Annotated in this window: 49 protein-coding genes and 1 pseudogene; 9 read left to right on the top strand and 41 right to left on the bottom strand. The window is 74.3% G+C overall.

The genetic code is table 11. From position 1 onward, the window contains the following. Positions 1-14: 14 nt before the first annotated feature. The 4 genes and pseudogenes from ABZ570_RS04635 to ABZ570_RS04620 all read right to left on the bottom strand — a co-directional run bounded on the left by ABZ570_RS04635 (position 15) and on the right by ABZ570_RS04620 (position 3,444). Positions 15-1,568, bottom strand: coding sequence for an anthranilate synthase component I (locus tag ABZ570_RS04635; protein ID WP_358056773.1), 1,554 nt, complete (start codon positions 1,566-1,568; stop codon positions 15-17). Then, complete coding sequence (gene hisI / locus ABZ570_RS04630; protein WP_358056853.1) at positions 1,565-1,999, bottom strand: phosphoribosyl-AMP cyclohydrolase; 435 nt, start codon at positions 1,997-1,999, stop codon at positions 1,565-1,567. The genes ABZ570_RS04635 and hisI overlap by 4 nt, the downstream gene beginning before the upstream one ends. A 180-nt stretch (positions 2,000-2,179) precedes the next feature. Further along, positions 2,180-2,842 (bottom strand): annotated as a pseudogene (locus ABZ570_RS04625) (phosphoribosyl-AMP cyclohydrolase); the annotation flags it as partial. 212 nt (positions 2,843-3,054) lie between these two features. Further along, the gene (locus ABZ570_RS04620; RefSeq protein WP_358056771.1) at positions 3,055-3,444 is read right to left on the bottom strand and encodes a MerR family transcriptional regulator; all 390 of its coding nucleotides are present in this window, start codon (positions 3,442-3,444) and stop codon (positions 3,055-3,057) included. 104 nt (positions 3,445-3,548) lie between these two features. Here ABZ570_RS04620 and ABZ570_RS04615 point away from each other — a divergent pair, with 104 nt between their 5' ends. From ABZ570_RS04615 to ABZ570_RS04605, 3 genes are all read left to right on the top strand, one after another. Then, on the top strand, positions 3,549-4,295 hold the full coding sequence (locus ABZ570_RS04615; protein WP_358056769.1) for an ABC transporter ATP-binding protein: 747 nt from the start codon (positions 3,549-3,551) through the stop codon (positions 4,293-4,295). Positions 4,296-4,351: 56 nt separating this feature from the next. Next, a complete protein-coding gene (locus tag ABZ570_RS04610) occupies positions 4,352-5,107 on the top strand; it encodes an ABC transporter permease (RefSeq protein ID WP_358056767.1) in 756 nt (251 codons plus the stop codon). Positions 5,108-5,174: 67 nt separating this feature from the next. Continuing rightward, positions 5,175-5,786: a TetR family transcriptional regulator gene (locus tag ABZ570_RS04605; RefSeq protein ID WP_358056851.1), complete on the top strand. Its 612-nt coding sequence runs from the start codon at positions 5,175-5,177 to the stop codon at positions 5,784-5,786. A 109-nt stretch (positions 5,787-5,895) separates the two neighbouring features. On the opposite strand, the gene ABZ570_RS04600 is transcribed toward ABZ570_RS04605, so the two are convergent. Both ABZ570_RS04600 and ABZ570_RS04595 read right to left on the bottom strand, forming a co-directional pair. Then, positions 5,896-7,674 (bottom strand): ABC transporter ATP-binding protein, encoded by a 1,779-nt coding sequence (locus ABZ570_RS04600; protein ID WP_358056765.1) that lies wholly within the window; start codon positions 7,672-7,674, stop codon positions 5,896-5,898. Beyond that, positions 7,671-9,599, bottom strand: coding sequence for an ABC transporter ATP-binding protein (locus ABZ570_RS04595; RefSeq protein ID WP_358056763.1), 1,929 nt, complete (start codon positions 9,597-9,599; stop codon positions 7,671-7,673). The genes ABZ570_RS04600 and ABZ570_RS04595 overlap by 4 nt, the downstream gene beginning before the upstream one ends. A 216-nt stretch (positions 9,600-9,815) precedes the next feature. Between ABZ570_RS04595 and ABZ570_RS04590 the strand changes: the two genes are divergently transcribed. From ABZ570_RS04590 to ABZ570_RS04580, 3 genes are all read left to right on the top strand, one after another. Beyond that, complete coding sequence (locus ABZ570_RS04590) at positions 9,816-10,445, top strand: TIGR03085 family metal-binding protein (protein WP_358056761.1); 630 nt, start codon at positions 9,816-9,818, stop codon at positions 10,443-10,445. A gap of 128 nt (positions 10,446-10,573) precedes the next feature. Further along, positions 10,574-11,524: a terpene synthase gene (locus tag ABZ570_RS04585; protein ID WP_358056759.1), complete on the top strand. Its 951-nt coding sequence runs from the start codon at positions 10,574-10,576 to the stop codon at positions 11,522-11,524. Between the two features lie 120 nt (positions 11,525-11,644). Beyond that, positions 11,645-13,471 carry a long-chain fatty acid--CoA ligase gene (locus ABZ570_RS04580; RefSeq protein WP_358056757.1) on the top strand — a complete coding sequence of 609 codons (1,827 nt, stop codon included), beginning with the start codon at positions 11,645-11,647 and terminating at the stop codon, positions 13,469-13,471. Between the two features lie 74 nt (positions 13,472-13,545). Here ABZ570_RS04580 and ABZ570_RS04575 read toward each other — a convergent pair whose 3' ends face one another. The 3 genes from ABZ570_RS04575 to ABZ570_RS04565 all read right to left on the bottom strand — a co-directional run bounded on the left by ABZ570_RS04575 (position 13,546) and on the right by ABZ570_RS04565 (position 18,961). After that, entirely contained in the window at positions 13,546-14,859 is a 1,314-nt protein-coding gene (locus tag ABZ570_RS04575) for a low temperature requirement protein A (protein WP_358056755.1), read from the bottom strand. A 124-nt stretch (positions 14,860-14,983) separates the two neighbouring features. Beyond that, a complete protein-coding gene (locus tag ABZ570_RS04570) occupies positions 14,984-17,440 on the bottom strand; it encodes a low temperature requirement protein A (protein WP_358056753.1) in 2,457 nt (818 codons plus the stop codon). Positions 17,441-17,503: 63 nt separating this feature from the next. Continuing rightward, positions 17,504-18,961: a PLP-dependent aminotransferase family protein gene (locus ABZ570_RS04565; RefSeq protein WP_358056751.1), complete on the bottom strand. Its 1,458-nt coding sequence runs from the start codon at positions 18,959-18,961 to the stop codon at positions 17,504-17,506. Positions 18,962-19,019: 58 nt separating this feature from the next. Here ABZ570_RS04565 and ABZ570_RS04560 point away from each other — a divergent pair, with 58 nt between their 5' ends. Continuing rightward, positions 19,020-19,694, top strand: a complete 675-nt coding sequence (locus ABZ570_RS04560) for a hypothetical protein (RefSeq protein WP_358056749.1) — start codon at positions 19,020-19,022, stop codon at positions 19,692-19,694. A gap of 99 nt (positions 19,695-19,793) precedes the next feature. Then, the gene (locus ABZ570_RS04555) at positions 19,794-20,255 is read left to right on the top strand and encodes a hypothetical protein (protein WP_358056747.1); all 462 of its coding nucleotides are present in this window, start codon (positions 19,794-19,796) and stop codon (positions 20,253-20,255) included. Positions 20,256-20,331: 76 nt separating this feature from the next. Here ABZ570_RS04555 and hisF read toward each other — a convergent pair whose 3' ends face one another. The 9 genes from hisF to hisD form a co-directional block, all read right to left on the bottom strand. Further along, complete coding sequence (hisF, locus tag ABZ570_RS04550; RefSeq protein ID WP_358056745.1) at positions 20,332-21,099, bottom strand: imidazole glycerol phosphate synthase subunit HisF; 768 nt, start codon at positions 21,097-21,099, stop codon at positions 20,332-20,334. Between the two features lie 117 nt (positions 21,100-21,216). After that, the gene (locus ABZ570_RS04545; RefSeq protein WP_358056743.1) at positions 21,217-21,618 is read right to left on the bottom strand and encodes a RidA family protein; all 402 of its coding nucleotides are present in this window, start codon (positions 21,616-21,618) and stop codon (positions 21,217-21,219) included. Next, the gene (gene priA, locus ABZ570_RS04540) at positions 21,615-22,343 is read right to left on the bottom strand and encodes a bifunctional 1-(5-phosphoribosyl)-5-((5-phosphoribosylamino)methylideneamino)imidazole-4-carboxamide isomerase/phosphoribosylanthranilate isomerase PriA (protein ID WP_358056741.1); all 729 of its coding nucleotides are present in this window, start codon (positions 22,341-22,343) and stop codon (positions 21,615-21,617) included. Before priA ends, ABZ570_RS04545 begins: the two co-directional genes overlap by 4 nt. 17 nt (positions 22,344-22,360) lie before the next feature. After that, on the bottom strand, positions 22,361-22,684 hold the full coding sequence (locus ABZ570_RS04535; protein ID WP_358056739.1) for a hypothetical protein: 324 nt from the start codon (positions 22,682-22,684) through the stop codon (positions 22,361-22,363). 114 nt (positions 22,685-22,798) lie between these two features. Continuing rightward, positions 22,799-23,422, bottom strand: coding sequence for an imidazole glycerol phosphate synthase subunit HisH (hisH, locus tag ABZ570_RS04530; RefSeq protein ID WP_358056737.1), 624 nt, complete (start codon positions 23,420-23,422; stop codon positions 22,799-22,801). Next, positions 23,422-23,592 (bottom strand): hypothetical protein, encoded by a 171-nt coding sequence (locus ABZ570_RS04525; RefSeq protein WP_358056735.1) that lies wholly within the window; start codon positions 23,590-23,592, stop codon positions 23,422-23,424. The genes hisH and ABZ570_RS04525 overlap by 1 nt, the downstream gene beginning before the upstream one ends. A gap of 58 nt (positions 23,593-23,650) precedes the next feature. Further along, positions 23,651-24,262: an imidazoleglycerol-phosphate dehydratase HisB gene (hisB, locus tag ABZ570_RS04520; RefSeq protein ID WP_358056733.1), complete on the bottom strand. Its 612-nt coding sequence runs from the start codon at positions 24,260-24,262 to the stop codon at positions 23,651-23,653. Beyond that, positions 24,259-25,332: a histidinol-phosphate transaminase gene (locus ABZ570_RS04515; RefSeq protein ID WP_358056731.1), complete on the bottom strand. Its 1,074-nt coding sequence runs from the start codon at positions 25,330-25,332 to the stop codon at positions 24,259-24,261. Before ABZ570_RS04515 ends, hisB begins: the two co-directional genes overlap by 4 nt. Continuing rightward, positions 25,329-26,651: a histidinol dehydrogenase gene (gene hisD / locus ABZ570_RS04510; protein WP_358056729.1), complete on the bottom strand. Its 1,323-nt coding sequence runs from the start codon at positions 26,649-26,651 to the stop codon at positions 25,329-25,331. The genes ABZ570_RS04515 and hisD overlap by 4 nt, the downstream gene beginning before the upstream one ends. A 107-nt stretch (positions 26,652-26,758) precedes the next feature. Here hisD and ABZ570_RS04505 point away from each other — a divergent pair, with 107 nt between their 5' ends. Then, positions 26,759-27,448, top strand: coding sequence for an LON peptidase substrate-binding domain-containing protein (locus tag ABZ570_RS04505; protein WP_358056727.1), 690 nt, complete (start codon positions 26,759-26,761; stop codon positions 27,446-27,448). On the opposite strand, the gene ABZ570_RS04500 is transcribed toward ABZ570_RS04505, so the two are convergent. The 23 genes from ABZ570_RS04500 to ABZ570_RS04390 all read right to left on the bottom strand — a co-directional run. After that, the gene (locus ABZ570_RS04500) at positions 27,414-28,283 is read right to left on the bottom strand and encodes a DUF2567 domain-containing protein (RefSeq protein ID WP_358056725.1); all 870 of its coding nucleotides are present in this window, start codon (positions 28,281-28,283) and stop codon (positions 27,414-27,416) included. The two genes, ABZ570_RS04505 and ABZ570_RS04500, sit on opposite strands and share 35 nt — an antisense overlap. Before the next feature lie 41 nt (positions 28,284-28,324). Continuing rightward, positions 28,325-29,884: an AAA family ATPase gene (locus tag ABZ570_RS04495; RefSeq protein ID WP_358056723.1), complete on the bottom strand. Its 1,560-nt coding sequence runs from the start codon at positions 29,882-29,884 to the stop codon at positions 28,325-28,327. Positions 29,885-30,001: 117 nt separating this feature from the next. Further along, a complete protein-coding gene (locus ABZ570_RS04490; RefSeq protein WP_358056721.1) occupies positions 30,002-30,880 on the bottom strand; it encodes a hypothetical protein in 879 nt (292 codons plus the stop codon). Positions 30,881-30,919: 39 nt separating this feature from the next. After that, the gene (locus ABZ570_RS04485; protein ID WP_358056719.1) at positions 30,920-31,864 is read right to left on the bottom strand and encodes an RluA family pseudouridine synthase; all 945 of its coding nucleotides are present in this window, start codon (positions 31,862-31,864) and stop codon (positions 30,920-30,922) included. After that, positions 31,861-32,487 carry a signal peptidase II gene (lspA, locus tag ABZ570_RS04480; protein WP_358056717.1) on the bottom strand — a complete coding sequence of 209 codons (627 nt, stop codon included), beginning with the start codon at positions 32,485-32,487 and terminating at the stop codon, positions 31,861-31,863. Before lspA ends, ABZ570_RS04485 begins: the two co-directional genes overlap by 4 nt. 69 nt (positions 32,488-32,556) lie before the next feature. Further along, positions 32,557-32,976, bottom strand: coding sequence for a TraR/DksA family transcriptional regulator (locus ABZ570_RS04475; RefSeq protein ID WP_358056715.1), 420 nt, complete (start codon positions 32,974-32,976; stop codon positions 32,557-32,559). Positions 32,977-33,198: 222 nt separating this feature from the next. After that, positions 33,199-34,698 carry a potassium/proton antiporter gene (locus ABZ570_RS04470; RefSeq protein ID WP_358056713.1) on the bottom strand — a complete coding sequence of 500 codons (1,500 nt, stop codon included), beginning with the start codon at positions 34,696-34,698 and terminating at the stop codon, positions 33,199-33,201. Between the two features lie 22 nt (positions 34,699-34,720). After that, positions 34,721-35,029 carry a DUF167 domain-containing protein gene (locus ABZ570_RS04465; RefSeq protein WP_358056711.1) on the bottom strand — a complete coding sequence of 103 codons (309 nt, stop codon included), beginning with the start codon at positions 35,027-35,029 and terminating at the stop codon, positions 34,721-34,723. A gap of 2 nt (positions 35,030-35,031) precedes the next feature. Continuing rightward, on the bottom strand, positions 35,032-35,709 hold the full coding sequence (locus ABZ570_RS04460; RefSeq protein ID WP_358056709.1) for a hypothetical protein: 678 nt from the start codon (positions 35,707-35,709) through the stop codon (positions 35,032-35,034). Positions 35,710-35,781: 72 nt separating this feature from the next. Beyond that, positions 35,782-36,585, bottom strand: coding sequence for a DivIVA domain-containing protein (locus ABZ570_RS04455; protein WP_358056707.1), 804 nt, complete (start codon positions 36,583-36,585; stop codon positions 35,782-35,784). A gap of 41 nt (positions 36,586-36,626) precedes the next feature. Further along, entirely contained in the window at positions 36,627-36,932 is a 306-nt protein-coding gene (locus ABZ570_RS04450; RefSeq protein WP_358056705.1) for a YggT family protein, read from the bottom strand. Positions 36,933-36,960: 28 nt separating this feature from the next. Next, entirely contained in the window at positions 36,961-37,656 is a 696-nt protein-coding gene (sepF, locus tag ABZ570_RS04445; RefSeq protein WP_358056703.1) for a cell division protein SepF, read from the bottom strand. A gap of 193 nt (positions 37,657-37,849) precedes the next feature. After that, entirely contained in the window at positions 37,850-38,599 is a 750-nt protein-coding gene (locus ABZ570_RS04440) for a YggS family pyridoxal phosphate-dependent enzyme (RefSeq protein ID WP_358056701.1), read from the bottom strand. Between the two features lie 9 nt (positions 38,600-38,608). Then, positions 38,609-39,724 carry a cell division protein FtsZ gene (ftsZ, locus tag ABZ570_RS04435; RefSeq protein ID WP_358056699.1) on the bottom strand — a complete coding sequence of 372 codons (1,116 nt, stop codon included), beginning with the start codon at positions 39,722-39,724 and terminating at the stop codon, positions 38,609-38,611. 238 nt (positions 39,725-39,962) lie between these two features. After that, positions 39,963-40,781 (bottom strand): FtsQ-type POTRA domain-containing protein, encoded by an 819-nt coding sequence (locus ABZ570_RS04430; protein ID WP_358056697.1) that lies wholly within the window; start codon positions 40,779-40,781, stop codon positions 39,963-39,965. Further along, on the bottom strand, positions 40,778-42,268 hold the full coding sequence (gene murC / locus ABZ570_RS04425) for a UDP-N-acetylmuramate--L-alanine ligase (RefSeq protein ID WP_358056695.1): 1,491 nt from the start codon (positions 42,266-42,268) through the stop codon (positions 40,778-40,780). Before murC ends, ABZ570_RS04430 begins: the two co-directional genes overlap by 4 nt. A gap of 85 nt (positions 42,269-42,353) precedes the next feature. Beyond that, the gene (murG, locus tag ABZ570_RS04420; protein WP_358056693.1) at positions 42,354-43,460 is read right to left on the bottom strand and encodes an undecaprenyldiphospho-muramoylpentapeptide beta-N-acetylglucosaminyltransferase; all 1,107 of its coding nucleotides are present in this window, start codon (positions 43,458-43,460) and stop codon (positions 42,354-42,356) included. Continuing rightward, the gene (locus ABZ570_RS04415; protein WP_358056849.1) at positions 43,460-44,875 is read right to left on the bottom strand and encodes a putative peptidoglycan glycosyltransferase FtsW; all 1,416 of its coding nucleotides are present in this window, start codon (positions 44,873-44,875) and stop codon (positions 43,460-43,462) included. The genes murG and ABZ570_RS04415 overlap by 1 nt, the downstream gene beginning before the upstream one ends. A gap of 256 nt (positions 44,876-45,131) precedes the next feature. Then, entirely contained in the window at positions 45,132-46,259 is a 1,128-nt protein-coding gene (gene mraY, locus ABZ570_RS04410) for a phospho-N-acetylmuramoyl-pentapeptide-transferase (protein WP_358056691.1), read from the bottom strand. Further along, entirely contained in the window at positions 46,256-47,653 is a 1,398-nt protein-coding gene (gene murF / locus ABZ570_RS04405) for a UDP-N-acetylmuramoyl-tripeptide--D-alanyl-D-alanine ligase (protein WP_358056689.1), read from the bottom strand. Before murF ends, mraY begins: the two co-directional genes overlap by 4 nt. Further along, positions 47,650-49,170, bottom strand: a complete 1,521-nt coding sequence (locus ABZ570_RS04400; RefSeq protein ID WP_358056687.1) for a UDP-N-acetylmuramoyl-L-alanyl-D-glutamate--2,6-diaminopimelate ligase — start codon at positions 49,168-49,170, stop codon at positions 47,650-47,652. Before ABZ570_RS04400 ends, murF begins: the two co-directional genes overlap by 4 nt. A 91-nt stretch (positions 49,171-49,261) precedes the next feature. Next, positions 49,262-51,514 (bottom strand): penicillin-binding protein 2, encoded by a 2,253-nt coding sequence (locus ABZ570_RS04395; RefSeq protein ID WP_358056685.1) that lies wholly within the window; start codon positions 51,512-51,514, stop codon positions 49,262-49,264. 3 nt (positions 51,515-51,517) lie between these two features. After that, positions 51,518-52,003: hypothetical protein (locus ABZ570_RS04390; protein ID WP_358056683.1), on the bottom strand; the 486-nt coding region annotated here is incomplete at its 5' end.

Genomic DNA, 52,003 nt, shown 5'->3' with positions numbered 1-52,003 from the left:
TGCACTCCTCGCGCTCACCGGGCCGGCCGCAGGGTCTCGGCGGCGGCGATCGCGGCGAGCACTGCGGCGGCCTTGTTCCGCGTCTCCTGATCCTCCGCGGCGGGATCGGAATCGGCCACCACCCCGGCCCCGGCCTGCACGTAGGCGCGGCCGTCGCGGATCAGCGCGGTCCGGATCGCGATGGCCATGTCCAGGTCACCGCCGAAGCCGAAGTAGCCGACGGTGCCGCCGTAGAGTCCCCGGCGGACCGGCTCCAGCTCCTCGATGATCTCCATGGCCCGCACCTTCGGTGCCCCGGACAGGGTGCCGGCGGGGAAGGTGGCGGCCAGCGCGTCGAAGGCGGTGCACTCCGGGCGCAGCTCCCCCACCACCGTCGAGACGATGTGCATGACGTGGCTGTACCGCTCGATGGTGGCGAACTCCGGCACCTCGACCGTGCCCGGACGGCACACCCGCCCCAGGTCGTTGCGGCCCAGGTCGACCAGCATGACGTGCTCGGCGCGCTCCTTCGGGTCGGCGAGCAGCTCGGCGGCGAGCCGGGCGTCCGCCTCGGGGGAGCTGCCCCGCGGCCGGGTGCCGGCGATCGGGTGCAGCAGCGCCCGCCGCCGCCCGTCCGCGCCCGTGCTCACCTTCAGGTGCGCCTCCGGCGAGGAGCCGACGATGTCGAAGCCGTCGAAGCGCAGCAGGTACATGTACGGGCTGGGGTTGGTGGTGCGCAGCACCCGGTAGACGTCGAGCGGGTCGGCGTGGGTGTCCCGCTCGAACCGCTGGCTGAGCACGATCTGGAAGCACTCGCCGGCCCGGATCGCCTCCTTGGCCGCCGCCACCGCCTTCGGGTAGCCGCCCTCGGCCGTACGGCAGGCCACGTCGCCGGCCGGGGGCCGGGCGACCGTCGAGATCATGGGCGGAATCGGTCGGGACAGGGCGGCGGTCATCGCGTCCAGTCGCCCCACCGCGTGGTGGTACGCCGCCGCGACCAGCTCCGCCCGGCCGGGCGTGTCCAGCGGCGGCAGGACCGCGTTGGCGACCAGGACGGCCGAGCCCTCGTAGTGGTCGAGCACCACCAGATCGGTGGCGAGCATCATGCCCAGCTCGGGCACGTCGAGGTCGTCCTCGGTCAGCTCGGGCAGCCGCTCGAAGCGGCGGACCAGGTCGTACCCGAGGTAGCCGACCATGCCCCCGGTCAGCGGTGGCATCCCGCTGGCCGGGTCCCAGGCCGGGCCGGCCAGGGCGGCGACGGTCTCGCGGAGCACCGTCACCGGGTCACCGGCGGACGGCACCCCGGCCGGCGGCTCACCGACCCAGACCGCCGCGCCGTCCCGTTCCGTGAGGGTGGCGGCGCTGCGCACGCCGACGAACGAGTACCGGGACCAGGCCATGCCGGCCGAGCCGACGCCCTGCTCGGCGGACTCCAGCAGGAACGTGCCCGGGCCGCCGGCGAGCTTGCGGTAGACGCCCACCGGGGTCTCCGCGTCGGCCAGCAGCCGGCGGGTGACCGGCACGACCCGCCAGCGGGCCGCCAGTTCGGCGAAGGCGCCCTGGTCCGGGCTGATCGTGCCGTCCGTCATGACGTCGCCTCCGGGAAGCTGACCGGCAGCTCGGTGAAGAAGCAGGTGCGGTGCCCGGTGTGACAGGCCGGGCCGACCTGGTCGACGCTGATCAGCAGGGCGTCCCCGTCGCAGTCCAACGCCACCGAGCGCACGTACTGGTGGTGGCCCGAGGTGGCGCCCTTGACCCAGTACTCCTGGCGGCTTCGCGACCAGTAGGTGGCCCGGCCGGTGGTCAGCGTGCGGTGCAGCGCCTCGTCGTCCATCCAGGCGACCATGAGCACCTCGCCCGAGTCGTGCTGACGCACCACCGCGGCCACCAGGCCGTCCGGGGTACGGCGCAGGCGGGCCGCGATGGCCGGGTCGAGCCGGGACGGGCGGGCCGGGCCGGGGGCCACGGCACCGCCGGAGCTGGCGGGGGCGCCGGTCAGCGGCGCGTCAGAGGCGGGCACGGTGAGCCATTCTCCCGCACGCGGCGCCGGCACCGCCGACGTGTCCCGGGAGGTGGCCCCGAGACCGCCGAGCTCGCGGGTCAGTTGCGCCAGGTAGCGGTCCAGCCGGCCGTCGACCAGCGCGTCCGCCAGGTCGGCGCCGGCCACCGCGGCGATCTCCCCGGCGCACGGGCGGACCAGCGGGACGACCCCGGTGACCAGGCGGCCGGCCGCGGCGGCGACCTCGCCGGTGCCGCCGGGGCGCAGCCCGAGGCAGAGCAGCATGTCGTCGCGGTAGCCGGGCGGGGCGACCGGGAGGTCCAGCGCGGCGGCGAGGGCGTCCCGGCGGGAGGCCACCCGGACCGTGGGGTTGACCAGCCGCAGCACGGACGGGCAGAGCCGGGCCAGGTCGCCGGCGGCGAGCCGCACCCCGACCGGGTCGCCGCCCCACCGGGCGCCGGCGACCTTGCCCAGGGTGGCGATCAGTTCCTCCAGCCGGGGCTCGTCGGCGGGTTGGCAGAGCACCGGCAGGTCGATCCGGCGCCGCCACTCGGGCGCGGCCCAGATCAGCCGGGCCGGCGCGGTGACCGGCAGCCCGAACGCCCAGTCCGCCGGTTGGCCGAGCCGGTGGACCCAGGAGCGGACGTCCCGGGCGGCGACCGAGACGTGCACCAGCCGGCCCTCGAACTCGGCCAGGTACACCCGTCGCTCGGCGTACGGGGTGGTGGCCGAGGGCGCGGCGACCGGCGGGGCCGCCGACCCGGCGACCGGTGCCGCCGGCCCCTCCTCGTCGGCGACCAGCACGTCGACGTCGACGTCGCTGTGCTCGGTCGCGGCCTGCCGCGCATGGCTGCCGCGCAGCATGATGCCGATCACTGGACGGTCGGCGGCCTGCCGGAGACGGGCGGCCCACTCGTCGAGGAATCCGGTGTCGGGCAGCGGAGCGGGACCCACCGCGACATGGTGCCGGAGTCCGATCTTCGGCGCAATGACCGTTGCCGGACCCGGTGTCCGGTGCGGGCGTTACTGTCCGAGGAATACGGTTGCTGCCTCGGGGTACCTTTCCGGACGTCGGGTCACGCCAACTCCTCCTCCGCCCGCCGATACGCGTCGATCTTGTAGTCGAGCACCCTGAGGTCCTCCTCCAGTTCGGCCATCCGGGCCAGCACCCGGGTCCGGTGCGCCTCGAAGAGGGCCCGTCGGGCGCCCAGCGTCCGGTCACCCTGCCGGGCCAGCTCGGCGTAGCGGCGCATGTCCCGCACCGGCATCCCGGTCCGCCGCAGCCGGGTGAGCAGGAACAGCCAGTTGACGTCGGACTCGGTGTAGCGCCGGCGGCCCGAGGAGTCCCGCCCCACCGGGGCGACCAGCCCCTCCTGCTCGTACCAGCGCAGCGTGTAGGTGGTCAGGCCGACCCGTTCCGCCGCCTCACCGACGGTGAGGCTCGTCTCCCGCGTGCTGATGTCCACCCTTCCAGGTTCCCAGTTCGACGGCGCTCGAAGTCAACCCGTTGCCCCACGGCGACAACTCAACTAGCGTTGAGTTCAACAGATGATGAGTTTTGGAGGCGGGCATGGACGACGCGGTCGTGGTCCGTGACCTGGTGGTCGAGCGGGGCCGGCGGCAGGTGCTTCAGGGCATCTCCTGCGCGGTTCCCCGCGGCACGGTCACCGGGTTGCTCGGGCCCAGCGGCAGCGGCAAGACCACCCTGATGCGCGCGATCGTCGGGGTGCAGACCGTCACCTCGGGCGCGGTCTCCGTGCTCGGCCGGCCGGCCGGCGCCGCGGAGCTGCGCCACCAGGTCGGCTACCTCACCCAGGCGCCCAGTGTCTACGCCGACCTGACCGTCCGGGAAAACGCGCGCTACTTCGCGGCGCTGCACGGACGCGGCCGGGCCGAGGCGGACGGCGCGGTGGCCGACGTGGGCCTGACCGAGGCCGCCGACCAACTGGTCGGCACGCTCTCCGGCGGGCAGCGCAGCCGCGCCTCACTGGCCTGTGCCCTGGTCGGCGACCCGGAGCTGGTCATCCTCGACGAGCCCACCGTCGGTCAGGACCCGGTGCTCCGGGCCGACCTGTGGGCCCGGTTCCACGCCATGGCCGCCGCCGGCACCACGCTGCTGGTGTCCAGCCACGTGATGGACGAAGCGGCCCGCTGCGACCGGCTGCTGCTCATCCGGGACGGCCGGCTCATCGCCGACGACACCCCGGACGCGGTCCGCGCCACCACTGGCGTGCAGGACCTGGAGGAGGCGTTCCTACGGTTGATCAGAGCGAGCGAGGCGGGCCGCGACGGCCACGCCGGCAGGGAGGCGTCATGAGCGCGAGGAGTGAGCCGGTGTGGCGAGCCCCAGCGGTCGCGAACCGCGGTGGCATCGTGAACCCGCGGATTCTGGCCGCGACCACCGAGCGCATCCTGCGTCAGCTTCGGCACGACCGGCGCACCATCGCGTTGCTGGTGGCGGTGCCGATCGTGCTGCTCACCCTGGTCTACTTCATGTACGTCGACCAACCCCACCCGCCGGGGCAGCCCACGGTCTTCGACCGGGTGGCGCTGATCATGTTGGGGTTCTTCCCGTTCATCATCATGTTTCTGGTGACCAGCATCGCCATGCTGCGCGAGCGCACCACCGGCACCCTGGAGCGGCTGCTCACCACCCCGTTGGGCAAGCTCGACCTGCTCTTCGGCTACGGCATCGCGTTCGGGCTGGCCGGCGTGGTGCAGGCCACCATCGCCTCGGCCGTGGCGTACTGGGTGTTCGGGCTGAGCACCGCCGGCAGCAGCGGGCTCGTGATCATGATCGCTGCGGTCAACGCGGTGCTCGCGGTCGCGCTCGGGCTGTTCTGCAGCGCCTTCGCCCGCACCGAGTTCCAGGCCGTACAGTTCATGCCGATCGTGGTGGCGCCACAACTGCTGCTCTGCGGGCTGTTCGTGCCCCGGGACCAGATGGCCGGCTGGCTCCAGGCGATCAGCGACGCGCTGCCCCTGTCGTATGCCGTGGAGGCGCTGCAGGAGGTCGGCGCGCACGCCGAGGCGACCGGGACCATGTGGCGCGACGTGGCGATCGTCGCGGGGTCGGCGCTGCTGGCGCTGGTGCTCGCCGCGGCGACGCTGCGCCGGCGCAGCGGCTGACGGCGTCCGTGGCCCGCTTGGCCGGGACCGGGCCGCTGGCGGAGTGATGGAACAGCGAAGGGCGGCGATGGCGCGGCGTACCGGACGGCGACCCGGCAACCCGGGCACGCGGGAGGGGATCCTCGACGCGGCCCGGACGGCGTTCGCCGAGCGCGGCTTCGACGGCGCGTCCATCCGGGCCATCGCCGCCGCCGCAGCGGTGGACCCGGCGCTGGTGCACCACTACTTCGGCACCAAGGACCAGCTCTTCCTGGCCGCCATGAACGCGCCGTTCGACCCCCGTGAGCTGCTGCCGAAGGTGCTCGCCGGGGACCGCGAGAGCATCGGCGAGCGGCTGGTCCGGCTGTTTCTCGGGTTGTGGGACTCGCCGGCCGGCACCGCCGGAGTGGCGCTGCTGCGCTCCGCGCTCAGCAACGAGTGGACCGCTCGGCTGCTCCGGGAATTCCTGACCACTCAGGTGCTGCGCCGGGTGCTCGACAACCTCGACGTCGACCCGGCCGAACTGCCGCTGCGCGGGTCGCTGGTGGCGAGTCAGCTGATCGGGCTGGCCATGATGCGGCACCTCATCCGGCTGGAGCCGGTCGCCTCCGCCGCCCCGGAAACCCTGGTCACCATGATCGGCCCCACCGTCCAGCGCTACCTCACCGGCCCGCTGCCCACCCCACCGCCGCCAGTCTGATCAAGGAGTTCGCGTCCGCGGACGGCTCGATCCGGACGCGAACTCCCTGATCGACGCGGGCGGTATCGACGCGGGCGGTGAGGTACGGCGGCGGGGCACGGCGGGTACGTCAGCGGGTCTGCTCGAGCCAGGAGGCGTAGAGCAGGGCGTAGACCGAGTCGGGGTCGCGGACCAGCTCGTCGTGGGGGCCACGCTGGACGATGCGGCCCCGGTCCACCACGATCACCTCGTCGGCGGCCTGGGCGGTGGAGAGCCGGTGAGCGATGGCCAGCGTGGTCCGGCCCCGGGTGACCGCGTCCAGGGCGCGCTGCAGGCGTACCTCGGTGGCCGGGTCGACGGCGCTGGTCGCCTCGTCGAGCACCAGCAGGTCGGGGTCGGCGACGTACGCCCGGGCCAGCGCGACCAACTGCCGTTCCCCGACACTGAGCGCCTCGCCGCGCTCGCCGACCGGGGTGTCCAGCCCGGCCGGCAGCCCGGCCAGCCAGTCCGCCAGGCCCAGCTCGGTGAAGGCGGCGGCCAGCTGCGCGTCGGTCAGGTCCGGGCGGGCGAAGCGGACGTTCTCCCCGACGGTCGCGTCGAAGAGGAAGCCGTCCTGCGGCACCATCACCACCCGGGAGCGCAGCGAGTCGAAGCGCACCTGGCGCAACGGCACGCCGGAGAGCAGCACCTCGCCCTCGGTCGGGTCCATCAGCCGGGTGAGCAGCTTGGCGAAGGTCGTCTTGCCGCTGCCGGTCTCGCCGACCACGGCCACCCGGCTCTTCGCCGGGATCTCCAGGGTGACGTCGTGCAGCACCGGCTGCCCGCCCGGGTACGTGAACGTCACGTCCGCGAAGCGGATGTCCAGCGGGCCGTCCGGCAGTTCCCGCCCCTGCTCCCCCGGGTCGGCCACGTCCGGCGCGACGTCCAGCACGTCGAGCACCCGACGCCAGCCGGCGATCGCGTTCTGCGCCTCGTTGAGCACCTCGGTGGCGATCTGCACCGGCTGGATGAACAGGGTCACCAGGAACAGGAACGCGGTGAGCTGCCCGATGGACAGGGTCCGGTCCACGCCGAGGTTCACCCCGACCAGCACCACGCCGGCCAGGGCCAGGCCGGCGGCCAGCTCCCCCACCGAGCTGCCCATGATGCTGATCCGGATGGCCCGCTGCTGGGCCTGCCGCTGCCCCTGGATCGCCGTGTCCAGCCGCTGGGCGGTCCGCCCGGCGATCCCGTACGCCCGGATCACCGGGGCGCCCACCACGCTCTCGCCGATGGTGCCGAGCAGGGTGCCCATCCGCAGGCGAACCAGGCCGTACGCGGCGGCGAGGCGGCGTTGCAGCACCCGGATCACCAGCACCGCCGGGGCGAAGGCGCCGATCACCACCAGGGTCAGCTGCCAGGAGTACGTCAGCATGACGCCGGTGGTCACCACCAGCTGGCCCAGGTTGACGATCAGGATCACGCCGCCCCACTGGAGGAACTGGGTGATCTGGTCGACGTCGCTGGTGACCCGGGAGACCAGCGAGCCGCGCCGCTCGGACTGCTGGTGCAGCATCGACAGGTCGTGCACGTGCCGGAAGGCCCGGGTACGCACCCCGGCGAGGGCGGTCTCGCTGACCGTGAAGAGCCGACGCATCATCAGGTAGCCGCAGGCGGTGGTGACCACCAGCACGGCGGCGGTGGCGATCACGGTCAGCGCGACCACGTCCACGTCGAGACCGCCCACGATGCCGTGGTCGATGCCGCGCTGCACCGCCACCGGCACGGCGACCCGGCCGACCATGTAGACCAGCGCCAGCCCGAGCGTGCCGGCCAGCCCGGTCCGCAGCTCCGGGGAGAGGGCCAGCCCGCGCCGCAGCGTCCGCCAGGTCGACTCGGCCTGCTCCGCCGTCGTCGTACTCGTGCTCACCGGTCAACCTCGACTTCCAGGCCGGAGGTGAGCGGGCGGCTCACCTCGTCGTACGGGCGGGTCTGCTCGCGTTCCTGTTCGGCCTGCTCGTACGCGGTGACCAGGTCGGCGTAGCCGGGCACGGTGGCGAGCAGTTCGGCGTGGGTGCCCCGGGCGACCACCCGCCCCTGCTCCACGTAGATCACCTCGTCGGCGAGCGCGATGGTGGCCCGCCGGTACGCGACCACCAGGATCGACGCGGGCGCGCCTCGGCCATGATTCGGCCTCCGCGCCGCTTGGCGCTCCGGGCCGGATGAAGGCCGATCGTCCGGGGCGCGCAGCCCGGCCAGGATCGCCGCCTCCACCCGCGGGTCCACGGCGCTGGTGGCGTCGTCGAGGACCAGCAGCCGGGGACGGCCGGCGATGGCCCGGGCCAGGGTGAGCCGCTGCCGCTGGCCACCGGAGAGCGAGGTGCCCCGCTCGCCGACCATGGTGTCCAGCCCGTCGGGCAGCGCGGCGACGAAGCCGTCCGCCTCGGCCAGCCGCAGCGCCGCCCAGACCTCCTCGTCGCCGATGCCGGGCCGGTCCAGGGTGATGTTGGCCCGGACCGTGTCGTCGAAGACGAACGGCACCTGGGCGACCAGGGCCACGTTCGCGGCGAGCGAGGCGGCGGTGAGGTCGCGGACGTCGACGCCGTCCAGGGTGACCGCGCCGGTACGCGGGTCGACCAGCCGGACGGCGAGCGAGGCGATGGTGGACTTGCCGGCCCCGGTCGGCCCGACCAGGGCGACCGTCTTCCCGGCCGGCACGGTGAAGGTGACCTCGCCGAGCACCTCGGTGCCGGGCAGGTGGGCCTCGGCCGGCTCGTACCCGAAGTGGACGTCGTGGAAGGCGAGGGTGGCCGGGGCCGGCGCGGCCGGGTCGAGGGTCGCCTCGCCGTACGGCATCTCGCCGGTGGCGTCGAGGACCCGGCGCACCCGGTCCCAGCCGGCGACGCTGCGCGGCAGCTCGGCCAGCACCCAGCCGATGGCGCGGACCGGGAAGGCCAGCACGGTGAACAGGAACGCGACGCTGACCAGCTCGGTGACGTTGATCGCGCCCTGTCGCAGGCGTAGCACGCCGACCACCAGCGCGGCGAGGGTGCCGAGGCTGGGCAGGGTCTCCAACATCGGGTCGAAGACGCCGCGCAGCCGGCCGACGGCGATCAGCGCGTCGCGCAGCTCACCGGCCCGGGCGGCGAACCGCGCCGTCTCCTGCGCCTCGCGGCCCATCGTCTTGACCACCAGCGCGCCGTCGAAGCTCTCGTGGGCGATGCCGCTGACCTCGGCGCGCAGCCGCTGGGCGCGGGCCTGGCGGGGGGCCATCCGGCGGGAGTAGACCACGTTGAGCGCGAAGAGCGCCGGGAAGACCGCGAGCCCGACCAGGGCGAACGCCCAGTCGGTGAAGAAGAGCGCGACCACCGCGCCGACGAGCATCACCAGGGTGCCGACCGCGAACGGCAGCGGCGCGATCGGGTACCAGGCGGCTTCCACGTCGGAGTTGGCGTTGGAGAGCAGCGTGCCGGTGGCGTTGCGGTGGTGCCAGGACAGCGGCAGGTCGAGGTAGCGGCGGGTGACCCGGCGGCGGTAGTCGGCCTGCAGCCGGTACTGCATGTAGCCGGCGCCGAGCCGGCGGCCGAAGATGCCGACCACCCGGAGCACGCTGATCCCGAACAGGGCGGCCGCGGCGAGCGCGAGCGTGCCGCCGGCCACCGAGCCGCGGGCGATGGCCGGGGCGGCCACCTCGCCGACCACCCCGCCCACGACGTACGCGCTGGCGATCACCATGAGGCCGAAGAGCACGCTGCCGGTCACCGCGACCGCGAAGATCCGCGGTTGTTCCCGGATGGCCCGGCCGAGCACCCGCAGCCCTCTGCCGAGGACGTCCCGACTTGTCCCGCTCGCCACGCTGTTCCCCCGCCGTAAGCCGCAGTTTTCTCTCACATCCTTACCGGTCCGGGCCAGCCCCGCCGACCCCGAGCCGATATGTCCACCGTCACGTCCGCCGGCTCACCCGCGCCGACCACGGCGCTTGCCCGCGCCCCCGGGCCGACCGGTCGCCGGCGGGGCCGCACCGCACCCCGGCCGGCCGGCCGCGGACCATCGGCGGTCTACGATCGGGCCATGCCGCGGTACGCCCGATCGGAGCGCGAGGCGCTCGCCGACCTGCTGCTGGAGCTGGGGCCGGACGCGCCGACGATCGACGAGGGATGGACCACCCGCGACCTCGCGGCGCACCTGGTGGTGCGGGAACGCCGGCTGGACGCCGCCGGCGGCATCCTGCTGCCGCCGCTGCGCCGGTACGGCGAGGCCGTCCGCCGGCGGGTGGCCGCCGGGCCGTACGCGGATCTGGTGGCCCGGGTCCGCCGGCCGCCGGTGTGGAGCCCGGTGAGCAACCCGCTCACCGACGAGCTGGCCAACACCCTGGAGTTCTTCATCCACCACGAGGACGTACGCCGGGCACAGCCGGGCTGGCTGCCCCGGGACCTGCCGGCGGCATTCGCGGCGGTGCTCTGGAGGCGGGTCGGCACGCTGGCCCGGCTGGGGTTGCGCCGCTTCCCGGCGGACCTGCTGATCCAGGCGCCCGGCCACGGCGACCGCACCGTCGGCCGGGGCGGCGAGCGGCTGCGGGTGGTGGGCAGCCCCGGCGAGCTGGTGCTCTTTCTATCCGGTCGGCAGCGGGTGGCCCGGGTGCAGGTGGACGGCCCGGAGGCAGCGGCGAACCGGTTACGGAGAGCCCGCCTGGGATTTTGAGCCAGATGACCGGAATCGGTCACGGCGCGGTGACCCATGCGTGACCCGAGTGGCCGTGGCCGATCCCTGCTGTCGTACGCTGCTGTCCCATCGCCGCAATGTGGACGGTGGGACGGGGGAGGGCAGGGATGCGGAGCTTCGCGATCTCGGCGCTGCGCGAACCCCCCTTCCCGGTACACCGGCACCCTGCCGTCGAAGCCGTCGCCGGGCAGAGCGCCGAGTGGGTACGCGAGCTGGGCCTGATCGACAGCCCCACGGGGCTACGCCGGTTGGCCGGCGCCAACCCGGCGGAGCTCGCGGCCCGGGCGTGCCCGGAGGCACCGGCGGGCGGGCTGCGCCTGCTCACCGACCTGATCTGCTGGCTGTTCGTGATGGACGACGCCTGCGACGAGGACGGCCTCGGCGCCAGCCCGACCCGGCTCGCGCCCACCGTGGCCGAGCTGCTGGCGGTGCTCGACCGGCAGGGCGACCCGGCGGCGCCGGCGCCGACCGGCGGGGGTCCGCTCGGGGTCGCGCTGGACGACCTCTGCCGGCGGGTCCGCGCGCGGCAGCGGCCGGCCCTGCTGCTGCGCCTGGTCTCGGAGCTGCGGGAGTACCTGCTGGCGCTGCTCTGGGAGGCGGCGAACCGGGAGCACCAACGGGTGCCCGGGGTGACCGAGTACGTGCAGATGCGCCGGCACACCGGGGGCACCCGGCCCAGCTTCACCCTCACCGATCTGGCGTACGACCAGCTGCCCGAGGCGGGGCGGCGGGCGGATCCGGCGCTGGTCGCCCTGGACGTCCTCGCCGCCGACCTGGTCTGCTGGTGCAACGACGTGTTCTCCTACGGCAAGGAACGCACCGGCACGCCGGACGCGCACAACCTGGTGACCACGATCGCCGGCGAGACCGGGCAGGACGAGGCGGCCGCGCTGCGTGCGGCGGCCACCCGGTTCAACGAGGCCCTGGCCGAGTACGCGGAGCGGGAGGCGGCGCTGGCCAGCGGCGCCGACGAGCCGGTCCGGGCCGTCCTCACCAACCGGCGGAACTGGATCCGCGCCACCTACGACTGGTCACTGGCCGCCTCCCGGTACGCCTGACCGCGGCGTGCCACCGGCCGCCAGCACTAGCCGGTGGCCGGGCACAGGCCATACTCTTCGGTAACCGCAGACTGGCGTGACCCCCGTCACGTCCCTCCATCCCCGAAGGCGGCTGCAGCGATGGCTCTCGATGTACCGTACCGTTCCATCCCGGACATGTTCCTCAAGCGCGTGGCGGCGACCCCCGACCGGCCCGCGTTCGCCCACCCGGCCCCCGACGACTCGGGGCCGGTCTGGCTGAGCTGGGAGCAGGTCGGGCAGCGCGCCAAGGCGGTCGCGGCCGGGCTGCACGGGCTGGGCGTCGGCCTGGAGGACCCGGTGGCGATCCTGGCGAACACCCGGCTCGACTGGGTGCTCGCCGACTTCGGCATCATGTGCGCCGGCGGGGCCACCACCACCGTCTACCCGACCACCGAGCCGGAGGACGCCGTCTACATCGTGGCCGACTCCGGGTCGCGGGTGCTGTTCGCCGAGAACCCGGCCCAGGCGGCGAAGATCGCCGGCGCCGCGCTGCCGGCGCTGACCCACGTGGTGCTCTTCGACGGCGAGCCCGACCCGGCCGCGGCCGTCCCGCAGCTGACCCTGGCCGAGCTGGAGGCGCGGGGGGCGCGGGCGCTGGAGAACGAGCCGGATCTGATCGACATGCTGGTCGCCGGCATCGGCCCCGACCACCTGGCCACACTGATCTACACCTCCGGCACCACCGGCCGCCCCAAGGGCGTCGAACTGCTGCACGGCGGCTGGTGCTGGGAGGGGGTGGCGCAGGAGAAGGTGGGGCTGCTCCGCGACGACGACCTCCAGTACCTCTGGCTGCCGCTGTCGCACTCGTTCGGCAAGACGCTGCTCTGCGGCGTCACCCACGTCGGCCTGCCCACCTACGTGGACGGGCGGGTGGACAAGCTGGTCGAGCTGCTCGGAGTGGTCCGACCGACGCTGATGTGCGGCGCGCCCCGGGTCTTCGAGAAGGTCTACAACAAGGCGGTCACCACGGCCCAGGACGCCGGCGGCGCGAAGGCGAAGATCTTCGCCTGGGGCGTCGCGGTGGGCAAGGAGAAGGTCGCCCTGGAGCAGGCCGGCAAGCCGCTGCCGCTCGGGCTCAGGCTGAGGTACGCGGTGGCCGAGAAGCTGGTCTTCAGCAAGCTCCAGGCCCGACTCGGCGGCCGGATCCGGGTGCTCGTCTCCGGGGCGGCACCGCTGAGCAAGGAGATCGCCACCTTCTTCGCCGCCGCCAACCTGCCCATCTCCGAGGGGTACGGCCTCACCGAGACCAGCGCCGGCAACTTCGTCAACCCGCCGGGCGGGCTGCGCATCGGCACGGTCGGCAGGGCGATGGGTGACCTGGAGTGCCGGATCGACGCCGACGGCGAGATCCTGGTGCGGGGGCGGCCGGTGATGCGCGGCTACCACAATCTGCCCGCGGAGACCGCCGCCGCGTTCACCGAGGACGGCTTCTTCCGCACCGGCGACATCGGCAGCCTGGACGACGGCGGCTACCTGCGGATCACCGACCGGAAGAAGGACCTGGTCAAGACCTCCGGCGGGAAGTACATCGCGCCGTCGCACATCGAGGGCATGTTCAAGGCCATCTGCCCGTACACCTCGCAGGCGGTGGTGATCGGGCAGGCCCGCAACTACTGCACCATGCTGGTCACCCTCGATCCGGACGCGATCAGGGGCTGGGCGGCCGGCGGCCCGCTGGAGGGCCGCGACTACACCGACATCGTCACCTCGCCGGAGGCGCAGGAGATGGTCGAGGGCTACGTGGCGGAGCTGAACGCCAAGCTCAACCGCTGGGAGACGATCAAGAAGGTGACCGTCCTCCCCCGCGACCTCAGCATCGAGGACGGCGAGATCACCCCGTCGCTGAAGATCAGGCGCCGGGGCGTGGAGAGCAACTTCGCCAGCGAGATCGAGAAGATGTACGCGGGCACCCTCGCCGAGCTGTAGCTTCAACAACTCCCGCTCGGCTGGCGGCCGTGCCCCTCCGTCCCGGGGCACGGCCGCCACCGTCCCGGGCCGGGTCACAGGTGCTGCCGGCGCCACCGGCTCTGCTCCGCCTCGGCAGCGAGCTGCTCCTCCAGCGCGAGCTGTCGGATCTGGCGCCGCCGGCCGTCCTCGCTCAGCGTCTCGACCAGCACCGTGGCGACGCAGAGCACCGCCAGCGCCGCCACCGCCACCAGCTCCGGCAGCCAGGCCGCGGCCGGGGCGACCAGGACGATCACCGCCACCCCGACCAGCAGCGGCCGGCGTAGGACGCCCAGCACCAGCAGCGCGCAGCCGGCGACGCTGAGCAGGTAGACGCTGACCCCGCCGTAGAGGACGGTCACCCAGAAGCCGCCGAGCGGCTCTCCCCAGGCCGGCGTGCTCGGCAACGCGGACTCGGCCAGCAGGTCCTTGAGCCCGAGGGCGAAGAAGACGATCCCGGCGACCATCGGCAGATGCAGGTAGGTGTACGCGTTCCGGGCCAGCCGGGCCCGGGGGCCCGGCTCCCGGGCGGCGTGCAACCGCTGCTCGACGCCCAAGGCCAGGGTGTCGAAGTACGCCCACCAGAGCGCCGCGGCGATCGCGACGCCGAGCACGGCGGTCGTCATCACCGGCCCGGTCAGCGGCAGCGTGCTGATGGCCTTCGGCCCGAGTCCGAGCGCGATGATCGACTCGCCGAGCGCCACCAGGATCATCAGGGCGTGCCGTTCCGCCCAGTGCCCGGCGGACGTCACCGCCCAGTACGAGCCGCCCAGGGCGATCCCCGCGCCGTACTCCACCAGCACCGCCCCGGTCCAGCAACCGAGCTGGATCGCGGCCGCGAGGGAACCCCCGGCGACCCGCGGCGGCACCTGCCCGGCGATGACCAGCAGCACCGTGGCGACCAGCGGCAGGGCGGCGAGCAGCCGCCAGCGCCGGAACCCGGCCGGGTCGGACCGGGCCGCCAGACCGAAGACCGCGAGCTGCGAGGCGCGGACCAGGAAATAGCAGACGACGAAGACGAGCGGGCCGTTCAGCCCGCCGGGCTCGTCGACGAACGCGCCCGGGATGCTCAGCACCAGCAGGAAGGTGGCCGCCCCGGTGATGAAGCCGACCACCGGCAGCACGCCCTGATCGGCGCGGACCATGTTGCCGAGGCCGGCGAAACCGGTCCAGGCCCACCAGAGCAGCGCCAGCACGAGCAGCGCCCGGAACAGGTTGACCCAGCTGGGCCGGCTCGCGGTCAGGCCGGTGACGGTGAGGAACGCGAAGGTGAAGATCAGGTCGTAGAAGAGCTCCAGCCGGGTCACCCGGGACCCCGGCGCGCCGAGCCGGACCACGCTCGCCCACCGGCCGCCGCCCCACGTCCCCACCTGCGCAGTCTCCCAGCCGGTGCCGGCCCGGTGAGCGCGATCCGGGCAGGTCGGCACGGTTCGGGCGGCACCCCGTCCTGCCGGTCCGTAGCGGGTGCCGGGCGGCCAGGTGCACCGGCACCCGCTACGGACCCGCCTCGGAGACCAGCGGCTCGCGCAGCACCCGTCTCAGCTGCGCCGTACGCACCGCTTCGACGATCAAGAAGATGATGGAGACGGCGACGAGGACCGCGAGGCTCACCAGCCCGGCCCAGGGGGCGGTCAGCGGGACCAGCGCGACGAACACCAGCGTCGTGATGCCGCGGATCCGCCGGATGCCGCGCTGCGTCCGCCACCAGAAGGCCTGATCGCCGATCAGATAGAGGATCACCCCGCCGTAGAGGGCGAGGTGGGCCAGGGCGGCCAACCCCGTCTCCAGCCCGGGCCTCTGGTGCACCAGCGTGAGCGTCTGGCCCAGACCGAGCGCGACCAGCACGACGCCGGCCACCATCACCGGGTGCAGAAAGGTGTACGCGTCGGCGGCCAGCCGGCTGCGGTCGCCTCCCGTGGCGGTCTCCACGGCGCGTTCCCCGGCGATGGCGTCGACGTCGAAGTAGACCCACCACAGCGTCGCCACCAGCGCCGTGCCGAGAATCGCCCCGACGACCACCAGCGCGGATATCGGCTGGTCGGCCACCGCCCGTCCGGTGGAGATCATCGCCTCGCCGAGCGCGACGATGATGATCAGGCCGTACCGCTCCGCCCAGTGACTGGCCGAACTGATCCGCCACCGCCTGACGTTGACCAGGTACCGGCTGCTGTAGTCGACGGCTACGGCGGCCAGCCACAGGGCGATCCGCAGCGGGCTGTAGGGTCCCCGCACGCCGACCAGTTCGGGCAGCAGCGCGGCGCTCAGCAGCAGGAGGATCGCCAGCCCGGCCGGGAGGGCGAGCAGCAGCAGTTGGCGCTGTAGGTCGGGATTGCCGCGCGCGACCACCCAGAACGAGCCCAGGTGCAGCAGCCGGACGACGCCGTAGCAGGTCGCGAAGACCAGCGGACCGTACAGCCCGACCCGCGACGGGTCGTAGAACGCCACCGGGATCGCGACCGCGATGATGAGGATGTTCGCCGCGACGGCCACGAAAATCAGGCGAGCTCTCGACTCCTCGGCGCGCAGCGCGCTGGACAGCCACGCGAACGCGTTCCAGGCCCACCAGAGGACGGCCAGCGCCGCCAGCCCGCGGACCAGCCCGTGCCAGGTCGGATCGGCGGCCATCAGGCTGGTGACCTGGATGAACGCGTAGACGAAGACCAGATCGAAGAAGAGCTCCTTCGGGGCGACACCGACGACCCGCTGGACGGCGGGCTGGATCTCGCGGTGCAGGACCTGGTGCCGGCCCCGGAAGACGGTACGGTCGGCGAGCACGAGCACGGCCACCAGGCCAGCGAGAATCGCGAGCGCGGCCAGCGCCGGCACCTGGGCCGCCACCGGTATGCCGAGGGCCAGCAGGACGAGGCCGAGCAGCGGCCCGCGGCCCACGATGTGCATCGTGCGCCCTTCGAAGGCGAGCAGCCCCACCAGGTACAGGATCACGCCGCCGTACAGTGCGAGCAGGGACAGCCCGGGCAGCGGCGCCGGTTCGCCGACGACCCCCACCGCCTTCTTGAGGCCGAAGGAGAGCAGGATCAGGCCGCCGATGATCGGCAGGTGCAGGAAGGTGTACGCGTGCCGGGCCAGCCGTACCCGGGCCGCCCCGGACACCCGCTCAAGGGCGAGTTCGGCGGCGAACCGGGCGAGGTCGAAGTACGTCCACCAGAGCACGCCCACGACGCTCACGCTGAGCAGGATGGCGACGACCAGCGGCCAGGTGATCGGTTCGGTGGAGCCGATGCCCCGGCTGACGCCGACGGAGATGATCGTCTCGCCGAACGCGACCATGACGATCAGGGAATGCCGCTCGACCCAGTGCCGTACCGGGATGTCGCGCGCATTCACCACGCCGGTGAGCACCCCACCGCCGTACTCGATGAGGACCGCCAGGAGCAACAGCCCCAGGCGGGCCCACGGATGGATCTCGACGTCGATCAACCGACCGGCCAGCAGCGCCGTGAGCAGCAGCAGCGGGGCGGCACCGAACAGGGGGAGCCAGCCGCGCCGGATCCGCCGCCGGGAGACCGGGTCGGACCTGGCGTAGACCGTCGCGACCATCAGGGCGCCGGCCCGCGCGGCGAGGTAACCCAGCACGAAGACGAGCGGGCCGGGCAGCCCACCGGGCCGGTCGACGTATGCCTCCTGGATCGCCACCCCCAACACGAAGATGATCGCGATGAGGCCGAAGGTGACCACCGGCATGATCCCCCGGTCCAACCGGATGGAGTTGCTGAGCCAGGCGTAGGAGACCCAGCACCACCACAGCAGCGCGAGCAGCAGCAGACCGCGCACGATCCCGAAGAGGTCGAAACTGATGGTGGCCAGGGTGGTCACGTTGAGGAAGGCGTAGACGAAGACAAGGTCGAGGAAGAGTTCCAGCCGGGTCACTCCGCCACTCTCGGCGACCATCTGGAACCGATCGGACAGTCCCCTCGACCTACCGCTGGCCACCGCTTGAGTCTGCCCCGCGGCCGGGTCCGGCGCGGCGCATCCGGCAAGCCCGCCCGCCCCGGCTCAGGCGATGACGGACGGCTCCCGCCACTGCGGGCGGCCGGTCCGGTCCAGGTCGTAGCGGACCGCGGCGAGCCGGCCGACGGCCTCCACCAGGTCGGCGGCGGGCAGCGTGAACGGCAACCGCAGGAACCGCTCGAGGGTGCCGTCCAGGCCGAACCGGGGGCCGGGCGCCAGGCGTACCCCGATCTCCTCCGCCGCCCGGGCGAGGGCGCTGGAGATCGGGCCGTCCAGCTCGGCCCAGAGCGTGACCCCGCCCCGCGGCACCGCGACCCGCCAGTCCGGCAGCCGCTCGGCCAGCGCCCCCACCAGCGCGTCCCGCTGGGCGGTGAGCTGGGCCCGCCGGGCGGCCACGATGCTCGGCGCCTCGGCCAGCAGGTGCACCGCGACGAGTTGGTCGAGCACCGGGCTGGCCATGTCGACGCCGACCCGCGCGGCCGCCAGCCGCTGCACCTGGGGGGCGGACGCCCGGACCCAGCCGATCCGCAGCCCACCCCAGTACGGCTTGCTCATGCCGCCGATGCTGATCACCCGGGAGTGCCGGTCGAACAGGGCCACCGGCGGCGGCAGCGGGGTGTCGTCCAGTGGCAGGTCCACGAAGGACTCGTCGATGACCAGGTCGGTCCCGGCGGCGTGGGCGGCGCCGACGAGGCGCTCGCGCAGCCCGGTCTCCATCAGGTGACCGGTGGGGTTCTGGAACTCGGGGATCAGGTACGCCAGTTTCGGCCGGGCCTGCCGGATGCTGCCGAGCAGCAGGTCGGCGTCCCAGCCCGCGCCGTCGGTGGCCAGGCCGTGGGTGGTGATCCGGGCCCGGCGGGCGGACAGCGCGGCGAGGGCGTTGGGGTAGGTCGGCGACTCCACGAGCACCCCGCCACCCGGCGACAGGGCGAGCCGCAACACCAGGTCCAGCGCGTGCTGGGTGCCGCTGGTGACCATGATCTGCTCCGGGCTGGTCGGCAGCCCCCGCTCGGTGTACGCGTGGGCGACCGCCTCGCGCAGCTCGATGATGCCGGTCGGGTGGTACCCGGCCCCGCCGAGGTAACGCGGCAGGTCCTCGGCGGCGGCCCGGGCGGCCGCCGCGAGCTGCGGCGGCGCGGAGAGCGCGGCCACCCCGAGGTCGATCATGTCCCGGTCGTCGAGCGGGGTCCAGAGCCCGGTGCTGGCGACCCGGTGGGTGCCGGGCAGCATGGTCCAGCTCCCGGCGCCGCGGCGACTGGCCAGGTGGCCGCTCTCGCGCAGCTCCCGGTACGCGGCGGTGACCGTGGTCCGGCTGATCCGCAGCGCGTCCGCCAGCTCCCGCTCCGCCGGCAGGCGTACCCCGAGGGGGAGCCGGCCGTCGGCCAGCAGGCCGCGGACGGCGGCGGCCAGCGCGGCGTAGTCGGGGCTGCGCCGCCGGCCGGGCAGCGCGTGCCACTGGCCGAGAAGGCGAGCCAATTGGACGCCACGCACCTGACTTGTCATGGCCACCCCTCCTAAATTGGCTCTATCGTCGGCAAGATTGGCCCTTAGGGTGGCACGCATGGCAGCGATTGGCAATCTCCGGTACCGGCCTGTCCGGCGGCTGACCCAGCTCTACACCGGGCTCGCGCTCTACGGCGTCAGCATGGCCCTGATGATCCGGTCCGACCTCGGCCTCGACCCGTGGGACGTGTTCCACCAGGGCCTCGCCCGGCAGACCCGGCTCTCCTTCGGCACGGTCACCATCGCGGTCGGCGCCCTCGTCCTGCTGCTCTGGATCCCGCTGCGGCAACGCCCCGGCCTCGGCACGGTCAGCAACGTGGTGGTGATCGGGCTGGTGGTGGACGGCACCCTGGCCGTGCTGCCGCCCGGCGGCAGCCTGCCGATCCGGATCGGCCTGCTCGTCGCCGGGATCGTCGCCAACGGCGCGGCCACCGGGCTCTACCTGGGGGCGGCGCTCGGCCCCGGCCCGCGCGACGGCCTGATGACCGGATACGTCGCCCGCCACCCCGGCCGCTCGATCCGGCTGGTCCGGACCATCATCGAGGTGACCGTGCTGGCGCTCGGTTGGCTACTCGGCGGCACGGTCGGCCTCGGCACGGTCGCGTACGCGCTCGCCATCGGGCCGCTCGCCCAGGTGTTCATCCCGCTCTTCGCGGTGCCCGCGCAGCCGGCGCCGCCCACCATGGAGCCGACGGTGGGCTGTGGGCCCCAGCCGGCCGGCGAGGCGGCGTGACCACCGGGCGGGACGGGCGGCACCCCGCTGAGCTGCCCTGACGCCGGGTCGCAGAACCAGGGTGTTTCCTCCACCGGCAACGCCGGGCATCATTCCTGCATGGGGGAGAACGGATGGCGCTGGACCGACGCCTGGATCTTCGTCGCGCTGGTGATCGCGAGTGGTGCCGGCCGGCACCGCCGGTCGGCCTCCACCCGTCGGCCGGAGGGTGTCCGCCTCGCTGACGTCCTCTCGACCGCCGACCACCTCAACCGCTCCATCCCCGAGCGACACGAGGTCGAGGGTGCGGTCCGCCGGCTGGCCGGCGCGGGTCTGGTCAGCGTCTCCGACGGCTGGTTCCGGATCACACCGGACGGCGAGCGGTTGTGGCGTACCCGGCCGAGCGCCGGGGTGGGGACCACGGTGGACACCGTGCAGGGCGTGCTGAGCCGCCGGCACGCCCCGGGCGAGTCCGACTGGCGCCTCGACGAGGACGATCACGCCGCCGCCGTCCAGGAGTACGTGGTCCGCTCGATCCCGATGCCGCGCCGCTCCCCCGAGGGCCACTCCGGCCGCCCCTGAGTCCCGGCCGGCGGGCGGCACCACGGGGCGCCGGTCACGGCGGGGCCGGGGCCGACGGGCAGCCCGGCGGGACGGGTCAGCGCACCGGGTGGCCGGCGCCGCGCAGGGCGTCCTTCACCTCGCCGACGGTCAGCTCGCCGAAGTGGAAGACGCTCGCCGCGAGCACCGCGTCGGCGCCCGCGCCGATCGCCGGCGGGAAGTGCGCCACCGCGCCGGCGCCGCCACTGGCGATCACCGGCACGTCCACCACCTCTCGGACGGTCTGGATCAGCGGCAGGTCGAAGCCGGCCTTGGTGCCGTCGGCGTCCATCGAGTTGAGCAGGATCTCCCCCGCGCCCAGCTCGGCGCCGCGCCGGGCCCACTCGACCGCGTCGAGGCCGGTGCCCCGCCGGCCGCCGTGGGTGGTCACCTCGAAACCGCTCGGCGTGGTGCCCGCCGGGGCCCGCCGCACGTCGAGGGAGAGCACCAGCACCTGCCGGCCGAACCGGTCGGCGATCTCGGCGATCAGCTCCGGCCGGGCGATCGCCGCGGTGTTCACCCCGACCTTGTCCGCACCCGCGCGCAGCAGGGTGTCGACGTCGGCCACCGTGCGTACGCCACCGCCGACGGTGAGCGGGATGAAGACCGACTCGGCGGTGCGCCGGACCACGTCGAGCATCGTGCCGCGGTCGCTGGCGGAGGCGGTGACGTCGAGGAAGGTCAGCTCGTCCGCGCCGGCCCGGTCGTACGCCGCGGCCAGCTCCACCGGGTCGCCCGCGTCGCGCAGGTCGAGGAAGTTGACCCCCTTGACCACCCGCCCGGCGTCCACGTCGAGACAGGGGATCACCCGTACCGCCACCGTCATGTCGCGAGCCTATCCCTCCGGCCCGTGGCGGCGGCCGCCCTGTGAGGCCGGCCACCGCCCGTGACGCCCTTTCGAGCTGACGTCACAGACGACTCGCACCAGGCCGGCCGAGCCGACCTACCCCACCCAGGCCTCCAGCTCGACCTCGACCAGATGCTCCTGGTCGATCAGCCCGGCCACGACCACCATGGTCGCCACCGGGTGGACCGACCCGAACACCGCGTTGTGCGCCCGCCCGACCTCGTCGGCGTGGCTCCGGTCGGTCACGTACATCCGGGTCCGGATCACGTCGGCCGGCCCCGCGCCCACCTCCGCGAGCGCGGCCAGGCCGATCCGCAGCGCCTGGGCGGTCTGCGCCGCCGCGTCCCCGACGTGCACCACCCGGCCGTCGACGGTCGAGGTGCAGCCCGCGGTGATGGCCAGATCGCCGGCCCGGACCACCCGGGAGTAGCCGTACCGGGCCTCCCAGGGGCCGCCCGAGCCGAGCCGGGTGACGGCCCGACCCTCGCCCACGGTCACCCGGCGGCCCGCAGCGCGGCGAGGGCCTCGGCGACCGTGAACGCCCCGGCGTAGAGGGCCTTGCCGGCGATCACGCCCTCCACCCCCGCCGGCTCCAGGGCGGCCAGGGCCCGCAGGTCGTCCAGGGTGGAGACGCCGCCGGAGGCGATCACCGGGGCGTCGGTCCGCGCGCAGACCTCGCGCAGCAGGTCCAGGTTCGGCCCGCGCATGGTGCCGTCCTTGGTGATGTCGGTGACCACGTAACGGGAGGCGCCGGCCTTGTCCAGCCGCTCCAGCACCTCGTACAGGTCACCGCCCTCGCGGGTCCAGCCCCGCGCGGCGAGGGTACGGCCGCGCACGTCCAGCCCGATCGCCACCCGGTCGCCGTACTCGCCGCAGACACGGTCGCACCACTGCGGGTCCTCCAGCGCGGCCGTGCCGATGTTGACCCGGGCCGCCCCGGTGGCGAGGGCGGCCCGCAGCGACGCGTCGTCCCGGATCCCGCCGGAGAGTTCCACCTTGACGTCCAGCCTCCCGACCACCTCGGCGAGCAGCCCGGCGTTGGAGCCCCGCCCGAAGGCGGCGTCCAGGTCGACCAGGTGGATCCACTCCGCGCCGTCGGACTGCCAGGCGAGGGCCGCCTCCAAGGGGTCGCCGTACGCGGTCTCGCTGCCGGCGGCGCCCTGCACTAGCCGGACGGCCTGACCGTCGGCGACGTCCACGGCGGGCAACAGGGTGAGGCTCAAGAGCTCTTCTCCTCGCTTCAGGTCCGGCGGTCCAGGGCGATCACCACGATCGCCGGCAGGACCAGCAGCAACAACACGACCAGCGCCAACCGCAGCGCCAGGTCGTCGACGAAACTCCAGATGGCGACCAGCGCCAGCCCGGTGAGCAGCACGATCGCGGCGCGCTCCCCCCGGGTGTGCCGGACCAGCCGGCCGGTGCGGCCGCGCCGCAGTCTCGGGGTCAGCCGACGGACGAGCGCCCGCCGCCGCTCCCGGCGGGCCACCCGGCGGAGCCGGGCATCGCGCTCGGCCTCCAGTTGGGCCTGGCGGGCCTCCCGCCGCCGGGCCCGCTCCTTGCTCACGGGGCCACCGTCGTTCGCGACTGCGGGGCTCGCAAACCCGGCTCACTCCTCGCGCTCACAGCGCCACCTTCGTTCGCGACTGCGGGGCTCGCAAACCCGGCTCACTCCTCGCGCTCACAGCTTCGCCAGCCAGTTGCGGAGCAGGGCGGCGCCCGTGTCGGCCGACTTCTCCGGGTGGAACTGGGTCGCCGACAGCGGGCCCCGCTCCACGGCCGCGACGAACTCGGCCCCGTGCTCGGCGGTGGTCACCGCCGCCCCGGCCGCGACCAGCCCGGCGGTATCGGCCACCCCGTACGAGTGGACGAAGTAGAACCGGGCGTCGGCCGGCAACCCGGCGAAGAGCACCGAGCCGGCCGGCGGACGGACGGTGTTCCAGCCCATGTGGGGCAACCGACCGGCGGGCAGCCGGGTCACCCCGCCGGGCAGCAGCCCGAGCCCCTTGGTCACCACGCCGTGCTCGTCGCCGTGCTCGAAGAGCACCTGCATGCCGACACAGATGCCGAGCACCGGACGGCCGGCGGCGACCCGCTCGGCGATGACCGGGCCGGCGCCGAGCGCCTCGATCCCGGCCATGCACGCCGCGTACGCGCCGACGCCCGGCACCACCAGGCCCGCCGCCTCGGCGGCGGCGGTCAGGTCGTCGGTCACGGTGACGTCCGCACCGGCCCGCGCCAGGGCGCGCTCGGCCGACCGGAGGTTGCCCGAACCGTGGTCGAGCACCACTACGCGCTTGACCATCACGCCCCCCCGGGCAGTAGCCAGAGCAGCCCGCCGGCGGTGGCCAGCACGGCGAGCAGGCCGGTGACCACCACGGCGCCGCGCGGCACGCCCTGCCGGTACAGCGACCACGTCCCGCCGACCAGCACCCCGGCCAGGATCAGCAGCAGCGTCGGCAGCACCGCCCCCATCAGATCCGCCTCTCATTCGCGGCTGCGGTACTCCGCTGCGCCGCGTTCCTCGCGCTCATCAGAGCGCCCCCTTGGTGCTCGGGATCGCCCCGGCGTCGCGCGGATCGATCGCGGTGGCCTCGCGCAGCGCCCGGGCGACCGCCTTGAACTGGGCCTCGACCACGTGGTGGGCGTCCGGATGGCCACCGGGCCGGGCCGCCCGCAGCACGTCGACGTGCAGGGTGATCCGGGCGGCCTGCCCGAACGACTCCCAGATGTGCCGGGTCATGCTGGTCGGGTAGACCGGCCCGATGTACGGCGCGAGCGGCGGCTCGTCGTGCACCACGTACGGCCGGCCGGAGAGGTCGACGGCGGCGCGGACCAGCACCTCGTCCATCGGGACGGTGGCCGACCCGTACCGCCGGATGCCGGCCTTGTCCCCCAGCGCCTGGTCGAACGCGGCGCCCAGGGCGAGCGCGGTGTCCTCCATGGTGTGGTGCGCGTCGATCTCCAGGTCGCCGACCGTGTGCACGGTCAGGTCGAAGCCGCCGTGCCGGGCGATCTGGTGGAGCATGTGGTCGTAGAAGCCGACGCCGGTCTCGATGTCGGCCTTGCCGGCGCCGTCGAGGTCGATCTCGACGAGAACCTTGGTCTCCTTGGTGATCCGCTCGATCCGGGCGGTACGACTCATCGAATACTCTCCATCGCTGAGAGGAAGGCGTCGGTCTCGGCGGGGGTGCCGGCGGTGACCCGCAGCCAGCCGGGCAGGCCGACGTCGCGCACCAGCACGCCCGCGTCGAGCAGGGTGCGCCAGGCGACGGCCTGGTCACCGCCGACGGAGAAGAGCACGAAGTTGGCGTCGCTGTCGGCGACCCGGTGGCCGCGGGCCCGCAGCTCGGCGACGATCCGGTCGCGCTGCTCCATGATCGCGGCGACCGTGCCGAGCAGGGCGTCGCGGTGCGCCAGCGCCGCGCGGGCGGCGGCCTGGGTGAGCGCGGAGAGGTGGTACGGCAGCCGCACGAGCTGCACCGCCTGCACCACGGCCGGGTCGGCGGCCAGGTAGCCGAGCCGCCCGCCGGCGAAGCCGAACGCCTTGCTCATCGTCCGGGTGACCACCAGCCGGGGGTGGTCGGGCAGCACGGCGAGCGCGCTGACCGTGCCCGGCCGGGCGAACTCGGCGTACGCCTCGTCCACCACCACCATGCCGGGCGCCTCGGCCAGCACGGCGGCGACCACGGCCGGGTCGAGGGCGGTGCCGGTCGGGTTGTTCGGCGAGCAGAGGAAGACCACGTCGGGCCGGTACGCCCGGACCTGGGCGACCGCGTCGGCGGCGGTGAGGCCGAAGTCGACGCCGCGCTCGGCCGGGAGCCAGCCGGTGCCGGTGCCGAGCGCCAGCAGCGGGTGCATCGAGTACGCCGGGGTGAAGCCGAGCGCGGTGCGCCCGGGACCGCCGAACGCCTGGAGCAGCTGCTGCTGGATCTCGTTGGAGCCGTTGGCCGCCCAGACCTGGTCGACGGTGAGCCCGTGGCCCAGGTATTCCGCCAGGTCGGCGCGGAGCGCCACCGCGTCCCGGTCCGGGTAGCGGTTGAGGTCGCGCAGCTCGGCCGCGAGGGCCTTGCCGATCGCGTCCACCACCGGCTCGGGCACCGGGTAGGAGTTCTCGTTGGTGTTCAGCCGGACCGGCACGTCGAGTTGCGGCGCGCCGTACGGCCGCAGGCCCCGCAGGTCGTCCCGGATCGGCAGATCGTCGAGCGTGCTCACGGGGCGTCCCCCGCGAACCGGACGCTGACCGCCTGGCCGTGCGCCGGCAGGTCCTCCACCCCGGCCAGGGTGACCACGTGCGGGGCGACCTCGCGCAGCGCCTCCTGGCTGTATTCGACGAGGTGGATGCCGCGCAGGAAGGACTGCACCGACAGGCCGGAGGAGTGCCGGGCGCAGCCGCCGGTGGGCAGCACGTGGTTGGAACCGGCGCAGTAGTCGCCGAGCGACACGGGCGACCAGGCACCCACGAAGATCGCCCCGGCGTTGCGTACCCGCATCGCCCAGTCGCGGGCGTCGACGGTCTGGATCTCCAGGTGCTCGGCCGCGTACGCGTCGACCACCCGCAGCCCCGCCTCGAGGTCGTCGACGAGGACCACCCCGCTCTGCTCCCCGCGCAGCGCGGTGCCGATCCGCTCGGCGTGCTTGGCCGCCGGCACCTGCCGGGCCAGCTCCGTGTCGACCGCGTCGGCGAGCGCCACCGACGGGGTGACCAGCACGCTGGCCGCGAGCGGGTCGTGCTCGGCCTGGCTGATCAGGTCGGCGGCGACGTGCGCCGGGTCGGCGGTGTCGTCGGCGAGGATGGCGATCTCGGTGGGGCCGGCCTCGGCGTCGATGCCGACCACGCCGCGCAGCAGCCGCTTCGCGGCGGTGACCCAGATGTTGCCCGGGCCGGTGATCAGGTCGACCGGGTCGCACCGCTCCGCGCCGGCCGGGTCGACGGCCGCACCGTACGCCAGCATGGCCACCGCCTGGGCGCCGCCGACCGCGTAGACCTCGTCCACGCCGAGCAGCGCGCAGGCCGCGAGGACCCGCTGGTCGGGCAGGCCGCCGTTGTCCTGCTGGGGCGGGCTGACCACCACCAGCGAGCGCACCCCGGCCGCCTGGGCGGGGACCACGTTCATCACCACGGTCGACGGGTACATGGCCAGGCCGCCGGGGACGTAGAGGCCGACCCGGTCGACCGGCACCCACCGCTCGGTCACCGTGCCGCCCGGCACCACCTGGGTGGTGTGATCGGCGCGGCGCTGGTCGGCGTGGACCCGGCGGGCCCGGCTGATCGACTCCAGCAGCGCGGCGCGGACCTGCGGGTCGAGCGTCCCCTCGGCCGCGCGGATCGTCTCGACGGGCACCCGCAGGCGCTCCGGGCAGATGCCGTCGAACCGTTCGCTCGCCTCCCGGATCGCGGGGTAGCCATGCTCCCGGACCGCCTCCACCAGGGGACGGATCCTCTCGACGGCCACCGACACGTCGAGCTGGGCACGGGGCAGCAGGCGGCGCGGGTCGCGCACGCCGCCGCGCAGGTCGATCCGGTTCAACACCCTTGCGAGTCTAGGCGGGCCCGCCCCGGGCCGACCGGCGCCGCCCGTACGGCGGGACGGTGAGCCGGGACACGCCGAGCGGGTCCGGTCGGGCTACCCTCGGACGCGTGACCGCACGGCTGCCGGTGTTTCCGCTCGGGACGGTCCTCTTCCCCGGGCTGGTCCTCCCGCTGCACATCTTCGAGGAGCGCTACCGGGCGCTGGTGCGCCACCTGGTCGGGCTGCCGGAGGGCGCGCCCCGGGAGTTCGGGGTGGTGGCGATCCGGGCCGGCTGGGAGGTGGCCCTCGGCGCGGGCCGGGCCGGCGGCGACGTCACCCTGCACGAGGTGGGCTGCACCGCCGAGCTGCGGCAGGTCACCGAGCTGGCCGACGGCGGTTTCGACATCGTCACGGTGGGCCGGCGGCGGTTCCGCATCGCCGAGGTCGACGAGGGCACCACGCCCTACCTCACCGCCGAGGTGGAGTGGCTGCCCGAGCCGGCCGGCACCGACGAGGTCGCCGGCCTGCTCGCCGCCCGGGTGATCTCGGTGTTCCGGCAGTACCTGAGCCTGATCCGGCCGGATCCGCAGGAGATCTCCGAGCAGCTGCCGGAGGATCCCACGGTGCTGTCGCACCTGGTCGCCGCCACCGCCGCGCTGACCGTCGGCGACCGGCAGCGGCTGCTCGCCATCGACGACACCGCCGCCCGGCTCCGCGCCGAGCTGCGACTGCTCCACCGGGAGACGTCGCTGCTGCGCCACGTCCGGGCGGTCCCCGTCCCGCTCAGCGAGCTGGCCGGTCCCCCGGCGCCGAACTGAGTTCCGGGCCGGCCGGCGGCCAGCCGCCGTCGGGCTCCGGGCGCAGCGACGGCCACCGCGACCAGCCGGCCAGCAGGGTGTACGTCACGGCCACGCCGAACGCGGGCAGCAGCAGATTGCCGTACGGCACGGGCAGCACGTGCAGATACCAGTCCACCCCGCCGGCCCGCAGGTCGGCCGGCTTGGTGAAGGCCGTCCCGTCGGGCGCGGTGGCCAGCAGCCGATGGTAGGTGTCCAGCCCGACGCGGCGACCCAACTGCCAGGCCACCACCGCCGCGCCGAGGCCGCCCAGGCCCCCGGCGAGCAGGCCCACCGGGCCGCGCCGGCGGCGCAGCAGGAACCACAGTGCGATCGCGGCGAGCACCCCGAAGCCGAGCCCGAGCACGCTGAACCAGCCGTCGGCGGCGATCGGCTGCTCCGGCTGCGGCGTGGCGTAGATCGCGCCCCGGGCGGTCTTCTCCACCGGGGTGCCCGGTGCCACCACCGCCCAGAGCAGCCCCAGCGGCGCACCCAATCCGGTCAGCACCAGCGCGGCGCCGAGGACGATCCCGACCGTCCGGCCCCGACCGGTGGTGGGCGGCGACCCGGGCAGCTCCCCCTGGGCCGCCGAGCCGTCGGCGGTCCGAGCATCGGCGGCCGGGGAATCCGGGGCCGGGCAATCAGGGGCTGGAGCATCAGGGGCTGGGGAATCTGTGACCGGGAAGTCCGGAGCCGAGGAGTCGGGGGCCGGAGCGGACGGCGGGCCGCCCCCGGGGCTGCCGGAGGGGCGGTCGGTTGTGCCGGGCACGCCGGGACGGTCGGCGGCCTGCTCGGGCTCAGGGGTGTCCGGACTCACCCGGTGATCCTCTCAGGCCGGGGCCGGGTGGGGGGCGGTGGTCACCGGGCGAACGGCTCCAGCATCACCGCGGCGGCCCTGAGCCAGGCCTGCCGGGTCTCCGCCTGCAGCTGGTGGTGGTCGATGGAGGAGCCGGTCTCCAGCGCCGGGTCGTAGGGCACCACGGCGACCGCCCGGGTCCGGGTGGCGAAGTGTCGCTCCAGGTCGTCCTGGAGCGGGCTACGCCCCGGCGTCGGGCAGGAGATCAGGGTGACGGCGTTGTCGGCCAGCTCGCCCATGCCCACCTCGTGCAGCAGGTCGAGCATCCAGTCCGCGCTGAACGCGGCGTCCTCACGCGGCACGGTGGTCACCACGAGCTGGTCGGCGGCCTGCATGACCGTACGCCAGTTCGGGCTCTCCACGTTGTTGCCGGTGTCCACACAGACCACGTCGTGGGTACGCCGCAGCAGCTCCAGCACCCGCTTGACGGTGAACTGGTCCAGCCGCTGGGCGAACCGGGGGCTCTCCTCGCCGGCCAGCACGTCGTACGAGCCGTCGGAGGCGTGCCGCAGGTAGTCGTCGAGGTGCTCCAGCAGGGCGGCGCCCTCCAGGATCTCGATCTGGGCGAGGTCGTGGATCAGGTGCCGGATGGTGCGGGCGTGCCGGGCGCTGCCGGCCCGCAGCCCGAGCGTGCCACGCAGTTCGTTGTCGTCCCAGGCGAGCACGCCGCGCCCGCGCACGCTGCCCACGGTCGCCGCGGCGAGCACCGTGGCGGTGGTCTTGTGCACCCCGCCCTTCGGGTTGGCGAAGGCGACCACCCGGGGGCCGCCCAGCTCGCGGCGGAGCACCCCGGTGGCCCGTTCCAGCTCGGTGTCCGGCGCCGGGGCACGCCACTCGACCCGGGCCCGCTCGGCCCGGGTCGGATAGCCCTCGGCGGCGGGCGGGGCCGGATAGCCGTCGGCGGCGGGCGGGGTCGGATAGCCGTCGGCGGCGGGCGGGGTCGGATAGGCCGGGGCGGTCGGGGCCGGCTCCGGGGATTGGTGGTTCTCGGGCCGGTAGCGGCCCCGGTCCAGCAGCGCGTACCGGGACTCCGCCGGCGGTTCGGGCCGGTAGCCCTGGTCGAGCAGCGCGTACCGGGGCTCGACGGAGGCGGTGCCCCGCCCGCGCGGCGCCGGTTCGGGCTCGGGCCGGTTCGCCGGCTCGCCCCGCCAGGACGGCTCGGCGCGCTGCTCCGGCTCGGCGCGGTACGCGGGCTCCCCCCGGTACGGCGACTCGGCGCCGTAGCCCGGGTCGGCCCGGTAGGCCGGCTCCACCCGATAGGTCGCCTCGGCCCGGTACGGCGGCTCGGCGCCGTAGGAGGGCTCCGCGCCGTACGAGGGCTCGGCGGGCGGCCCGACGGGCTGGGCCCGGCCGGTCCAGCCGGCCCCGGCGGCGCGCCGGGGCAGCGGCTCGGGGGGCGGTGGTGGCTGCTCCTCGACGCGGCGCTCCGCCTCGATGTGCTCCACACCGCGACCGCTGAGCCGGGCCCGGTCGAGCAGCGCCCGCCATCGCGGTGCCGGCTCAGCCTGCCGACCCCAGCCGGTCTCGCTGCCGTCCACGGCTCCGCCCCTCCCCAGCCCCATCGATCATTGCCTGACAGGCTACGAACGAAACCCTATGCGGAACACACCCGGCTCACCACTGCCCCCCGGCCCCCCGTCGACCGCCGGCCCGGACCACGGCCCACCGGCGGGCACGTCTCAGGAGGTGGGGCCGGGGTTCGGGGGTCCCGCACCGGTCGGCGGCCGGTTGGCCGGGGGTGAGGACCCGCTCACCGTCGGTGCGGCTTCCGACGAATCGCCCACCCGCGCCTCGGTCAGGCCGGTGTCGGCCGGCGGCCGGACCACGTCCCGCTGCTCGGGCAGCGGCGGGGTGAACACCGTACGGTCCAGCCGCCGCACCTCCGGCGCGGCGTCGACCACCCGTACGCCCGGTCGGGCGGCCAGGCCCCGCAGGGCGTCCGGAGTGTCCCGGACCACGGCGGCGTACACGCAGGCGCAGCCCGACCGGTAGGCGGCCGCCTCCCGGGCGGAGACCGACGCGCCGGTGTCGTACACCCGACGCAGCTCGGGGTCGGCGGAGGCCGCCGGGGCGGCGGCGCGGGCCCGGTAGTCGGCGGCCTCCCGGTCCTTGCGCGCGGCCAGCTCGGCCATCCCGGCGACCACGTCGTCGGGCAGCCGCAGCGCGGCGAGCCGGACGATCTCGGTCTGCCGCCCGGGCAGCGGCACCCGGGCGACCACCGCGGAGACCGGGGTGGCGCCCAGCGTGTCGGCCAGCCGGGCGGGCGTCAGGTAGGCCGCGAACGAGACCAGGGCGTAGTCGCCCACCCCCGGGGTGGCCGGGGCGGCCAGGGCGGCCAGCTCGGTGGCCGCGGCCCGCTGGTAGTCCGGGATGGAGTCGCCCTCGACCACGCCGACGCGGGTGACCTCACCGACCGTACGGTCGGTCACGGGCTCACGCCGGCGGTCCCACAGCGCGGCGACCAGCACCGCCAGCGCGCAGGCCAGCGCGATCCAGGTGAGCCGGCCGGACCGCGACGGCCGGCGCCCGGACGGGCGCGGCGATACGTCGGCGGGCACGGTGCTCCCCTCGTCGGGCGGTCGGGCGGTGCGGTGCGGTCAGTCGCGGAGGATCTCCAGCGCCCGGGCCAGGTCGTCCGGGTAGTCGCTGACGAAGGTGACCTCCGCGCCGGTACGCGGGTGCAGGAAGCTCAACGAGCGGGCGTGCAGCCACTGCCGGGCCAGCCCGAGCCGGGCCGAGAGGGTCGGGTCCGCGCCGTAGGTGAGGTCGCCCACGCAGGGGTGCCGCAGGGTGGAGAAGTGCACCCGGATCTGGTGGGTACGCCCGGTCTCCAGCCGGACGTCGAGCAGGCTGGCCGCCGGGAACGCCTCCAGCGTGTCGTAGTGGGTGATGCTCGGCTTGCCGCCGGAGACCACCGCCCAGCGGTAGTCGTGGTGCGGGTGCCGGTCGATCGGCGCGTCGATGGTGCCGCGCAGCGGGTCGGGGTGGCCCTGCACCACCGCGTGGTAACGCTTCTCCACCTCGCGGTACTTGAACGCCCGCTTCAACGCGGTGTACGCCTGCTCGCTCTTGGCCACCACCATGATCCCGGTGGTGCCCACGTCGAGCCGGTGCACCACGCCCTGCCGCTCGGCCGCGCCGCTGGTGGAGATCCGGTGGCCGATCGCGGCCAGGCCGCCGATGACCGTGGGCCCGGTCCAGCCGGGGCTCGGGTGGGCGGCCACCCCGACCGGCTTGTCCACCACCACGATGTCGTCGTCGGCGTGCACCACGGTCAGCCCGGGCACGGCCTGCGGCACCACGGTCGGCGGGGCGGCCGGCGCGGGCAGCGTCACCTCCAGCCAGGAGCCGGCCTTGACCTTGTGCGAGTTGGCCCGGACCACGCCGTCGACCAGCGCGTCCCCGGCGTCCACGAGGGCGGCCGCGGCGGTCCGGGAGAGGCCGAAGAGCCGGGCGACGGCCTGGTCGAGCCGCATCCCGTCGAGGCCGTCCGGAACGGGCAGGGAGCGGTGGTCGCCGCCGGCGGCGAAGGCGGAGGTCACGCCTGCCCCCGCTGCTCGCCGCCCCGGGCCGCCTCGACGGACGTGGACCGGGCGGACTCCGCCGGCTCGGCGCCGGCCCGGCCGCCGTCGCGCTGCCGGCCGGTCAGCTCCAGCAGCACGGCGAGGACCACCCCGCACACCAGGGAGCTGTCGGCCAGGTTGAACACCGGCCACACCTGCCCGTACGGGTCGAAGAGGCTGATCATGTCGACCACGTGGCCGACGAAGTGCCCGGGCGCCCGGAAGATCCGGTCGGTGAGGTTGCCCAGCGCCCCGCCGAGCACCAGCCCGAGCGAGACGGCCCACGGCAGCGAGCGCAGCCGCAGCGCCATCCAGCCGATCCAGGCGATGACGCCGAAGGTGATCAGCGGGAAGACCCAGGTGTAGCCGGAGCCGATGCTCCAGGCCGCACCGCTGTTGCGGGTCAGGGTGAGGTAGACGGTGCCGTCGAGCAGCGAGACCGGACCCCGCCCGGTGAGCGACGAGAGCGCCAGCTGCTTGGTGACCAGGTCGGCGACGAGCGAGACCAGGGCGACGCCGAGAAGGACCCCGACCGCCCTGCGGTGGGGCGTGCCGCGGCGCGACTCGGCGGTGCCGGACCCGGCGGGCGGTGCTGCGGTCATCTGCTCCCCATCGACGCTTGCGACGGTGACCCTCACCGTCTGGCGATCAAGCCGCCGGGGGAGGGTGCCTCAGCGCCGCTCCTCCAGCTGCTTGCAGGTCACGCAGAGGGTGGCCGACGGGAAGGCGGCGAGCCGCTCCACCGGGATCGGGTTGCCGCACCGCTCGCACCAGCCGTACCCACCCCCGTCGAGGCGCTCCAGTGCGCGCTCGACCTGCGTGATCCGCTCCTTGATGCTGTTGGCGAGAGAGATCTCCTGCTCCCGCTCGAACGTCTTGGTCCCGGTGTCGGCCTGGTCGTCCCCGGCCGAGTCGGTCAGCCGGTCGCGCTGCAGCTCGGTGATCTCGCTCAGCGTCTGATCGTACTCGGCGCTCAGCTCATCCCGCCGGGCCGCCAGAGCGGCCCGGATCTTCTCGGTCTCCGCCGCGCTGCGGGTGGCCTTCGCCACCGGCTTGCGGCCGGCGGTCCTGGTATCCACTGGCTTCGCCATCGTCAGCTCCCTCGGCCGCGTACCGCGGCATCGGCGGTGCCTGGGCAGGGGCAACCGGCACCGGCGTCCCCCATGTACAAAACGGGCGCACGGCCGCCAGGCCGTGCACTCCGGAGGGTGGCAAGAATACGGAACGTACAGGCGTCCGACAACGTGCCGCACCGTCGCACCGCGATTCAGCCCCGAACAGCCACCAATCGGGACAAAGGGAACGCTAGCAGATCAACCGTCCCGGTCCTCGCCGTACTCGCCAAACCAGCGGGCCAACCGGCCCCGGCGGCTGACCGCGCGCAGCCGCCGCTCCACCTCGTCGCGGACCTCGGCGGTGGCGACGAGGAGCAGGCTGTCGCCGACCTTGAGCCGGGTGTCCGGGCCGGGCACGAAGCCCGCCCCGTCGCGCAGCACCAGGGTCACCGAGGCCCCCACCGGCAGCCGCAGCTCGTCCACGTGCACCCCACCCAGCCGGGACCCCGGCGGCACCTCCAGCTGCAGCAGGTCGGCCCGCATCCGTTCCAGCGGGGCCGTCTCGACCCGGATCTCGGCGGCCTCGGCCGGCGCGGTCACCCCGAGCCGCCGGGCCGTCGGCGCCAGGGTCCCCGCCTGGAGCAACGTGAAGATCACCACCAGCACGAAGACCGCGTCGAAGAGCCGGTCCGCCCCGGGCACCCGTTCCGACAGCGGGATGGTGGCCAGCACGATGGGCACCGCGCCGCGCAGCCCGGCCCAGGACAGGAAGAGCTGCTCACGCGGACGGAACCGGAACGGCAGCGCGGAGACCGCCACCGACAGCGGGCGGGCGAGCAGCACCAGGGCCAGCCCGGTGACCACCGCCGGCAGCACCGCCGCGCCCAGCCGGTCCGGCGCGACCAGCAACCCCAGCAGCACGAACAGGCCGATCTGGGCCAGCCAGGCCAGCCCGTCGGCGAACCCGAGGATGGCCTGCCGGTGCGGCAGTCGGGCGTTGCCGAGCAGCACACCCGCGACGTAGACGGCGAGGAAGCCCGAGGCGTGCAGCACCGAGCCGGCCGCGTACGCCAGCACCGTGAAGCCGACCACCGCGATCGGGTAGAGACCGGCCGACGGGAGCGCGGCCCGGCGCAGCGCGTACCGGCCGGTGATCCCGGCCGCCGCCCCGACGGCCGCGCCGACGCCCAGCTCGTAGCCGACCAGGAGGACCTCGTACCACCAGGGGTGGGCCGCGGCGACGTCCCGGGACAGCAGCAGGACCACGATCACCGCGGGGGCGTCGTTCATGCCCGACTCGGCCTCGAGGGTGGCCACCAGCCGGGGCGGCAGACGCAGCCGCCGCAGGGTGGCGAAGACGGCCGCCGCGTCGGTGGAGGAGAGCACCGCGCCGTAGAGCAGCGCCAGCCGCCAGTCCAGCCCGAGCAGCAGGTGCACCACGACCCCGACCACCACGATGCTGACCAGCACGCCGACCGTGGAGAGCGCCGCGGCCATCCCGAGCACCGGACGCAGGGTGCTCCATCGCGCGCTCAGCCCGCCCTCGGCGATGATCACGATGAGGGCGCAGAACCCGAGCACCCGGGTCAGCTCCACGTCGTGGAACCGGTGCCCCAGGGCCTCGTCGACCACCACCCCGAGCGCGAGGTAGACCAGCAGACTCGGCACGCCGAGCCGGGTGGAGAAGCGCACCGCGCCCACCGCGACCAGCAGGACGGCCGCGCCGAGCAGCAGCGCGAGATCGAGCCCGGGGGTCATCCGCGGCCGGCCCGGGCGGTCCTCACTCGGCCGACCCGTCCCGCAGCCGGCGCAGCACGTCGGGCAGCCCGGGCGCCGGGCGCTCGACCAGGAAGAGCTTGTCCCGGCTGGCCGCACCGACGCGCAGCGAGACCGCTGCCGGCCGGACGCCGAGGGCGTCGGCGAGGGCCCGGCGAGCCGCCTCGGTGGCACGGCCGTCCACGGCGCGGGCGGTCACGGCGATGACCAGGGCCGGCCCGTGCGGGCCGTCGAAGCGCCCGCCGACCCGGGCGCGCGAGGAGCCGGGCTTCACCCGTACGGCGACGGTGATCGTGTCGTCCACGGTGCTCATGGTCAACCAGACTGGGCATCGGTGAGCAGGACGGTGGCGGGGCCGCAGCGGGCGCACGGGGTGAACCCGAGCCCGACCGCCTCGGCGACGGGCAGCGCCTCGTCCTCCCGGCCCGCGAGGTGGGGGCAGTGGGGCAGGTGGAACCGGGGGTGGCCGTCGACCACCCGGACCGGATCGTCGAGCCGGGCCAGCCGGGCGAGGTCGCCCGGGGACACCTGCTGCGCGGGCGGTTCGGGGGCGTAGGGACCCCCGGCGGCCGGTGAGGTGGGCGTCGGAGCCGCCACCACGGCGTCGGCCTCGAACGGCTCCCGCTGCCCCGGCGGGGCGTACGGATCGGTGCCGGAGGGCTCGCTCGGGTCGGTCACCGGGGACCCGGGTGGTTGCCGCCACCCAGGGCCACCGGCATCGACCGTCGACGAAATGCGCTGAACCGGGATCTCCGGTCCCCCGGGCCGGGACCCGTACGGGTCGCCGGTCGGTGCGGTCCGGAGGCGCGGGCCCGTGGTCCGGCCCGCCGTGGCCCGGTTGGCGGCTGCCTGGCGGGCACCCGCGACCAGAGCCACGGCGGCCAGCAGGCTCGCCGCGATGGAGGTGATCAGCAGCGGACTGGACCCTTCGGCCAGCCCGACCACCAGGAGCACGACCGCGACGAGGATGAGCAGGATGCTGGTGACTATCACGGCTCACCCCCGCCGCGTCGTGTCGGTCTGCGCGGTCAGCGGCCGGCTACGCGGCGGCCGCCGACAGCGGGATCAGCGGCCGGACTCGAGCGAGCCGGCGCGCCCACCGCCGTAGGAGCTGGCCAGGCCGGCGGTGGCGAGGCCGTTGCTGCCCCCGGCGGCACGGTTGCCCTCGGCGCGGTTGATCTCGGCCTCGAGGCCCTGGCCCCGACCGTCGAGGTCACGCAGCTGGCTCTCCAGGTACGCCTTGAGGCGGGTGCGGTACTCGCGCTCGAACTGCTTGAGCTCCTCGATGTGCTTCTGCAGCGCGGTGCGCTTGGCGTCCAGGCCGCCCATGGCCTCCTGGTGCCGCTGGCGCGCGTCCCGCTCGAGGGCGTCGGCCTTGGCGCGAGCCTCGCGGGTGACCTCCTCGGCCTTGGAACGGGCCTCGGAGAGGAGCTGGTCGGCCTCGCGGCGCGCGTCCGACACGTGGTCGTCGGCGGTGCGCTGGGCCATCATCAGCACCCGCAGCGCCTGCTGCTCGCCGTCGGCGCCGGCGGCAGGGCCGCCCTGGGCGCGGACCTGCTCCAGCTCGGCCTGCATCGCCCGGGCCGCCTGCTCGGCGGCCGCCTTGTCGCGCTGCACCCGGTCGAGCTGGGCCTTGACATCGTTGAGCTCCGCCGCGAGCCGGGCGTCGCCGCCGGGGCCGGCGGGAGCGCCGCCCCGACCGCCGCGCTCCACCTGGGCGCGCAGCTCGTTGTTCTCCTCGATCAGACGGGCGAGCTCGCGCTCGACCTCGTCCAGGAACGCGTCGACCTCCTCCTCGTCGTATCCCCGCTTGCCGATCGGCGGCTTCTTGAAGGCGACGTTATGGACGTCGGCCGGGGTAAGCGGCATCGAAACTCCTCGGGTCAGTTGCGGCCGCGAAAGCGCGCTGGTCAGGCAAATGCCAGGAACAGCCGCCTAAACACGAACTCCATCAGCACGAACAGGATAACCAGGAGCACAAGCGAGGCCAGGTCGATGCTCACGGTACCAATCCGCAATGGTGGGATCACCCGCCTCAACGCGCGCAGGGGCGGATCAGTGACGCTCCACACCACTTCCAGTCCCACCGAGGCACCGCGACCCGGCTGCCAGCGGCGACCGTAGGCCAGAACGGCGCTGAGGACAAATCGGGCCAAAAGCACGAGCAGGAAGAAGTAGGCGAGCAGGTAGAGCACCTGGAACAGGATCGACAACACGGCAGGCGACGTCCCTCGGTCGAGCGGGCTAGCTCAGGCTGAAAAAGCCGCCCTCAGCGATCTTGGCCTTGTCCTCCGCGGTGACCTGCACATTTGCCGGTGAGAGCAGGAACACCCGGTTGGTCACGCGCTCGATCGTACCGCGCAGTCCGAAAGCGAGCCCGGCGGCGAAATCCACCAGACGGCGGGCATCCGCCTCGTCCATTTCGGTGAGGTTGATGATCACGGGTACGCCGTCCCGGAAATGCTCGCCGATGGTGCGCGCCTCGCGGTAGGTCGTCGGGTGCAGGGTGGTGATCTGGTAGCGCTGCTCCTCCTCGGCCACCACCGCCCGCTCCCGGGGGTGCACCTGCGGCGCGAGGGCGAGGTTGTCGCGGGTGTGGTAGGTCAGCGCGCCGGAGGTCTCGCCCGCACCGGAACGGGTGATCGACCGGACGCTGGACCGCTCGGCCCGCTCCGAGCGCTCGACCTCGGCCCGGTCGGTCTCCGCCGCCCGGCTCGCGGCGCGCTCGGACAGCCGGCCCCGGTCGCCGAGCCGACCCCGGCTCGCCGGGCGCTCCTCGGACTCCTCGTCCTCGTCGTCGGCGAACTCCTCGGAGTACCGGCTCGACCGGTAGCGCGAGTCCCGGTAGCCACCCTTGTCGTAGCCACCGTCCTCGTACGCCCGCTCGTCGTCCTCCTCGACGAGCCCGAGCCAGACCCCCGCCTTGCGCAGTGCACCCATCCCCGCGCCCTTCCGTCCGCCGTGCGGCACGCACCCCCGTGCCATGTCGCTTGATCACGAGTGGACAAGATGCCCACCGGACCGGATCGGCAATCCCCCGGGCGAGCGGTTCGCGGCCCGCTCACCACGGCCCCCGGCTGCGGGAACGCCGTTCCTAACCACACTGATGTAATTTGCTTCTCTCGCGGTCAGGCTACCGCAGCGTGGGACGCATTCCGAGCAACGCGCTCCCGACGCGGACATGTGTCGCGCCGTACCCGATCGCGCTCTCCAGGTCGCCGCTCATCCCGGCCGAGAGCGCCGCCGCCTCCGGGTACCGGTCGCGGAACCGCTGCGCCACCTCGGCCAGCCGGGCGAACGCGCGTTCCGGCTCCCAGCCCAGCGGAGCCACCGCCATCAGCCCGCCCAGGCGAAGCGCCCCGCCGTCGGCCACCGCCGCGGCCACCGGGTCGAGCCCCCGGTCCGGGTCCGCCGAGTCGGGCAGCGCCCCACCCCGCGCCGGGTCGCCGTCGATGCTCACCTGCACCAGCACCTCCAGCGACCGGTCCCGGCCGGCTGCTGCGGCGGCGGCGTCCAGGGCGACGGCGAGCCGCACGCTGTCGACCGACTGGACCACGTCGGCGTACCGGACCACCGAGCGGCACTTGTTGCGCTGCAGCTGGCCGATGAAGTGCCAACGGGGCATCGCCCCGGCCGCCGCCACCTCGGCGGCCTTCGGCGCCGCCTCCTGGTCGCGGTTCTCCCCCACGTCGGTCACGCCGAGCCCGGCGAGGGCCACCACGTCGCCGGCCGGGTACGTCTTGGTCACCGCGACGAGCGTCACCTCGCCACGGTCCCGACCGGCGGCCGCGCAGGCGTCGGCGATGCGGGTACGGACCCGGGCGAGCCCGGCCGCGAGCTCGGCGCGACGATCGGGTCGCACCGGGGCAGGTGTGTCGGTCATCGGTACGGCTCAGGACCCGTTCTTGAGGAAGTCCGGCACGTCGACGTCGTCGAAGAGCACCCGACGCGGCGACTGCTGCGGGGCCGGCATGGTGGCCGGCGGGCTGACCGGCGCGTTCGGCTGGGCCGGCTGGTTCTGGTTGGTCTTGCGGGCCGGCTCGACCGCCTTGTACGCGGGCGCGCCCCCGTCGAAGCCCGCCGCGATCACCGTCACCCGCACCTCGTCGCCGAGCGCGTCGTCGATGACCGCGCCGAAGATGATGTTGGCGTCCGGGTGCGCTGCGTCCGTGACCAGCTGCGCGGCGTCGTTGATCTCGAACAGGCCCAGGTCGGAGCCGCCGGCGATGGAGAGCAGCACGCCGCGGGCGCCGTCCATGCTCTGCTCCAGCAGCGGGCTGGAGATGGCCGCCTCGGCCGCCTCCACGGCGCGGTTCTCGCCCCGGGCGCTGCCGATGCCCATCAGCGCGCTGCCGGCGCCGCTCATCACGCTCTTGACGTCGGCGAAGTCCAGGTTGATCAGACCGGGCGTGGTGATCAGGTCGGTGATGCCCTGGACACCGGAGAGCAGCACCTGGTCGGCGGTGCGGAAGGCGTCCATCATGGAGATGTTGCGGTCGCCCAGCGCGAGCAGCCGGTCGTTCGGGATGACGATGAGCGTGTCGCACTGGTTGCGCAGCTCCTCGATGCCCGCCTCGGCCTGCACCTGGCGGCGCTTGCCCTCGAACGAGAACGGTCGGGTGACCACGCCGATGGTGAGCGCGCCGAGCTTGCGGGCGATGTTCGCCACCACCGGCGCGCCGCCGGTGCCGGTGCCGCCGCCCTCGCCGCAGGTCACGAAGACCATGTCGGCGCCCTTGAGCACCTCCTCGATCTCGTCGCGGTGGTCCTCGGCGGCGTTCTTGCCGACGTCCGGATTCGCGCCGGCGCCCAGCCCCCGGGTCAGCTCCCGGCCCACGTCGAGCTTGACGTCGGCGTCGCTCATCAGCAGCGCCTGCGCGTCGGTGTTGATCGCGATGAACTCGACGCCCTTGAGCCCAACCTCGATCATCCGGTTGACGGCGTTGACGCCGCCGCCCCCGATGCCGACGACCTTGATGACCGCCAGGTAGTTGTGCGGAGGTGTCATCTCCGGTCCTTTCCCTTCGAGATTGGCATGGGCCGACCCCACACGGCTTGGCCGGACCAGCGGAGGGGCATTGCCCAGCGAGGCCGACGACCGAAACCCTCACCCTCTACTAGAGGCTTAGGGCAATGTCAACCACTGATCTCTTCGGGGCAAGGTATGCGCCGCCGCGCGATGAGCCAAGGACCCTTTCGGCGTGTCGCCGGCCGGAGCGGGACGGGTCACGTTCCTGGCCGGCCGGTCACCGGAAGGTGACCACGTCCGGGGCGCTGACGTCGATCGTGTCGGCTTTGCGACCGAGCAGCGCGGTGGCCACCTTGGACTTGTCCGCGCCCCGGGTGGCGTCGCCCCAGACCACCGTCCGGTCGCCCCGCAGCCGCAGGCTGATCCGGGCCAGCCCGGCGACGTCCACGGCGACCAGTTCGGCGCGCAGCTGCGGGCTGAGCGCGGCGAGCACCTCCAGCCCGGCCCGGGTGCCCGGATCGTCCGGGGCCGGCCGGCCGACCCGGATCACCGCCAGCCCGTCCGGGGCCCGCGGCACGGTCCGGAAGACCACCCCGGTGCGGTCGATCACCGCGTACCCGTCGCCCTGTGGGACCGCCGCCGCCGGGGTCCGCTCCACCACCCGGATCACCAGGGCGTCCGGCCAGTCCCGCGCCACCGTGGCCCGTTCCACCGGGGCGAGGGTGCCCACCCGCCGGGCCGTCGCCGCCAGGTCCACCCGGGCCAGCGGAGCGTCGTCCGGGACGGCGGCCGCCTCGCGTACCTCGACCGGGGTGACCAGCTCCGCGCCGACCACCCGTACCTCCCGCACGCCGAACAGGCCGGTGCCGAGCAGGGTCCAGGCGACCATCCCGGCGACGGCGAGCACGGCGACGGTGGCCGCCCAGGGCAGCGCCGCGCGCATCCGGCGCTGCCGGGCCCGCGCCATGAACCGCCGGGTGGAGGGCGGCACCGCGTCCGCGCCGGCACGGACCAGCTGCCACCGCCGTACCGGGTGGCGCCGGCCGGCCCCGCCGTCCTGCCCGGGCGTCCGGCCGCGGGCCGGACCGGGGCTCATCCGGCCGTGGCCGCCGCGCCGTCCGGACCGACGCCGGTGCCGACCCCCGCCGCGTCGCCCGCCCCGACGGTACGGGCCAGCAGGGCGTCGAGCAGCTGGTCGCCCATCAGCGAGATCGGCGGCGCGCCCATGGTCACCACGACGTCGCCGGGCCGGGCCCGGCGGGCCACCTCGGCCGGCACGTCATCCCACGCGTCGACGAAGACCTTCCGGTCGGCCGGCAGCGGCACCGCCTCCATCAGCGCCACCGAGCCCTCGCCCGGCTGGCGCAGCTCGCCCGGGCCGAACACCTCCAGCAGCACCACTTCGTCGGCGATACCGAGGGCGGCGGCGATCTCCGCCTGGAGGTCGCGGGTGCGGTAGAGCCGGTACGGCTGGAAGACCACGATCAGCCGGCCCTCGCCGGCCACCTCGCGCAACGTCTGCAGGGCCAGCGTCATGGCGGTCGGGTGGTACGCGTACTCGTCGTAGACCAGCACGCCGTCCGCGACGCCCTTGCGCTCGAAGCGCCGCCGGACGCCGGGGAAGGCACCCAGCGCCGCCTCGGCCGCCTCGACCGGCAGCTCCAGCAGGTACGCGGCGAGCACCGCGGAGGCGCTGTTGAGCCCCATGTGCCGCCCCGGCACCGGCAGCCGGATCTCGCCCAGCGACCGGCCCTCGATCTCGGCCAGGTAACGCACCCCCTGGGCGGACGAGGCCGTCCCGCTCAGCCGCAGGTCGGCGTCGGGCGACTCGCCGTACGTCCAGACCCGGCGCCCCTCGGCGCGCAGCGTCTCGGCCAGCCGCCGGCCGCCCGGATCGTCGGCGCAGGTGACGATGAACCCCTCGGGGTCGGTGAGCCGGGCGAAGTCGGCGAACGCCGCCTCCAGGGAGGCCAGGTCGCCGTAGGTGTTGAGGTGATCCGCCTCGACGTTCGTGATGATCGAGACGTACGGGCGGTAGATGAGGAACGAGCGGTCGCTCTCGTCCGCCTCGACCACGAAGTATTCACCCGTGCCGTGGTGCGCGCCGGAGCCGACCTCGGAGATCTCCCCACCGATCACGAAGGACGGGTCGGTGCCGGCCTGCTGGAGCACCATGGTGACCATCGAGGTGGTGGTGGTCTTGCCGTGCGTGCCGGCCACCGCCACCGTCCGCCGGCCGGTCATCGCCGCGGCGAGGGCCTCGGACCGGTGCAGCACCCGCAGCCCGCGCCGGCGCGCCTCGACCATCTCCAGGTGGTCCTGTGGGATCGCCGAGGAGTAGACCACCGTGTCCACGCCGTCCAGGTTGGACGCCTCGTGGCTCATGTGGATGGTGCCGCCCAGCGCCCGCAGGCCGGCCAGGGAAGGCCACTCCCGCAGCTCGCTGCCGGAGACCGGCAGACCCCGGGTGAGGAAGAGCCGGGCCAGCCCGCTCATGCCGACCCCGCCCACGCCGATCAGGTGGATCCGGCCCAGATCCTCCGCGGTCATCGTGCCGGCGGGGGTGAACTGCGCGGTGTTCATGAGAGGCGCCTTCCCGTCGCGGTGGCAAACGTCATGGTGCGGTCAGGGTTCGCGACCGCGGGGCTCGCAAGCTCGCTCCTCGCGCTCACCTGGCCACCGCCTCGTAGACGAAGTTCAGCAGGGCCACGTCGCCGTCGCGCCGGCCGTACGCGGCCGCGGCGGCGCCCATCGCGGCCAGCCGCTGCGGGTCCCGGACCAGCGGGATCACGGTGCCCTCCAGCCAGGCCGGGGTCAGCTCGCCGTCGTCGACGAGCAGCCCGCCGCCGGCCTCCACCACGGGCAGCGCGTTGCGCTTCTGCTCCTGGTTGCTGTGCGGGTACGGCACGTAGATGGTGGGCAGGCCGATCGCCGCCACCTCGGCACAGGTCATCGCGCCGCCCCGGGCCAGCATCAGGTCGGCGGCGGCGTAGCCCAGCTCCATCTCGGACAGGTAGGGCAGGGTCACGTACGGCACCGGCAGGTCGGTCGGGATGGGGACCGGCTCGTTGCGCGCGCCGATCACGTGCAGCACCTGCACCCCGTTGCGGGCCAGCTCCTTGGCCGCCCCGGAGACCGCCAGGTTGATCGAGCGGGCGCCCTGCGAGCCGCCGGCGACGAAGAGCACCGGCAGGTCGGGGCGGAGACCGAAGTGGGCCCGGGCGGCGTTGCGCACGGCGGCCCGGTCCAGGCCGGCGATGCCCCGGCGCAGCGGCACCCCGACCACCCGGGCGTCGCGCAGCGACTCCGCCTGCGCCGGCTGGTGCGGGAAGCCCACCGCGACGTGCTTGGTGAACTTCATGCCGAGCCGGTTGGCCACGCCCGGCGGCACGTTCACCTCGTGGATCACGATCGGCAGCTCGCGCCGCCACGCGGCCAGGTAACCGGGCACCGAGACGTACCCCCCGAAGCCGACCACGACGTCGGCCCGCACCTCGTCGATCACCTTGCCCGCCGCGCGGGCCGCCTTCCACATCCGGTCCGGGGTACGGACCAGGCTCATGTTGATCGAGCGGGGCAGCTGGTAGGCCGGGATCTGGCGCAGGTCGTAGCCGGCCGGCGGGATCAGCTCGTTCTCCAGGCCCTTCGGTGTGCCGAGGCAGGTGATCCGGACGCTCGGGTCGTGTCGGCGCAGGCAGTCGGCGAAGGCCAGCAACGGGTAGATGTGGCCACCCGTACCCCCTCCGCAGAGCACCACCGAACGCAGCGGACCCATCAGCGTCTCCTCTCGCTCGCCGTGCCGGCGCGCGTCCGGCCCGGCCGGGGGCCGCGGGCTGCGGCCTGGTCGTCGGCCCGCCGCACCCGGGACCGGGGTACGGACCCTCGGTCCGACGGTGGCGACGCCGGTCTGCGGCGCCGGCCGGGAAGCGGCGGCAACGGGGCCCAGACTAGTCGGACCCATCGGGCGGGTGGACGGGCATGCAGGGCTCGGGCCGCATCCGGCTCGGCGCGGGCGAACGAGGCGAGCATGCCGACCGCCGCGAGGGTCACGACCAGCGCGCTGCCGCCGTCGGAGATGAACGGCAGCGGTACGCCGGTCAGCGGCAGCAGCCCGACCACGCCACCGATGTTGATCACGGCCTGGCCGACCAGCCAGGCGGTGACCCCGGCGGCGGCGAGCCGGCGGAACGGGTCCTCCACCCGCCGGGCGATCCGCAGCCCGGTGTACGCCAGCACGGCGAAGAGCACCAGGATCACGGTGCAGCCGACCACGCCCAACTCCTCGGCGATGATCGCGAAGATGAAGTCGTTGTGCGCCTCGGGCAGCCAGCCGAACTTGAAGGTGCTCTTGCCCAGCCCGACCCCGAACCAGCCGCCGTGCTGGACCGCGTACCGGGCCTGCACGAGCTGGTAGCAGTACTGCAACTCCTCCTCGAAGCAGGTCTTCGGGTCGGGCGGGTTCACAAACGAGGTGAGCCGGCCCAGCCGGTAGTTGTCGGCGTCACGCGACCCGGAGCCGGCCCCCAGCGACGCGGCGGCGACCAGCAGGCCGACGCCGAGCAGGCCGACCGCGGACAGGGTGGCGAACACCCGCATTCGCACGCCGGCCGCCCAGAGCAGGCCGACCACCAGGGCCAACAGGCAGATCATGCTGCCCAGGTCGTTGTAGCCGACCAGCACGAAGAGCAGGCCGACCACCGGGAAGAGCGGGGTCGCCAACTCCTTCCACCAGCCCAGCGTGGCCCCCTTACGGGCCAGCACGTGCGCGCCCCAGAGCACCAGTGCGAATTTGGCCACCTCGGCGGGCTGCACCGAGATCGGGCCGAGGTGCAGCCCGAGCAGGCTGGCCTCGAGCGGGCCGATCGACTCGACCCGGAACAGCGCCTCCAGCGCGCCCAGCAGGTTGAGGATCAGCAGCAGCACCACCGCCACGCCGAGCGCCGGCCGGGCCAGCGCCCGGAAGGTGCGGGCGGGCAGCCGCTGGCAGGCCCAGAACGCCACGATGCCGATCACCGCGTAGATCGCCTGTTTGACCAGGGTGGCGGAGGCGTCGCCGCTGTCGGCGTAGTCCCGCACGCTGGTCGCCGAGAAGACCATGGTCAGGCCGATCAGCAGCAACAGGCCGGCACTGGAGAGCAGCAGGTAGTAGGAGGCCAGCGGCCGGGCCAGCAGCCCGCGCAGCGCGGCCAGGCCGCCGGCGGCGTCCCAGCCGAGCAGCGGGGCCGGTGGGTCCGCCGTCCGCGGCGACGCGGACGGCCGGCGGGCCGGCGTGCCGGTGGTGCCCTCGGTTTCTCGTCCCTCCCCCACCCGCTCATCATCGCGGGTCGACCCGCCCGCCCGTGGCCCAACCGCCCGGTCGGCGTGTCGGGGCACGGAAAGGGGTCCCGGCCGACGGCCGGGACCCCTTTCGGGCGCTGTTCGAGGCGGGCGGCCCGGTCGGCGGCGCTCAGCTGACGGCGGCGAGGAACTCGCTGTAGAACAGGCCCAGCGCGATGGCCACACCGATGCCGGCGATGATCCAGAACCGGACCACGATGTTGACCTCGCTCCAGCCGGCCAGCTCGAAGTGGTGCTGCAGCGGCGACATCCGGAACACCCGCTTGCCGGTGGTGCGGAAGGAGATGATCTGGATCACCACGGACATCGTGATGATCACGAACAGCGCACCGATGATCGGCAGCAGCAGGATGGTCCGGGTGGACATCGCCATGCCGGCGATCAGGCCGCCCAGGCCGAGCGCACCGGTGTCGCCCATGAAGATCCGGGCCGGTGAGGTGTTCCACCAGAGGAAACCGACGCAGGCGCCGGCCGCCGCGCCGGCGATCAGGGCGATCTCCAGCGGGTCGCGGACGGTGTAGCAGTACGCCTCGGTGTAGTTCGGGTCGGCGCACCAGTGCCGGTACTGCCAGAACGCGATCAGCCCGTACGCCGCGAGCACCATCACCGACGCGCCGGTGGCCAGGCCGTCCAGGCCGTCGGTGAGGTTCACCCCGTTCGTCGCCGCCATCACCACCAGGACGATGACGATCACCGCACCGATCTTGCCGATCTCCAGCGCCGGAATGTCCCGGATGAAGCTCAGCGTGGTGCTGCCCACCGTCTCGGCGTTGGTCCGGTTGCCCTCCGGGCCGTACATGTTGCTGGGGAAGTAGAGCGCCACCACGCCGAAGATCGCGCCGACCAGGATCTGGCCGGCGAGCTTGCCGCGCTTGTTCAGGCCGCCGCTGTGCCGCTTGCGGACCTTGAGGAAGTCGTCGATGAAGCCGACCGCGCCGGAGAACACCATCAGCCCCAGCAGCACCAACGCGGTGATGGTCGGCTCGACCTGGGCGATCTGCGCGTCCGGCAGAGTGGTCAGGGCCAGGTGGCCGGCGACGTACGCGATCACCGTGGCCAGGATGAAGACCACGCCGCCCATCGTCGGCGTGCCCTTCTTGCCCTCATTGCTGGCGAGCCCGAGGTTTGATCGGATCGGCTGGCCGGCCTTCAGCCGGGCGAACACCTTGATCGCGATCGGGGTGCAGAAGAGCGAGATGAGGAAGGCGACCCCGATGGCGACGATCACCGCCCTCATGAAGCAGCCCCCTCGGTGGCGTCCGCGCGCAGCGCGTCGACCACCTCCCAGGTGCGGTACCGGGAGCCCTTCACCAGGACCACGTCACCCGGACGTAGCTCGCTCCGCAGCACCTCGACGGCCGCCGCCTGATCGGTGAGCAGCACCGACTCTCCTCCCCAGTCACTTACCGCTGTGGCGCCTTCATGGATCGGCGCCGCCGGCTCGCCCACCACGAGCAGCCGATCGACGCCCAGCTCGGCCGCGAGCCGGCCGACCTGCTGGTGCCCCTGGAGTTCGAAGTCGCCCAACTCGGCCATGTAGCCGAGCACCGCGACAGTACGCCCCGACCCCCGCATGCTGGCCAACGCCCGCAGCGCGACCGCCATCGAGGCCGGGTTGGCGTTGTACGAGTCGTCGATCACGGTGACCCCGTCGGGGCGCTCGAACACGTCCATCCGCCGGGTCGAGACGAGGCCCAGCTCACCCAGCGCGGCGGCCAGGTCGGCCAGGGGCATCCCCAGCTCCCGGGCGACCGCGGCGGCGGCCAGGGTGTTGGAGACCTGGTGCCGCCCGGCCAGCCCGAGCCGCACCGGCGCGCTCCCCTCCGGGGTCACCAGGGTGTACGACGCCCGTCCCCGCTCGTCCAGCGACACGTCCCGCGCCCGCACGTCGGCCCGCTCCGACTCGCCGTACCGGACCACCCGGGCCTCGGTGCGGGCGGCCATCGCGTCGACCAGCGGGTCGTCGGCGTTGAGCACGGCCAGGCCGTCGGCCGGCAGCGCCTCCACCAGCTCCCCCTTGGCCAGGGCGATGGTCTCCACCGAGCCGAACTCGCCGAGGTGCGCGACCCCGACGTTGAGCACCACCGAGATACGCGGCGGCACCACCTCGCACAGGTAGCGCACGTGCCCCACCCCGCGGGCGCCCTTCTCCATGACCAGATATCGGGTCTCCGGGCCGGCCTGCAACGCGGTGTACGGGTGCCCCAGCTCGTTGTTGAACGAGCCGGGCGGCGCCACGGTCGGGCCGAGTCGGACGGTGAGCTGGGCGATCAGGTCCTTGGTGGTGGTCTTGCCGGAGGAGCCGGTGATCCCGATCACGGTCAGCCCCGGGAGCCGGTCGACCACCGTGCGGGCCAGCCGCCCCATCGCGTCGAGCGCGTCGGCGACCAGCACCATCGGCACGCCGGGCGCCTCCCGGGTGCCGAGCACGGCCACCGCGCCCGACGCCACGGCGGCGGCGGCGTAGTCGTGCCCGTCCACCTTCTCGCCGGGGAAGGCGACGAAGAGCCCACCCGGGCCGACCTTGCGGGAGTCGAACTCGACCGAGCCGGTGACCCGGACGTCCGGCTCGGCGGCGGCCAGCCGCCCGTCGACGGCCGCGGCCACCTCGGCCAACGTCAGCGGGATCATGGCTGCCTCACCAGGTCGCCGAACCGGGCGCGCAGCGCCGCCGCCAACTCCACCCGGTCGTCGAACGGCAGCACCTCGCCGTTGATCTCCTGGCCGCGTTCCTGGCCCTTGCCCAGCAGCGCGACGATGTCACCCGGTTCGGCCACCCGGACCGCCTCCTCGATCGCGACCCGCCGGCCGGGCGCCTCGATGACCCGCGCACCGGCGTCCGCCGCGTACGCCCCGGCCAGCACCTCGGCCCGGATCGCGGCCGGGTCCTCGGTGCGCGGGTTGTCGTCGGTCACCAGCACCACGTCGGCACCGTGCGCGGCGACCTCGCCCATCACCGGCCGCTTGCCCCGGTCCCGGTCGCCGCCGGCGCCCACGACGCAGATCAGCCGGCCGCTGGCCAGCCCCCGCAGGGCGGCCAGCACCGCCTCGATGGCGTTGGGCTTGTGCGCGTAGTCGACCACGCCGAGCACCGGGGCGTCGCCGCTGACCAGCTCCAGCCGCCCGGGCACCCCGCCGCAGGAGGCCACCCCGGCCGCGGCGGTGGCCGGATCGACCCCGGCGGCCACCAGGGTGGCGATGGCGAGCAGGGCGTTGGCCACGTTGTGCCGGCCGGGCAGCGCCACGCCGGTGGGCAGGGTCAGCCCGTCCGGGCCGTGCACGGTGAAGCGCTGGGCGTACCCCTCGCCCGCCACGCCGTCGGCCCACCAGGTGGCGGCCGGGTCGCCGGCCGCCGAGTAGCTGACCGTGGCCGGTTTGAACAGCGGCCGCAGCGCCGGGTCGTCGTGGTTGAGCACCTCGATCTGGCAACGCCCGTCGAAGAGCTTCGCCTTGGCGGCGAAGTAGTCCGCCTCGTCGGCGTGGAAGTCCAGATGGTCGGAGCCGAAGTTGGTGTAGCCGCCGACGTTGAACCGCACCCCGCCGACCCGCCCCATGGCCAGGGCGTGGCTGGAGACCTCCATCACCACCGCGTCGACCCCGCGCTCCCGGGCCACGGCGAGCATGGCGTGCAGGTCGGTCGCCTCCGGCGTGGTCCGGACGCTGTCGATCACCAGGTCGCCGAGGCGGGTCTCCACGGTGCCGATCAGGCCGGTGGTGTGCCCGGCGGCGCGCAGCCCGGACTCGATCAGGTAGCTGGTCGAGGTCTTGCCGGCGGTCCCGGTCACGCCGATCACGGTGAGGCCGGCCGTCGGGTCGCCGTAGACGGTGGCGGCGACGTCGCCGAGCACCGCCCGCGGGTCGTCGACCACCAGGGTGGGCAGGCCCGTGGCTGCGGCCAGCGCCACGCCGGCCGGGTCGGTGAGCACGGCCACCGCGCCGGCCTCGGCCGCGGCGGCGGCGAACTCCGCGCCGTGCCGGCGGGTGCCGGGCAGGGCCGCGTAGAGGTCGCCGGGCCGAACCTCCTGGCTGGCGTGGGTCACCCCGGTGACGGCCACCTCGGCGCCTTCCGGCGGGGCGATCGCCACCCGGGCGGCGAGGTCGCCGAGCCGGACGCGATTCACGGTACGGGGACGCGGATTGCCGGGCACGGCGTCAGACCCTACCCGGTCGTCCGGTCCCGAGCGTACAGCCGCCCCGGTGGTTTGTCGCCACTCACCGATGATGTCCCTCCGTGCCCGGTCAGTGCGGAAAGACCTCAAACTTGGGGGACCGATCGGTCGTCGACGGCGGCACCCGGTAGTGGGCGAGAGTGAAGCCCATCATCTCCCGGAAGGCCGGCGCGGCCACCGTGCCGCCCTCCCCGCCCGGGCTCCAGACGAAGACCGCCACCACGTACCTCGGCTTCTCGGCCGGCGCCATTCCGATGAACGAGCCGACCGCGCCGGGCTGGCGCTTGCCGTCGACGTACCGCAACCCGGTGCCGGTCTTGCCGGCCACCCGGTAGCCGGGTACGGCGGCGGCCAGGCCGGTGGCCCGCTCGTACGGGCCGTTGTCGACCGTGGTGACCGCCTCCAGCATCCGGCGCAGCGCGGCCGCGTTCTGCGGGCTGAGCACCGGCCGGGTGACCGGGGCGGCGGCCGGCGTCCGCTTGCCGTCCGGGCCGATCACCTCCTTGACCAGGTGCGGCTGGACGTACGTGCCGTCGTTGGCGATCGCGGCGTACGCGGCGGCCATCTGCAACGGGGTGGCGTCCACGCTGTGCCCGATCGGCACCGACCCGTACGACGAGTCGCTCCACTCGTCGGCGGGGAGCAGCCGCCCGGAGGCTTCCCCGGGCATGCCCTCGCCGGTGGGCTGCCCCAGCCCGAACCGCTTCTGGTAGTCGATCAGGCGGTCCCGGCCCAGCTTGCCGGCGATCTCGATGGTCCCGACGTTGGACGAGAAGGCGAGCATGCCCGGAAGGCTCATCCGCCGCCCGTTGGCCGGGTGGGTGTCCTCGAAGGTCGTGTCGCCCCTGGTGATCGTGTTGCTGACCGGGAAGGCGGTGTCGGGGGTGATCACCCCCTCCTGGAGCGCCGCCCCGAAGGTGATCGCCTTGTGCACCGAACCGGGATCGACCACGAAGCTGGTGGCGGCGTCCTCCCGGTCGGCCGGTCGGGCCTTCTCCGGGTAGGCCGCGTTGTAGCCGGGGTAGCTCGCTTGGGCCAGCACCTCGCCGGAGGGGATCTCGATGATCACCGCGGCGCCGACGCCGCCCCGGGTCCGGGCCAGCTGGGCGGAGAGGATGCGCTGGGTCTGGTACTGGAGGTCACGGTCGATGGTGAGCTGCAGCGAACTGCCCGGCTTCGCCAGGGTCGTCTGGCTGTAGCCGCCCGGGATCGGCGCCGCCAGGTCGCCCTGCCCCACCTCGTACGTCTTCTTGCCCGGCTGGCCCTCCAGGAGGTCGTCGTACTTCGCCTCCAGGCCCTCCAGCCCGGTCATGTCCGGGCTGACGAAGCCGACCAGGTTGGCGGCCAGATCGCCGCCGGGCACCTCGCGCCGCTCGTCCCGGTGCACCCGGATGCCGGCCAGGTCCAGCGCCATGACCTGCTTGGCCTTGTCGATGTCGACGCCGCGGGCCAGGTACGCGAAGCGGGACGGGGTGCTGGTGCCCGGCAGGGTACGCGGCCTCATCTTTTCCGCCAGGTCGGAGGCGGGCAGCCCGAGCAGCGGGGAGAGCTGCCGGGCGGTGGCGAACCGGTCCTTGACGAGGGTCGGGTCGGCGTAGACGTAGCGCGCCTCGACGCTGTGCGCGAGCGGGGCGCCGGTGCGGTCGTAGATGGCCCCCCGGGGGGCCGGCAGCTCGACCGCGACCACCCGGGCGGGCAGCCCGCCGTCGGCGTACGCCGGGGTGGTGACGGTCTGCAGGACGACCAACCGGATGCCGATGCCGGCGAACAGCACGAGAGCGAGCAGCGTGCCGAGCCGCAGCCGGCGGCGCGGGTCGGCGAGCCGCGGCGGGCGGCGCGGCTTGCGCACCGGCCGGCGGGCCGCGGCCGGCCGCTCGGGCCGGCGCGGCCCCGGGCGGCGCCGCGGCGGCGCCTCGTCGTCGTCGAAGGGCTCCCGCACCGGACGCCCCGAGACGGTCCGCACCGCGCGGGCCCGACCCCCGGCGGTCTCCCGGCGGCCGGCACGGGCGGCGCCGGCCCGGCCGCTCTCGTGCCCCTCCGCGGTCTCCCGGCGGCCGGCCCGGGTCGCCCCGGCCCGGCCGCCGTCGAGCACCTGCAACGCCGGACGGAACGGATCGCCGGAGCGGCTACTGCGCGGGATACGCCGCTGCCCGGTGCCGCCGCCGTCCCGGACGGTCCGCCCCCGCGGCGTGTACGCCCGCGCGTCGGAGATGCCGCCGATGCCCGGCTCGCCGGAGCGGGGGTCGGCACCCCGACCGCCCGGGGACGCGCCGCGCCGGGAGCCCGTGGCGTCCCGGCGCGGTTCCTCCGATCTCGGCGGCACCGCTCAGCCTCCGTTGCCCTGCTGGCTGGTGATGGCCGGCGCGTCCTGCGCCGGGTGCGGCACACCGATCACCTTTCCGTCCGGCAGCCGGATGTACGCGAGCCCGCCGGGCTCGACCAGCCCGAGCTTGCGGGCGTTGGCGGTCAGGTTGCCCGGCTCCTTCTGCTCGGCGATCTCCTTCTCCAGTTGCTGCTGGTCGACGTCGAGCTTGGCCTGCTGATCCTGCAGCTCGCTCAGCTTGAACGCGTTCTCGTTGATCTTCGTGTTGACCGCGAGGATGCCGAGCACCCCGCCGACCACCAGCACCAGGATCAGGCCGACGAACGGCGCCCGCGGCACGGACACCGGCGGCGGCGGGGCGACCCGCAGCCGCGGCGCCGGCGCGCCGGTCGGCCGGGTCCGCTCGGCCGGCCGCAGCGCGGCGCTGCCCTGGGCTCGTCGAAGTGCCGCCGCAGGTACGCCGTCGACAGCCCGTGCAGTCCGCCCACC

This window comes from Micromonospora sp. NPDC007271, assembly GCF_040634005.1.
Lineage (GTDB): Bacteria > Actinomycetota > Actinomycetes > Mycobacteriales > Micromonosporaceae > Micromonospora.
This window is presented reverse-complemented; position numbering and strand designations above follow the sequence as displayed.

Coding starts and splice junctions, on each gene's coding strand:
- ABZ570_RS04635 (WP_358056773.1), bottom strand. CDS start 1,568: ATGACGGACGGCACGATCAGCCCGGACCAGGGCGCCTTCGCCGAACTG.
- ABZ570_RS04615 (WP_358056769.1), top strand. CDS start 3,549: ATGGACGACGCGGTCGTGGTCCGTGACCTGGTGGTCGAGCGGGGCCGG.
- ABZ570_RS04605 (WP_358056851.1), top strand. CDS start 5,175: ATGGCGCGGCGTACCGGACGGCGACCCGGCAACCCGGGCACGCGGGAG.
- ABZ570_RS04590 (WP_358056761.1), top strand. CDS start 9,816: ATGCCGCGGTACGCCCGATCGGAGCGCGAGGCGCTCGCCGACCTGCTG.
- ABZ570_RS04585 (WP_358056759.1), top strand. CDS start 10,574: ATGCGGAGCTTCGCGATCTCGGCGCTGCGCGAACCCCCCTTCCCGGTA.
- ABZ570_RS04580 (WP_358056757.1), top strand. CDS start 11,645: ATGGCTCTCGATGTACCGTACCGTTCCATCCCGGACATGTTCCTCAAG.
- ABZ570_RS04565 (WP_358056751.1), bottom strand. CDS start 18,961: ATGACAAGTCAGGTGCGTGGCGTCCAATTGGCTCGCCTTCTCGGCCAG.
- ABZ570_RS04560 (WP_358056749.1), top strand. CDS start 19,020: ATGGCAGCGATTGGCAATCTCCGGTACCGGCCTGTCCGGCGGCTGACC.
- ABZ570_RS04555 (WP_358056747.1), top strand. CDS start 19,794: ATGGGGGAGAACGGATGGCGCTGGACCGACGCCTGGATCTTCGTCGCG.
- hisF (WP_358056745.1), bottom strand. CDS start 21,099: ATGACGGTGGCGGTACGGGTGATCCCCTGTCTCGACGTGGACGCCGGG.
- hisH (WP_358056737.1), bottom strand. CDS start 23,422: ATGGTCAAGCGCGTAGTGGTGCTCGACCACGGTTCGGGCAACCTCCGG.
- ABZ570_RS04525 (WP_358056735.1), bottom strand. CDS start 23,592: ATGGGGGCGGTGCTGCCGACGCTGCTGCTGATCCTGGCCGGGGTGCTG.
- hisB (WP_358056733.1), bottom strand. CDS start 24,262: ATGAGTCGTACCGCCCGGATCGAGCGGATCACCAAGGAGACCAAGGTT.
- ABZ570_RS04495 (WP_358056723.1), bottom strand. CDS start 29,884: ATGGGGCTGGGGAGGGGCGGAGCCGTGGACGGCAGCGAGACCGGCTGG.
- lspA (WP_358056717.1), bottom strand. CDS start 32,487: ATGACCGCAGCACCGCCCGCCGGGTCCGGCACCGCCGAGTCGCGCCGC.
- ABZ570_RS04475 (WP_358056715.1), bottom strand. CDS start 32,976: ATGGCGAAGCCAGTGGATACCAGGACCGCCGGCCGCAAGCCGGTGGCG.
- ABZ570_RS04470 (WP_358056713.1), bottom strand. CDS start 34,698: ATGACCCCCGGGCTCGATCTCGCGCTGCTGCTCGGCGCGGCCGTCCTG.
- ABZ570_RS04465 (WP_358056711.1), bottom strand. CDS start 35,029: ATGAGCACCGTGGACGACACGATCACCGTCGCCGTACGGGTGAAGCCC.
- ABZ570_RS04455 (WP_358056707.1), bottom strand. CDS start 36,585: ATGCCGCTTACCCCGGCCGACGTCCATAACGTCGCCTTCAAGAAGCCG.
- sepF (WP_358056703.1), bottom strand. CDS start 37,656: ATGGGTGCACTGCGCAAGGCGGGGGTCTGGCTCGGGCTCGTCGAGGAG.
- ABZ570_RS04440 (WP_358056701.1), bottom strand. CDS start 38,599: ATGACCGACACACCTGCCCCGGTGCGACCCGATCGTCGCGCCGAGCTC.
- ftsZ (WP_358056699.1), bottom strand. CDS start 39,724: ATGACACCTCCGCACAACTACCTGGCGGTCATCAAGGTCGTCGGCATC.
- ABZ570_RS04430 (WP_358056697.1), bottom strand. CDS start 40,781: ATGAGCCCCGGTCCGGCCCGCGGCCGGACGCCCGGGCAGGACGGCGGG.
- murC (WP_358056695.1), bottom strand. CDS start 42,268: ATGAACACCGCGCAGTTCACCCCCGCCGGCACGATGACCGCGGAGGAT.
- murG (WP_358056693.1), bottom strand. CDS start 43,460: ATGGGTCCGCTGCGTTCGGTGGTGCTCTGCGGAGGGGGTACGGGTGGC.
- mraY (WP_358056691.1), bottom strand. CDS start 46,259: ATGAGGGCGGTGATCGTCGCCATCGGGGTCGCCTTCCTCATCTCGCTC.
- murF (WP_358056689.1), bottom strand. CDS start 47,653: ATGATCCCGCTGACGTTGGCCGAGGTGGCCGCGGCCGTCGACGGGCGG.